Source organism: Mesorhizobium sp. f-mel (genome assembly GCF_053850215.1).
In genome coordinates, this window is record NZ_JBSPTO010000013.1 from 57672 (window position 1) to 112506 (window position 54835).

55 protein-coding genes (2 of these 55 only partly in view) are annotated in these 54835 nt (G+C 62.6%); 31 read left to right on the forward strand and 24 right to left on the reverse strand.

Going from position 1 to position 54835, the window contains the following annotated elements:
* Window positions 1-734 carry the 5' portion of an ATP-binding protein gene (locus ACWUKX_RS17375; protein WP_029352626.1) on the reverse strand. It extends 748 nt beyond the left edge of the window, so 734 of the gene's 1482 nt are visible here — the first part of the coding sequence; the start codon lies at window positions 732-734; its stop codon lies beyond the left edge, outside the window.
* Window positions 731-1450, reverse strand: coding sequence for a response regulator (locus ACWUKX_RS17380; RefSeq protein WP_065009610.1), 720 nt, complete (start codon window positions 1448-1450; stop codon window positions 731-733). The genes ACWUKX_RS17375 and ACWUKX_RS17380 overlap by 4 nt, the downstream gene beginning before the upstream one ends.
* A gap of 320 nt (window positions 1451-1770) precedes the next feature.
* Here ACWUKX_RS17380 and ACWUKX_RS17385 point away from each other — a divergent pair, with 320 nt between their 5' ends.
* Genes ACWUKX_RS17385 through soxA form a run of 8 tightly spaced genes read left to right on the forward strand, consistent with a single transcriptional unit; the run spans window position 1771 to window position 8040 of the window.
* Complete coding sequence (locus ACWUKX_RS17385) at window positions 1771-2241, forward strand: (2Fe-2S)-binding protein (RefSeq protein ID WP_456008104.1); 471 nt, start codon at window positions 1771-1773, stop codon at window positions 2239-2241.
* 11 nt (window positions 2242-2252) lie between these two features.
* Window positions 2253-4427 (forward strand): molybdopterin cofactor-binding domain-containing protein, encoded by a 2175-nt coding sequence (locus ACWUKX_RS17390; RefSeq protein ID WP_456008105.1) that lies wholly within the window; start codon window positions 2253-2255, stop codon window positions 4425-4427.
* Window positions 4414-4758 carry a c-type cytochrome gene (locus tag ACWUKX_RS17395; RefSeq protein WP_245485894.1) on the forward strand — a complete coding sequence of 115 codons (345 nt, stop codon included), beginning with the start codon at window positions 4414-4416 and terminating at the stop codon, window positions 4756-4758. The genes ACWUKX_RS17390 and ACWUKX_RS17395 overlap by 14 nt, the downstream gene beginning before the upstream one ends.
* Window positions 4745-6007 carry an FCSD flavin-binding domain-containing protein gene (locus tag ACWUKX_RS17400; protein WP_456008106.1) on the forward strand — a complete coding sequence of 421 codons (1263 nt, stop codon included), beginning with the start codon at window positions 4745-4747 and terminating at the stop codon, window positions 6005-6007. Before ACWUKX_RS17395 ends, ACWUKX_RS17400 begins: the two co-directional genes overlap by 14 nt.
* A complete protein-coding gene (soxX, locus tag ACWUKX_RS17405) occupies window positions 6004-6456 on the forward strand; it encodes a sulfur oxidation c-type cytochrome SoxX (protein WP_456008107.1) in 453 nt (150 codons plus the stop codon). Before ACWUKX_RS17400 ends, soxX begins: the two co-directional genes overlap by 4 nt.
* A 2-nt stretch (window positions 6457-6458) precedes the next feature.
* Window positions 6459-6941: a SoxY-related AACIE arm protein gene (locus ACWUKX_RS17410; protein ID WP_456008108.1), complete on the forward strand. Its 483-nt coding sequence runs from the start codon at window positions 6459-6461 to the stop codon at window positions 6939-6941.
* On the forward strand, window positions 6941-7261 hold the full coding sequence (gene soxZ / locus ACWUKX_RS17415) for a thiosulfate oxidation carrier complex protein SoxZ (protein WP_456008109.1): 321 nt from the start codon (window positions 6941-6943) through the stop codon (window positions 7259-7261). The genes ACWUKX_RS17410 and soxZ overlap by 1 nt, the downstream gene beginning before the upstream one ends.
* A complete protein-coding gene (gene soxA, locus ACWUKX_RS17420; protein WP_456008110.1) occupies window positions 7261-8040 on the forward strand; it encodes a sulfur oxidation c-type cytochrome SoxA in 780 nt (259 codons plus the stop codon). Before soxZ ends, soxA begins: the two co-directional genes overlap by 1 nt.
* A gap of 54 nt (window positions 8041-8094) precedes the next feature.
* Here soxA and ACWUKX_RS17425 read toward each other — a convergent pair whose 3' ends face one another.
* The gene (locus ACWUKX_RS17425) at window positions 8095-8697 is read right to left on the reverse strand and encodes a cupin domain-containing protein (RefSeq protein ID WP_287092796.1); all 603 of its coding nucleotides are present in this window, start codon (window positions 8695-8697) and stop codon (window positions 8095-8097) included.
* 474 nt (window positions 8698-9171) lie between these two features.
* Complete coding sequence (locus ACWUKX_RS17430) at window positions 9172-10050, reverse strand: GNAT family N-acetyltransferase (RefSeq protein ID WP_287112869.1); 879 nt, start codon at window positions 10048-10050, stop codon at window positions 9172-9174.
* 246 nt (window positions 10051-10296) lie between these two features.
* Between ACWUKX_RS17430 and argE the strand changes: the two genes are divergently transcribed.
* The 5 genes from argE to ACWUKX_RS17455 all read left to right on the forward strand — a co-directional run bounded on the left by argE (window position 10297) and on the right by ACWUKX_RS17455 (window position 15449).
* Window positions 10297-11421 (forward strand): acetylornithine deacetylase, encoded by a 1125-nt coding sequence (gene argE, locus ACWUKX_RS17435; RefSeq protein WP_456008191.1) that lies wholly within the window; start codon window positions 10297-10299, stop codon window positions 11419-11421.
* Between the two features lie 17 nt (window positions 11422-11438).
* Window positions 11439-12362 (forward strand): 2-hydroxyacid dehydrogenase, encoded by a 924-nt coding sequence (locus ACWUKX_RS17440; RefSeq protein WP_456008193.1) that lies wholly within the window; start codon window positions 11439-11441, stop codon window positions 12360-12362.
* Between the two features lie 14 nt (window positions 12363-12376).
* Window positions 12377-12733: a cupin domain-containing protein gene (locus ACWUKX_RS17445; protein ID WP_456008111.1), complete on the forward strand. Its 357-nt coding sequence runs from the start codon at window positions 12377-12379 to the stop codon at window positions 12731-12733.
* 176 nt (window positions 12734-12909) lie between these two features.
* Window positions 12910-13953 (forward strand): tartrate dehydrogenase, encoded by a 1044-nt coding sequence (locus tag ACWUKX_RS17450; RefSeq protein ID WP_456008112.1) that lies wholly within the window; start codon window positions 12910-12912, stop codon window positions 13951-13953.
* Window positions 13954-13973: 20 nt separating this feature from the next.
* The gene (locus ACWUKX_RS17455) at window positions 13974-15449 is read left to right on the forward strand and encodes an NAD-dependent succinate-semialdehyde dehydrogenase (RefSeq protein WP_456008113.1); all 1476 of its coding nucleotides are present in this window, start codon (window positions 13974-13976) and stop codon (window positions 15447-15449) included.
* A gap of 109 nt (window positions 15450-15558) precedes the next feature.
* Here ACWUKX_RS17455 and ACWUKX_RS17460 read toward each other — a convergent pair whose 3' ends face one another.
* A complete protein-coding gene (locus ACWUKX_RS17460) occupies window positions 15559-16248 on the reverse strand; it encodes a haloacid dehalogenase type II (RefSeq protein WP_192363946.1) in 690 nt (229 codons plus the stop codon).
* Between the two features lie 321 nt (window positions 16249-16569).
* On the opposite strand from ACWUKX_RS17460, the gene ACWUKX_RS17465 reads away from it, so the two are divergent.
* Entirely contained in the window at window positions 16570-17409 is an 840-nt protein-coding gene (locus ACWUKX_RS17465; protein ID WP_456008114.1) for a GNAT family N-acetyltransferase, read from the forward strand.
* Window positions 17410-17422: 13 nt separating this feature from the next.
* A complete protein-coding gene (locus tag ACWUKX_RS17470) occupies window positions 17423-18799 on the forward strand; it encodes an aminotransferase class III-fold pyridoxal phosphate-dependent enzyme (protein WP_456008115.1) in 1377 nt (458 codons plus the stop codon).
* A 40-nt stretch (window positions 18800-18839) separates the two neighbouring features.
* Here the strand turns inward: ACWUKX_RS17470 and ACWUKX_RS17475 are convergent, their stop codons facing one another.
* From ACWUKX_RS17475 to ACWUKX_RS17485, 3 genes are all read right to left on the reverse strand, one after another.
* Entirely contained in the window at window positions 18840-19316 is a 477-nt protein-coding gene (locus ACWUKX_RS17475) for an Lrp/AsnC family transcriptional regulator (protein WP_029352587.1), read from the reverse strand.
* 10 nt (window positions 19317-19326) lie between these two features.
* Window positions 19327-20400: a tartrate dehydrogenase gene (locus ACWUKX_RS17480; RefSeq protein WP_456008116.1), complete on the reverse strand. Its 1074-nt coding sequence runs from the start codon at window positions 20398-20400 to the stop codon at window positions 19327-19329.
* An 86-nt stretch (window positions 20401-20486) separates the two neighbouring features.
* Window positions 20487-21812, reverse strand: a complete 1326-nt coding sequence (locus tag ACWUKX_RS17485; RefSeq protein WP_456008117.1) for an NAD(P)/FAD-dependent oxidoreductase — start codon at window positions 21810-21812, stop codon at window positions 20487-20489.
* 797 nt (window positions 21813-22609) lie between these two features.
* Between ACWUKX_RS17485 and ACWUKX_RS17490 the strand changes: the two genes are divergently transcribed.
* The 5 genes from ACWUKX_RS17490 to ACWUKX_RS17510 all read left to right on the forward strand — a co-directional run bounded on the left by ACWUKX_RS17490 (window position 22610) and on the right by ACWUKX_RS17510 (window position 29279).
* On the forward strand, window positions 22610-24274 hold the full coding sequence (locus ACWUKX_RS17490) for an ABC transporter ATP-binding protein (protein ID WP_456008118.1): 1665 nt from the start codon (window positions 22610-22612) through the stop codon (window positions 24272-24274).
* Window positions 24275-24312: 38 nt separating this feature from the next.
* Window positions 24313-25983 carry a peptide ABC transporter substrate-binding protein gene (locus tag ACWUKX_RS17495; RefSeq protein ID WP_456008120.1) on the forward strand — a complete coding sequence of 557 codons (1671 nt, stop codon included), beginning with the start codon at window positions 24313-24315 and terminating at the stop codon, window positions 25981-25983.
* A gap of 69 nt (window positions 25984-26052) precedes the next feature.
* Entirely contained in the window at window positions 26053-27003 is a 951-nt protein-coding gene (locus ACWUKX_RS17500) for an ABC transporter permease (protein ID WP_287330390.1), read from the forward strand.
* A 23-nt stretch (window positions 27004-27026) separates the two neighbouring features.
* Window positions 27027-27905, forward strand: coding sequence for an ABC transporter permease (locus ACWUKX_RS17505; protein WP_456008121.1), 879 nt, complete (start codon window positions 27027-27029; stop codon window positions 27903-27905).
* A gap of 123 nt (window positions 27906-28028) precedes the next feature.
* A complete protein-coding gene (locus tag ACWUKX_RS17510; protein ID WP_456008122.1) occupies window positions 28029-29279 on the forward strand; it encodes an NAD(P)/FAD-dependent oxidoreductase in 1251 nt (416 codons plus the stop codon).
* Between the two features lie 95 nt (window positions 29280-29374).
* Here the strand turns inward: ACWUKX_RS17510 and ACWUKX_RS17515 are convergent, their stop codons facing one another.
* Window positions 29375-30313, reverse strand: coding sequence for an ornithine cyclodeaminase family protein (locus ACWUKX_RS17515; protein WP_456008123.1), 939 nt, complete (start codon window positions 30311-30313; stop codon window positions 29375-29377).
* A gap of 305 nt (window positions 30314-30618) precedes the next feature.
* Here ACWUKX_RS17515 and ACWUKX_RS17520 point away from each other — a divergent pair, with 305 nt between their 5' ends.
* From ACWUKX_RS17520 to ACWUKX_RS17535, 4 genes are all read left to right on the forward strand, one after another.
* Window positions 30619-31485 carry a GNAT family N-acetyltransferase gene (locus tag ACWUKX_RS17520; RefSeq protein ID WP_456008124.1) on the forward strand — a complete coding sequence of 289 codons (867 nt, stop codon included), beginning with the start codon at window positions 30619-30621 and terminating at the stop codon, window positions 31483-31485.
* Between the two features lie 53 nt (window positions 31486-31538).
* Window positions 31539-32672 (forward strand): alanine racemase, encoded by a 1134-nt coding sequence (locus ACWUKX_RS17525; protein ID WP_456008126.1) that lies wholly within the window; start codon window positions 31539-31541, stop codon window positions 32670-32672.
* A gap of 61 nt (window positions 32673-32733) precedes the next feature.
* Window positions 32734-34008, forward strand: coding sequence for an NAD(P)/FAD-dependent oxidoreductase (locus tag ACWUKX_RS17530; protein ID WP_456008127.1), 1275 nt, complete (start codon window positions 32734-32736; stop codon window positions 34006-34008).
* A complete protein-coding gene (locus ACWUKX_RS17535; protein WP_456008128.1) occupies window positions 34005-35459 on the forward strand; it encodes an aldehyde dehydrogenase family protein in 1455 nt (484 codons plus the stop codon). Before ACWUKX_RS17530 ends, ACWUKX_RS17535 begins: the two co-directional genes overlap by 4 nt.
* Before the next feature lie 76 nt (window positions 35460-35535).
* On the opposite strand, the gene ACWUKX_RS17540 is transcribed toward ACWUKX_RS17535, so the two are convergent.
* From ACWUKX_RS17540 to ACWUKX_RS17550, 3 genes are all read right to left on the reverse strand, one after another.
* A complete protein-coding gene (locus ACWUKX_RS17540) occupies window positions 35536-36864 on the reverse strand; it encodes an aspartate aminotransferase family protein (protein ID WP_456008130.1) in 1329 nt (442 codons plus the stop codon).
* A complete protein-coding gene (locus ACWUKX_RS17545) occupies window positions 36792-37871 on the reverse strand; it encodes a phosphotransferase enzyme family protein (protein WP_456008194.1) in 1080 nt (359 codons plus the stop codon). Before ACWUKX_RS17545 ends, ACWUKX_RS17540 begins: the two co-directional genes overlap by 73 nt.
* A 288-nt stretch (window positions 37872-38159) precedes the next feature.
* Complete coding sequence (locus ACWUKX_RS17550) at window positions 38160-38828, reverse strand: haloacid dehalogenase type II (RefSeq protein WP_456008132.1); 669 nt, start codon at window positions 38826-38828, stop codon at window positions 38160-38162.
* Between the two features lie 707 nt (window positions 38829-39535).
* Here ACWUKX_RS17550 and dusA point away from each other — a divergent pair.
* Entirely contained in the window at window positions 39536-40531 is a 996-nt protein-coding gene (gene dusA / locus ACWUKX_RS17555) for a tRNA dihydrouridine(20/20a) synthase DusA (RefSeq protein ID WP_456008133.1), read from the forward strand.
* A 97-nt stretch (window positions 40532-40628) separates the two neighbouring features.
* On the opposite strand, the gene ACWUKX_RS17560 is transcribed toward dusA, so the two are convergent.
* Window positions 40629-41564: an AraC family transcriptional regulator N-terminal domain-containing protein gene (locus tag ACWUKX_RS17560; protein ID WP_456008134.1), complete on the reverse strand. Its 936-nt coding sequence runs from the start codon at window positions 41562-41564 to the stop codon at window positions 40629-40631.
* A 369-nt stretch (window positions 41565-41933) separates the two neighbouring features.
* Here ACWUKX_RS17560 and ACWUKX_RS17565 point away from each other — a divergent pair, with 369 nt between their 5' ends.
* A complete protein-coding gene (locus ACWUKX_RS17565) occupies window positions 41934-42677 on the forward strand; it encodes an SDR family oxidoreductase (RefSeq protein ID WP_456008135.1) in 744 nt (247 codons plus the stop codon).
* Between the two features lie 24 nt (window positions 42678-42701).
* Here the strand turns inward: ACWUKX_RS17565 and ACWUKX_RS17570 are convergent, their stop codons facing one another.
* Both ACWUKX_RS17570 and ACWUKX_RS17575 read right to left on the reverse strand, forming a co-directional pair.
* A complete protein-coding gene (locus tag ACWUKX_RS17570; protein ID WP_127208293.1) occupies window positions 42702-43406 on the reverse strand; it encodes a TIGR02281 family clan AA aspartic protease in 705 nt (234 codons plus the stop codon).
* A gap of 7 nt (window positions 43407-43413) precedes the next feature.
* A complete protein-coding gene (locus ACWUKX_RS17575) occupies window positions 43414-43647 on the reverse strand; it encodes a DUF1289 domain-containing protein (RefSeq protein WP_127208292.1) in 234 nt (77 codons plus the stop codon).
* A gap of 182 nt (window positions 43648-43829) precedes the next feature.
* Here ACWUKX_RS17575 and ACWUKX_RS17580 point away from each other — a divergent pair, with 182 nt between their 5' ends.
* Entirely contained in the window at window positions 43830-44825 is a 996-nt protein-coding gene (locus ACWUKX_RS17580; protein WP_456008136.1) for a nicotinate-nucleotide--dimethylbenzimidazole phosphoribosyltransferase, read from the forward strand.
* 4 nt (window positions 44826-44829) lie between these two features.
* Here ACWUKX_RS17580 and ACWUKX_RS17585 read toward each other — a convergent pair whose 3' ends face one another.
* Window positions 44830-46350: a sensor histidine kinase gene (locus ACWUKX_RS17585; RefSeq protein ID WP_456008138.1), complete on the reverse strand. Its 1521-nt coding sequence runs from the start codon at window positions 46348-46350 to the stop codon at window positions 44830-44832.
* Between the two features lie 75 nt (window positions 46351-46425).
* Here ACWUKX_RS17585 and ACWUKX_RS17590 point away from each other — a divergent pair, with 75 nt between their 5' ends.
* The 4 genes from ACWUKX_RS17590 (at window position 46426) to ACWUKX_RS17605 (ending at window position 49009) form a co-directional block, all read left to right on the forward strand.
* Window positions 46426-47049, forward strand: a complete 624-nt coding sequence (locus ACWUKX_RS17590; protein ID WP_456008139.1) for a thermonuclease family protein — start codon at window positions 46426-46428, stop codon at window positions 47047-47049.
* Between the two features lie 102 nt (window positions 47050-47151).
* Window positions 47152-47763, forward strand: coding sequence for a glutathione S-transferase (locus tag ACWUKX_RS17595; RefSeq protein ID WP_287330723.1), 612 nt, complete (start codon window positions 47152-47154; stop codon window positions 47761-47763).
* A complete protein-coding gene (locus tag ACWUKX_RS17600; protein WP_456008140.1) occupies window positions 47721-48398 on the forward strand; it encodes a uracil-DNA glycosylase family protein in 678 nt (225 codons plus the stop codon). Before ACWUKX_RS17595 ends, ACWUKX_RS17600 begins: the two co-directional genes overlap by 43 nt.
* Before the next feature lie 119 nt (window positions 48399-48517).
* Entirely contained in the window at window positions 48518-49009 is a 492-nt protein-coding gene (locus tag ACWUKX_RS17605) for an Lrp/AsnC family transcriptional regulator (RefSeq protein ID WP_006333679.1), read from the forward strand.
* Between the two features lie 11 nt (window positions 49010-49020).
* On the opposite strand, the gene ACWUKX_RS17610 is transcribed toward ACWUKX_RS17605, so the two are convergent.
* The 8 genes from ACWUKX_RS17610 to mobB all read right to left on the reverse strand — a co-directional run.
* Window positions 49021-49590 (reverse strand): DUF3299 domain-containing protein, encoded by a 570-nt coding sequence (locus tag ACWUKX_RS17610; protein WP_456008195.1) that lies wholly within the window; start codon window positions 49588-49590, stop codon window positions 49021-49023.
* Window positions 49591-49637: 47 nt separating this feature from the next.
* Entirely contained in the window at window positions 49638-50216 is a 579-nt protein-coding gene (locus ACWUKX_RS17615) for an N-acetyltransferase family protein (protein WP_456008141.1), read from the reverse strand.
* Entirely contained in the window at window positions 50179-50880 is a 702-nt protein-coding gene (locus ACWUKX_RS17620; protein WP_065010013.1) for a DNA alkylation repair protein, read from the reverse strand. Before ACWUKX_RS17620 ends, ACWUKX_RS17615 begins: the two co-directional genes overlap by 38 nt.
* A gap of 8 nt (window positions 50881-50888) precedes the next feature.
* Window positions 50889-51758: an NAD(P)-dependent oxidoreductase gene (locus tag ACWUKX_RS17625; RefSeq protein WP_456008196.1), complete on the reverse strand. Its 870-nt coding sequence runs from the start codon at window positions 51756-51758 to the stop codon at window positions 50889-50891.
* A gap of 64 nt (window positions 51759-51822) precedes the next feature.
* Window positions 51823-52656: an ABC transporter permease gene (locus ACWUKX_RS17630; protein ID WP_095492980.1), complete on the reverse strand. Its 834-nt coding sequence runs from the start codon at window positions 52654-52656 to the stop codon at window positions 51823-51825.
* Window positions 52653-53366 (reverse strand): ABC transporter permease, encoded by a 714-nt coding sequence (locus tag ACWUKX_RS17635; RefSeq protein ID WP_065010016.1) that lies wholly within the window; start codon window positions 53364-53366, stop codon window positions 52653-52655. The genes ACWUKX_RS17630 and ACWUKX_RS17635 overlap by 4 nt, the downstream gene beginning before the upstream one ends.
* 116 nt (window positions 53367-53482) lie before the next feature.
* Window positions 53483-54265 carry an ABC transporter substrate-binding protein gene (locus tag ACWUKX_RS17640; protein ID WP_456008198.1) on the reverse strand — a complete coding sequence of 261 codons (783 nt, stop codon included), beginning with the start codon at window positions 54263-54265 and terminating at the stop codon, window positions 53483-53485.
* 216 nt (window positions 54266-54481) lie between these two features.
* On the reverse strand, window positions 54482-54835 hold the 3' portion of the coding sequence (gene mobB / locus ACWUKX_RS17645; protein WP_456008142.1) for a molybdopterin-guanine dinucleotide biosynthesis protein B. Its footprint extends 156 nt past the window's final position; the window shows 354 of its 510 coding nt (coding positions 157-510); its start codon lies beyond the right edge, outside the window; its stop codon occupies window positions 54482-54484.

The following is a 54835-nucleotide window of genomic DNA, read 5'->3' on the forward strand; positions in this document are numbered from 1 at the left end:
CGGATGTCGGCCGGCCCTGATTCCGGCAGCCGCGGCACAGCCTCGCCGCGGCCGAACAGTTCAGCGGCATTGGCGAGCCGTCGCAGCGGACGCGCGATTGCCTGCGCCCCGAAAATCGCGATGGCGGAGAGGATGAGTGCAGTGAGCGCCAGCGATATCGCCGATTGCGTCGTCCAGAAGGCGTTCGGCATTGCCTTGGCGTAGGCCGCATTCAGCCAGGTGCTGTCATCGAGGCGGACGGAAAGGCCCATGCCGTTTGGGGCGGCGTCCATATAAAGAAACTTGGCCGGCCGAGAGAAAGGCCTGCCATTGCCGGACAAATCCACCATGCGCGGCGGCACGGAAGGGTCGGCGGCATCGACTGCGCTCGATGCCTGTCCGTTCACGTAGGCGGCATACTTCCCGGCAATCCCGGGCAGCGGCTTGGCGAGCTGGGTCAAGGCTTCCTGTTGCCAGGCGAGGGGATTGTTCGGTCCGCCGTCCGAGGTCCAGAAACGCGTATAGGCCGTGCCGCTGACGTTGAGGATGTCGGGCCGAAGCGAGGGCGGCGTGGTGTCCAGCAGAAGCGCAAGCGAGGACGTGCGGCTGACGAACTCGCCCTTGGCCGCCGCGTGCAGGGCCTGTCCGCGCTCGTCCCACGAGATCAGGAATGTGATAGCCTGCGACAGGGCGAGCGCAAGCAGCACTAGCATGAGGAAGCGGGCCGCCAGGCTGCGTCTCCACAACAGCATCATGCCGGAGCCACCTCGGCGGTGAAGCAGTAGCCGCCGCCCCAGTGCGTCTTGATCAGCATCGGACTCTTCGGGTCCGCCTCGATTTTCTTGCGCAGCCGGCTCACCTGGTTGTCGACGGCCCGGTCGAAACCGTCGGCCGAGCGCCCAACCGTGAGGTCGAGCAGCTGATCCCGGCTGAGTACGATCCCGACATGCTCGATAAAGGCGGTGAGAAGGCGGAATTCAGCCGTGCTGAGCGCGACCGCCACGCCGTCGAGCCCGACCAGCTCGCGGCGGCCTACATTCAGCGTCCAGCGGTCGAACCGCAGCGCGTTTGATTTGAGACGACCGCGCTGCGGCGGCAGGCTGTGGACGCGCCTGAGCACGGCCTTAATCCGCGCCAGCAGTTCTCGCGGATTGAACGGCTTCGTCAGGTAGTCGTCGGCCCCGATCTCGAGGCCGACGATCCGGTCGATCTCCTCGGCCATGGCGGTAAGAAAGATGATCGGAACGTCCACCGTCCCGCGCACGTGCCGGCAGGCGGCAATGCCGTCCTCGCCAGGCATCATGACGTCGAGGACGATAAGATCGGGCAGGCTGCGGTCGAGCAGCCGCTTGAGCGCGGCCGTGCTGTCGGCGACGCTGACGCGATAACCTTGCTGGGTGAGGTATTTCCCGACGAGGTCGCGGATGTCCCTGTGGTCGTCGACGACCGCGATGTGTTGCGCCGCTTCCATACAATGCTCCAAAGCCGCCGCTGAATAGTCGGCCAGTATCGACGATATCTAGTTTGCGTCTACACGGATGATCACCTTATGCGCCACGGCGGCAATCTCGCGCGGCATCAACAAAGCGTGAGAAGTGTAACGAAATGTATCAGAGCGCAGCGCCTGCGACAGCTTGCGATGAACTGCCGGTCGTCGGGACAAGGTTCTGCGACAGCTTCCGCCTAACTTGGCCTCGTCGCTAGCCCGGACTTCCGGTCTTTGCCGCCAGGCCATGCCGCGCGGCATCCAGACGGCGGTCCTCGCCAGCCTTTGATCGAAAGGATTGCACAATGGCCAGATTGATCATCAACGGCACGCCCCGTGACATCGAGGTCGATCCGGATACGCCGCTACTGTGGGTGATCCGCGAGCAGATCGGGCTTACCGGGACGAAGTACGGTTGCGGCGTTGCCGCCTGCGGCGCCTGCACCGTCCATATAGACGGCGTCGCCACGCGCTCCTGCGTACTTCCGGTGAGCGCGGTCGGGCCGGACCAGCAAATCACCACCATCGAAGGGCTTTCGCCAGACAGTTCACATCCGGTCCAGCAGGCTTGGCTTGCGCTCGATGTGCCGCAATGCGGCTACTGCCAGGCCGGCATGATCATGGCTGCGGCGGGCCTGCTCATGCAGAACCCGAGCCCCGCGGACGAGGACATCAACGCCGAGATCACAAATATCTGCCGCTGCGGCACCTACAACCGGGTGCGCGCCGCGATCAAGCTGGCCGCCAAAAGCGGCGAAGCCACGCAGCGCGGTTGAGGAGATCAGTCATGAACGCCATAATTTCCATCTCCCGCCGCAGCTTCATCATCGGCGTGGCCTCCGCGGCCGGCGGCCTGTCCCTCGGATTCAACGTGCCGTTCATCAAGCCGGCACTTGCCGAGGGCGCGGAGACCGCGCCGGAGATCAATGCCTGGGTGGTGATCAGGCCCGACGATACTGTTGTCATCCGCATCGCCCGTTCCGAGATGGGGCAGGGGACGCTGACCGGCCTGGCGCAACTCGTCGCCGAGGAGCTGAATTGCGACTGGTCAAAGGTCACGACCGAATATCCGTCGCCGGCCCAGAACCTCGCACGCGACCGCGTGTGGGGCAATTTCTCGACCGGGGGCAGCCGCGGTATCCGCGAGTCGCACGAGTATGTGCGCATTGGTGGCGCCGTTGCGCGCGAGATGCTGATTGCCGCAGCGGCCGCCGAATGGGGCGTGCCGGCCAGCGAATGCACTGCAAGGATGGGCATGGTCACGCATGCAGCATCAGATCGCGCCACCTTTTATGGTCAGTTGGCCGCCGCCGCCGCGCGGATGACGCCGCCCGCCAACATCACGCTGAAGGATCCCAAGGATTGGACCATAGCCGGCAAGCCGCTGCCGCGGCTCGACACGGCCGACAAGCTCAACGGCAGCCAGGTTTACGGTGTTGATCTCAAGCTGCCGAACATGCTCAACGCGGCGATCCGGGCCTGTCCGTATTTCGGCGGCAAGGTGGAGAGCTTCGACGCGGCGGCGGTCGCAGGCATGCCCGGCGTGCGCACCGTCGTTCAGGTCGACGAAACCGCCGTTGCCGTTGTCGCCGACACGTGGTGGCGGGCGAAGACCGCACTCGATGCCCTGCCGGTCGTCTGGGACGAAGGTCCCAACAGGCAGGTCACCAGCGCCTCGATCGCGGCGATGCTCGAGGAGGGCCTCGCCGCAAATGATGCCTTCATTGGCGCCGAGCAAGGTGACGCGGGTGCCGCCCTGTCTGCCGCCGGCCGGACGGTCACGGCGACCTATGCCTACCCCTATCAGAACCACGCGACCATGGAGCCGATGAACGCGACGGCGCTCTACACGCCGGAGCGCTGCGAGGTATGGGTGCCGACCCAAAATGGCGAGGCGAGCCTTGCTGCAGCGGCCGAGGCCGCAGGCCTGCCGGTGCAGCAATGCGAGGTGCACAAGATCCATCTCGGCGGCGGCTTCGGCCGGCGCGGCAACTTCCAGGACTATGTGCGCCAGGCGGTCAGCATTGCCAAGCAGGTGCCAGGGACGCCCGTAAAGCTTATGTGGTCGCGCGAAGAGGATATGCTGCACGGCGCCTATCACCCGACCACGCGATGCCGACTGACGGGCTCGCTTGACGCGGACGGCAACCTGACCGCTCTGCACATGCGCATATCCGGCCAGTCGATCCTTGCCGCAGTGCGGCCGGAAGGCATGCAGAACGGTATGGACCCGGTGGTCTTTCAGGGCCTCGTGCTCGCCGGCACGGAAGGCACGCTGGGATATACGGTGGACAATCTTCTTGTCGACCATGCGATGCGCAACCCGCCTATCCCGCCAGGATTCTGGCGCGGCGTGAACCTCAACCAGAACGCGCTCTACGTCGAGTGTTTCATGGACGAACTCGCCCATGCGGCCGGCGTCGACCCGCTCGCCTTCCGCCGCAAGCTGATGGCCAAACATCCGAAGCATCTCGCTGTGCTGGAGGCGGTTGCCGAACGGATCGGCTGGGACACCCCGGCCGCAGCGGGTGTTCACCGCGGGCTCGCGCAGATCATGGGTTTCGGCAGTTATGTCGCCGCGGCAGCGGAGGTTTCGGTCACCGACGGGCAGCTCAGGATCCACCGCATTGTGGCGGCCACCGATCCGGGTCATGTCGTCAATCCCGCACAGGTGGAACGGCAGGTCGAGGGCTCCTTCGTCTACGGCCTTTCCGCCTGCATTTACGGCGAGTGCACGGTCGATGGCGGCCGCATGGAGCAGGAGAACTTCGACAGCTACGAGGTTCTGCGCATGGCCGAGATGCCGGAGGTGGAGACGATCATACTGCCGTCCGGCGGCTTCTGGGGCGGCGTCGGCGAGCCGACCATAGCGGTCGCCGCGCCGGCCGTCCTCAATGCGATCTTCGCCGCCACCGGAAAGCGCATCCGCACACTGCCGTTGAAAAACCATGACCTCGCATGACATGAGGCGCTCGAAGAACAGGCGCGGCAGACGATCGTTCGTGCCCGTTCTGCTTGCGGGGCTCGTGGCCAGCGCGTCGGCGCGGGCCGACGCGGCGCCTGGTGCGACGGCGTGCACCGGCTGTCACGGGCCGGCGGCGCTCGGCTCAGCCATCCCCTCGCTCGACGGCCATGCGGCCGACGACATCATTGCCCAGATGCAAGCCTTCCGTTCCGGTGAGCGCAAGGCGACGGTCATGGACCGCATCGCCAGGGGATTTACCGAGGAGGAGACGCGCGCCATCGCCGAATGGCTCGCCAAACCGGAGGCGGCACGCCATGCCCAGCCGTAGAGCCCTGATCGGCGGCGCGGCGGCCAGCGTCGCCGCGGCCGTCCTTGCCGCGCCGCAGGTGCGCGCACAGGCGCAGCCCCGCGTGATCGTCGTCGGCGGCGGCTTTGCCGGGGCGAGCTGCGCCCGCGCGCTGAAACGGCTGGATCGCGACCTTGCCGTGACGCTGATCGAGCCAGAGACAGCCTATCTGGCCTGCCCGTTCAGCAATGCCGTTGTTGCGGGGCTGCGTGGCATCGAGGCGCAGACCTTCGGTTATGACCGGTTCGGCGACATCGGCCTCATCCGCAAGCGCGCTGTCGCCGTTGATGCTGAGCGCCGGCGCGTTCGGCTGGAGGATGGTACGGACATCGGCTACGTCAGACTGGTACTGGCGCCCGGCGTCGACCTGCGCTTCGACGCTTTGCCGGGCTACGACGAGGCGGCAGGGGCGATCATGCCGCATGCCTGGAAGGCGGGGCCGCAGACGCTGCTGCTGCGCGACCAGCTCGCGGCGATGCCGGACGGTGGGGTCGTCGTTCTCTCCGCGCCAGCCAATCCGTTCCGCTGCCCGCCCGGTCCCTACGAGCGGGCAAGCCTGATCGCGCATTACCTCAAGACCAGCAAGCCCCGCTCCAAGCTGATCATCCTCGACGCCAAGGACGCCTTTTCGAAGCAGCGCCTGTTCGAAGCGGCCTGGCAAGAGCTCTATCCCGGCTTGATCGAATGGGTGCCGCTGTCCTCGGGCGGCAGGGTGACGGAAGTCGACCCGGCGACAAGGACGCTGGTGACCGAGTTCGGCAATCACAAGGCGGATGTCGCCAACGTGATCCCGCCGCAGCGTGCGGGCGGGATCGCGCAGTCGGCGGGCGTCGTCGATCAGACGGGCTGGTGTCCGATCGACCCGGTCACCTTCGAGTCCCGCCTGCAGCCGGCGATCCACGTCGTCGGCGACGCGGCGATCGGCGGGGCGATGCCGAAATCCGCCTTCAGCGCCAACGCCCAGGCAAAAGCCTGCGCTGCGGCGGTCAGCGCGCTGGTCAGGGAGCGGCAGCCGGGGCAGCCGAAGCTCATCAACACCTGCTACAGCCTGGTCGCGCCCGGCTACGGCATTTCGGTCGCAGGCGTCTACCAGCCGCGCGACGGCCTGCTTGCCGAGGTGGAGGGTGCGGGCGGCACCAGCCCGCTCGAAGCACCGCCCTCCGTTCGCGAACTGGAAGCGGCCTATGCGGAGGACTGGTTCCGAACGATCACCAGTGAAGTGTTCGGATGATGAGGGTGGCTTGCCTCGCTCTTATGGGATTGCAGCTTGCGGCCTCGCCCGGTGCCGGCGAGGAGATGGGGTCTTATGTCGTGACCGGCGATGCGATCATGAAGCCTCTGGTCGGCGGCAAGGGCGATCCGGCGCGCGGCGCCACGCTGATCTCGGACCGGCAGCGCAGCCTCTGCACGCTCTGCCACAGCGGCCCGTTTCCCGACGCGCATCTGCACGGCACGCTGGCGCCCGACCTGACCGGCGTCGGGGCAAGGCTTTCGGATGGCCAGATCCGGCTGCGCGTGGTCGACATGAAGCGGCTCGTGCCGAACACGATCATGCCTTCCTACTATCGGGTCGCGGATGAGCAAGGCCGGCGTGTCGCCACCGTCTGGCGCAGCAAGCCGATCCTGAGCGGCGCCGATATCGAGGATATCGTCGCCTATCTCACCACGCTGAAGGGGTGATTATGCACGAAGACCCGCTTCGAGTTTACGGAGGCTTGGCCGGACGGCGGCAGTTTCTTCGGGCCGGCATGACTGGTCTGCTGGTGATCAGTCTGCCGCGCTGGGCTGTTGCCCGTCCGAGCCTCGAGGACGCGATCCGGACCTTCACCGGGGGAGCCGACGTCCTCGACGGCCGCGTCCGGCTCGATCTGCCACCCCTGGTCGAGAACGGCAACGCGGTCGGGATCACGGTCGCCGCCGAGAGCCCGATGACCGCGGACGACCATGTCCGGCGCATCGCGGTCTTCAACGAGAAGAACCCGGAGGCGAATGTCGCGGTTTTCCACCTCGGGCCGCGCACGGGCCGCGCCACCGTCTCGACGCGGATCCGGCTCGCGACCTCTCAGGTGGTGGTGGCCGTTGCGGAGATGAGCGACGGCAGCTTCTGGTCGAGCCGGGCGAGCGCCATCGTCACGCTGGCCGCCTGCATCGAGGATCTCTCATAATGGCGCGCGCGCTCGTCAATGTGCCGAAAATGGCCAGGCAGGGCGAGGTCGTCGAGATCAAGGCGATGATCGCCCATCCGATGGAAACCGGCTATCGTATCGGCCCGAACGGCTCCAACATCCCCCGCGACATCATCCGCCGCTTCGCCTGCACCTACAACGGCGAGGAGGTGTTTTCGGCCGATCTCTTTCCAGCGGTGTCGGCCAATCCGTTCATTGCCTTCACGCTCGTTGCCACGACGAGCGGCACGGTCGGGTTCACCTGGACCGACGGCACAGGAAGGACGCAAACGGCTTCCGCCATGATCACGGTGAACTGATGCATGCGCTCTGGCGGCTGGCAGCCCTCGGTGTTGCCGCTATTTGCGGCATCGTCTCTGCCGCCGGCATCGAAGACGGCGAGAAGCGCTCCGGCTTCGACCTCATGACGCCGGAGACGCAGGCGCTGCAGGCCGACGACATGAGCAACCCCGGCATGCTGTGGGTGCTGCAGGGCGAGCAGCTCTGGCAACAGGCGGGGGGCAGGGCGGATGTCGCCTGCGCCGGCTGCCATGGCGATGCTTCCCAGACGATGCGCGGCGTTGCCACGCGCTACCCGGCCTTTGACGAGGCGATAGGACGGCCGATCGACCTTGCCGGGCGTATCAACTCCTGCCGAGCGGGGCGGCAGCAGGCCGAGCCGTTAGCGCCGGAGTCTGACGCTTTGCTCGCCCTGACGGCCTATGTGGCGCATCAGTCGCGCGGCATGCCAATCATACCGGCTACCGACGCCCGGCTCGCGCCGTTTCGCGACAACGGACGGCGCCTGTTCCAGAGCCGCATCGGCCAGCTCGACCTCTCCTGCGCCTCCTGCCACGACGCCAATTGGGGCAAACGGCTCGGCGGCAGTGTCATCCCGCAGGCCCATCCGACCGGCTATCCGCTCTACCGACTGGAGTGGCAGACGGTCGGTTCGCTGCAGCGGCGCCTGCGCAACTGTATGGTCGGGGTCAGGGCCGAGCCCTTCGCATTCGGCGCACCCGAACTCGTCGATCTGGAGCTCCATCTGACGGAGCGGGCCCGCGGCCTGCTAATCGAGACGCCCGCCGTCCGGCCGTGATGCCGGACTGTCGCTGGTCGTTCACCTGCCGCCGACGGACAGTCTGCGCCTACTTCAGGTCTTCCTCCAATTTTGCAGAAGCGGGCCTTTGCTCCCATAGACGGGATCCTTGCGTGGACGACCTACCTTCTGGATTGTCGCGAGCGCGCGATCATGCTCCTGGGCAGTCGTGCATTCGTCATAGGTCCCAAATGGAGGATAGGCGCCGACCACTAGAAAATCGGCGGATGCCGAAAGGCATTGGTGCCCGGTGCCGGCCGGAAGAACCGCGACGTCGCCGGCCTTCAGGGACAGGGTTCGTCCCTTTTTGCCTCCAAACCGGACTTTGGCCGCCCCGGCTGCAACCCCGAGCACCTCATGTATTCGCGAATGGTAGTGAACGTAGTCGTAGATGCCATTCCGCCAGCTGTCCCCCCATCCATTGGCCTCGAAAAGCTCCTCCAAGACGGCTGCGGGATCAAATTCCTCAGGCAGCCTCACGGCGCCTCGATAGACGACAAGCGGCCAAAACGGATGATTGGGCACCAGGCCATCATCCTTGAACCAAAACTCATTCGCTTTTCGCCGCCTTACAAGACCGGTTACTTCTTGCCTGCCCGGTCTTGCGACACCGGTAGCCTGCTCGACAGCTTTCTTGGCACTCTGCAGAATGCTCATGATGTAGCCTACATTGCTGGCTGTCAGAAGACGAGCCTTCATGCCGATTCAACCGTCTTCATGCCGGTCGGTTCCGCTGCCTGTTCGGTAGGGATCTACGCCGTGTCTATGTCTGCCCCCTGCGCTTCACCGATCAGGCGATGGCCATCGCGGACGGCCGGTTGGTCGCATGCGGGTCATCGCCGGACGTCATCACATCCGATCTGCTGCGGGACATTAATCATGTCAACGCGCGAATCGCACCGTGCTCGCGCGGCATCGGCCACGTTAGATGGCGTGGCGGGTGGGCGTCGGACGGTCATTGTGTCGGCAGCGAAACCGAATCCGGGATTCGGGGAAGATTCTAAGCGGTAGTCGTCCCGGCCGCATGATAGCAACCGCATTACACCCGTTTCTTGGGCTTTTCGGTGCAATTCGAGCGCTCTGATCTACAGACACCTCTGACCGCTGCTTGAGGGCGGAGTGTGCTTGCATTCAGCTCCAGGCGTGGCTGGCCAGCCCATAAACCCAAGGTCCGTTGCTTTCCCGGTTCAGAAACCGGCGGCCTTTGGACATTGTCGTCACGGTCTCGGCAACGCCGAGGCCGCTCTGCTGAAGGAACTCGGCAAACACGCCATCCCTCTCGCGCGTATCGACGCGCGCGAATCGACCTGCCAGCTTCTTCAGATGGACGGCGGTGAGATGGACCGCGTCTTGGTCGCTCCGAGCCACAATGGGGCCAATCACGTGGCCGCGCCCGAACTCGCGACACATGGAATAGCCAACGACCTCGCCGCCACGACTCAAAGTGGCGATTGAGGCATCGTCCGAGAGCAACGCAAGCAGCCTTGCACGGTTTGTCCCGAATGCGCGCGCGTCCAGCGCGGTGATGTCGCCGAGCCTGTCGCTAGGCAAGTCACTTAGTTCACCGTCGAGAGCTGGCATCGGCGGGAGTGTTTGGGGGACCTGTCCCTGGCGCATATAGTCGATCGCCTCGCTCGTGAAGCCGAGCGAAATATACAGAGGATAGGCGGGATGAGTTGCATTCAGAGCCAGATTGCGATCCCCGCACTGCTCAAGGACCTGTTCCATGAGCCATCGGCCACCTCCCTGCGCCTGTGCGCGGGGCGTCGTGATCACAAGACCAATGGTGGCAAAATCGTCCCCGTGGGGAAACCACATCGCGCTTCCGAAGACGCGCCCAATTCCGTCAACGGCGACGATGCCGTGGCCGGCGCGGCGCAACAAATCCCAGTCCTTGGGGCGATGCGGCCAGCGGACAGAAATCGATAGTGCATGCAGCAGCTCAACGTCGACATCATTGATGTCCCGCGCAACCAGTTCAAAGGATTTCAGGCGCACAGATCTCTGCATCTCAGTCGATCGGCTCCTTCAAACCAAAGCCCAGCGTCGCAAGCATGTGGTGTTTCCGTCGTCGACGCCATGTCACGACAGGCCTCATTTGCCGCAGCTTTACACGGGAAAGCCAGCAGGTTTCGCTGGTTCGAGGCGTTTTTTCGCAATCTTCAGCCAAAGCACGACGCGATTCGGCAGGGAACACTGCTGCCTACAGATAGGCTGGTCGCACCCGGTGACAATGTGCAAGCAGAGCGGACCGCCATGAACGTGGAAGAAATCCTCGCGACCCTGATTGCATTTCCCTCTGTTGTGGGCACCCCAAACGGCGCGATCGTCAATTGGATCCGCGACTACTGTCAGGCAGCGGGAGCCGAGGTGACGGTTCTTCCTGGTCCCGAGGGCGACCGGTCCAACCTCTTCGTCACGATCGGCCCGCGCGAGGGTCGGGGCTACATCATCTCGGGACATGTGGATGTCGTGCCGGCCGGCGAGCCGGAATGGAGCTCGGATCCGTTTGTCCTGCGCCGCGAGGGCGGCAGGCTTTACGGCCGCGGCGCCACCGACATGAAGGGCTTTCTCGCCTGCGCATTGGCCACGCTCCCAGGACTTGCGGCGATGAACCTGCGGCAGCCAATTCATCTCGCATTCTCCTACGATGAAGAGGCGGGGTGCCGTGGCGTGCCGCATCTCTTAGCTGCGTTGCCAGGGCTATGCGAGAGGCCGCTTGGCGCGATTGTCGGCGAGCCGAGCCGGATGCAGCCGGTGCGCGCGCACAAGGGGAAGGCCGCCGCGCGGCTCGAGGTGGTCGGGCGATCCGGCCATTCGTCTCGCCCCGATCTCGGACTCAATGCCGTGCACGCCATGGCCGAAGTCATCACGCACGCCGTGGCCTATGGCCAATCCCTCGCCGACGGACCGCTCGATCAAGATTTCGAACCCCCATATTCTTCGTTGCAGGTGGGCGTCATCGCCGGTGGACAGGCGGTCAACGTCATCGCTGGCCACTGCACTGCCGATATCGAGGTACGTGCCGTTCCGGGCGTTTCTCCATCCTCCCTGCTTGAGCCGGTCAAGGCTGGGCTTTTTGCCCTGCGCGACAGCGGCTTCGAGGTAATTTGGCACGAGTTGAGTTCCTATCCCGCCCTTGCACCCGCGAAGGGGAGTGAGCTAGCGGCGGTTCTGACCGAGCTGACGGGGCAGGAGCCGCACACAGCGGTCAGTTACGGCACGGAGGCCGGGCTTTATCAGCAGGCCGGTATCGATGCGATCATTTGCGGCCCCGGCGACATCGGCCGTGCTCACCGTGCCGACGAATATATCGAGACCGGTGAACTTGCCGCTTGCCGGAAGATGATCCACGGGCTCGGCGCGCGTCTCGCGGCCTGAAGGAAGGGGCGGTTTCCATGGCGTTTCTTTTCAATTCCGATGCCGCGCGTGCTGCGGTGTTCCGCGAGATCTTCGCGCGCGAGCTCCCGGAGCTGGAATTCTTCCATTCCGGCGAGGAGATGGAGCCGGAGAAGGTGCGCTATCTCATTACCTGGACGGTGCCGGACGAGATCTCGCGCTACCGCAATCTGGAAGTGCTGTTTTCCATCGGAGCGGGCGTCGACCAGTTCAAGCAGGACGTGGTGCCAAGCCATGTGAAGCTTGTGCGGATGGTCGAGGATGGAATCATCCGCATGATGCAGGAATACGTCGCGCTCGGCGTGTTGGCGCTCCACCGGGAGGTGCCCGCCTATCTCGAGCAGCAGAAAAGGTGCCTCTGGCAACCAATTGCCGCTCGACAGGCGGCCGAGCGCCGGGTTGGCTTCCTCGGCCTTGGCATGCTGGCGCAGGCGGCTATCGAGCGCTTGAAGCCGTTCCAGTTTCCGCTTGCCGGGTGGAGCCGCAGCGAAAAGCGGATAGAGGGGGTGGCCTGTTTTCATGGCGCGGACCAACTCGTGGGCTTTCTGAAGCAAACGGATATTCTCGTCTGCCTGCTGCCGCTGACGGAACAAACGCGCGGCATGCTCGATGCAAAGCTCTTCGACCTACTGCCTGCCGGGGCGCGGCTGCTGCATGTCGGCAGGGGGCCGCAACTCGACCAGGCCGCGCTGATCGACGCGCTCGACACCGGTCACGTATCTGCGGCGATGCTTGATGTAACTGATCCAGAACCGCTCCCGGAACACCATCCGCTGTGGTCGCATCCGAAGGTGATGATAACGCCGCACATCGCCTCGGTGACGCAACCGCATACGGCGGCGCAATCCGCCGTGGACAATATCCGGCGCCACCGCGCCGGGAAGGCTCTGATCGGCCTCGTCGATCGGACGCTCGGCTACTAACCAGGAAACCTCAAATGTCACTTCTGATCACTGTCGACACAAATCCCGCCTTCACGCCGAAGGAGGCATTGCCGCTGCCGGAGCGGCTCATTTCCGGCACTCCATCCTTCAAGACCTGGGCGCAGGATGCCTCGAAAGGTGAGACGGTTCTGACCGGCGTCTGGGAGGCGACGCCCGGCGAGACGCATTCGATCAAGGGCACCACCTACGAGTTTTGCCACATCATTTCGGGTGTGATCGAAATCGAGGAGAAGGGGGGCGAGACGGAGACCTATCGCGCCGGCGACAGCTTCGTGATGAAGCCCGGATTCGTCGGCGTCTGGCGCACGATCGAGACCGTGCGCAAGATCTACGTCTGCGTTTATGACTGAGTTCAATGCTCAAGGTCCGGCCAAATAGAGCGCGTGGCGGTTCCAGAACAAATGACTTTCGAAGTTCCGCCTGATGAGATTCGACGCTGTCGGGCGGCTCATCCTCGACGGAAAATACGGCGCGCGGTCCATTATTGTTCCGATGAAACGCTAGTGCGAATGAGGACCTCCATCAAATGAAGACCTACGACATAGCGCTCATCCCCGGCGACGGCATCGGCAAGGACGTGACCGAGTCGGCATGGCAGGTGATGCAGGCGGCGGCAAAACGGGGCGGTTTCGCCCTTGATGGCAAACGCTTCCCATGGTCCTGCGCCTACTACCTGGAAACCGGCGCAATGATGCCGCCAGACGGCATCGAGACACTTCGAAAATTCGATGCGATCTACCTGGGCGCTGTGGGGTGGCCCGCGGAAGTGCCTGACTCAGTATCGCTACACGGACTGCTCCTGCCGATCCGGAAAGGGTTCACGCAGTACGCCAACATACGACCGCACAGGCTGTTGCCGGGCGTCCAGGGGCCCCTCCGATCCGATGGCTTCGACATCCTGTGCATACGCGAGAATACGGAAGGCGAATATTCCGGTGCCGGCGGGCGCGTCCATTCCGGCACGGCCAATGAGGTCGCGATTGAGACAGCAATCTTCACGCGTGCGGGTGTCGAACGGATCATGCGTTTCGGCTTCGAACAGGCGCGGGCGCGCCGCAATAAGCTCGCATCTGTGACCAAATCCAACGCGCAGAAACATTCCATGGTTTTCTGGGATGAGGTGACGCGCGAGACAGCGAAAGACTATCCCGATGTAGAGGTCTCGCACTACCACATCGACGCCATGGCTGCCCGCATGGTGCTGGCGCCTGAAAGCCTCGACGTAATCGTCGCCTCGAATCTGTTTGGCGACATCCTCACCGATATCGGAGCGGCGATCCAGGGCGGGCTGGGTTATGCTGCCTCGGCCAATATCAATCCCGATCGCAGCGCACCTTCCATGTTCGAGCCTGTCCATGGGTCGGCGCCCGATATCGCGCATCTCGGCGTCGCCAATCCGATCGCCGCGATCTGGTCCGGTGCGATGATGCTCGAGCATCTGGGCGAGCGGCATACTGCGGCAGAAGTGATGTCGGCAACCGAGTCCATAACGGCGCAGGGCATAGGCACGATCGCAGGCAAGGACCGGACTGAAACCATCACGCGAGCCGTGCTTGCGGCATTGAACTGAAAGGGCAGAGGAAAAAGACCATGAATGCGATCACGAGGATTGGCACCTTTAACGATACGGACCTGTTCCGCCAGCAGGCGTTGATTGGCGGTGTCTGGCGGGAAGCGGACACAAAGGCCGTCGCCGAGGTCACCAACCCTGCCAGCCTGAATGTTCTCGGCACCGTTCCCGACATGGGGGGCAACGAGACCAGGGCCGTGATCGGCGCTGCGGCCGAGGCATTCAGGAGTTGGAAGAAGAAGACTCATGCCGAGCGCGGGGGACTGCTGGAACGCTGGCACGACCTCATTCGCCGGCATGAACAGGATTTGGCGCTTCTGCTGACGCTGGAACAGGGTAAGCCGCTTTCCGAGGCGCTCGCGGAGATCCGCTACGGCGCGTCGTTCGTGAAATGGTTTGCGGAGGAGGCGCGCCGGATCGGTGGCTCGACCATTCCATCACCCACTGCCGATCGCCGCATTCTGGTTCTCAAGGAAGCAGTCGGCGTCTGCGCCGTCATCACCCCGTGGAATTTCCCCAACGCGATGATCACGCGCAAAGTCGCCCCCGCACTGGCTGCCGGCTGCACGGTGGTGATCAAGCCGTCCGAGTTCACACCATTCTCGGCGCTCGCGCTCGGCGTCCTGGCGGAGCGAGCGGGCATCCCAGCAGGCGTTATCAACATCGTAACCGGCATGCCGGCGGAGATCGGCAAAGAGCTGATGGCCAACGAAACGGTGCGCAAGATCTCCTTCACAGGTTCAACCCGCGTCGGCGCGCTTTTGATGAAGGGCGCCGCCGACGGCATCAAAAGGCTCAGCCTCGAGCTCGGCGGGAACGCGCCTTTCATTGTCTTCGATGACGCAGATCTCGCTCTCGCCGTCGAAGGGGCAGTAAACTCCAAATTTCGGAATGGCGGCCAGACCTGCGTCTGTGCCAACCGCATTCTCGTGCAGGCCGGCATCTATGAGACGTTTGCTGCGAAGCTCGCCAGCCGAGTTGCAGAGATGAAGGTTGGCGCGGGTACAGAGGAGGGCGTCGTCATCGGGCCGATGATCAATGGTGCCGCCATTGAGAAGATCGAGCGGCATGTCGCCGATGCTTTGGAGAAAGGCGCCCGGATAATTGCCCGGAGCGAAGCAGTGCCGGAAGGCAAGCAATACGCCCGGCCTATTCTGCTCGGCGACGCCACGACCGAAATGCTGCTGGCGTCGGAAGAGACGTTCGGCCCCGTGGCTCCGCTCTTCCGCTTCGAGACGGAGGAAGAAGCGATCGCGATCGCCAACGGAACGCCCTTCGGCCTTGCCGCCTATTTCTACACGGAAAACCTCAAACGATCGTGGCGTGTGGCTGAGGCGCTGGAGTTTGGCATGGTCGGACTCAACACCGGTCTTATCTCGACAGAGGTCGCGCCGTTCGGCGGTGTGAAGCAGTCGGGGCTGGGGCGAGAAGGATCGCAGCTGGGGATTGAGGAATATCTGGAGGTCAAGACGCTTCACGTCGGCGGCTTGCATTAGAGGCTATCCGGAATCCCAAGAGCGAGACCAGCAATGAGAGAGGGGCGGTCGAACCGCCCCTTTCTCATTCGATACTTCGGATGCCGCGATGGCCGGAGGCCCGCCAGCCTCAAGCAACTTCCCGAACGGGCTCCAGTCCGACGGCGGCGGCCAGACCCCCGATATCCTTGATCTCGGTATATTCGTAGAAGGGGTTCGCGGGCTCGTGGCCGCGATTCACCCAGACCTTGCTCTTGATACCGAGATCATAGGCGGTCATGAGATCGTAGCGGAATGAGGACGACACGTGCGTAATGTCCTCAGGGCCGCAGCCGAGCTTGTCGAACATATATTCGAAGCCCTTCATCAAAGGCTTGTAGGCGCCGGTCTCCTCGGCGGTGATGACCATGTGGAAGGGTGCGCCGAGCTTCTCCACGTTTGACATGATCAGGCTGTTCATGGAGTTCGATAGGATCACCAGCGGGATTTCCTTGGCGACCTTGGCCAGCCCCGCCGGGACATCCGGGTGCGGACCCCATGTCGGCACTTCCTCATAGATGCGCTGGGCATCCTCGGGCCGGAATGCGACGCCGTTGCGCTTGCAGGTCCGTTCCACGGAATTGTGCACGACCTCGATATAGGGCTTCCAGGCGCCAAGAACCTCGTCGAGGCGATAGCCCGCGAAATCTTTGATGAACTGCGTCAACGCGGCAGGCGAAAGCTGCGAGCCGTAGACGCGCCTCGCGGCACCGGCCATATCGAAATTGGTGAGCGTGCCGTAGCAGTCGAAGGTGATGTATTTCGGTCTGAACGTCGACATGGCGACCATCCTCCTAGTTTTCCTCGGCACAGCGTGCCTGTACCGCAATCACCATAGTCGGCGACATGGAAGACTAACGGCCGCATTCGCCGCGACCTGAAGCAGATCGTTTCGTATTGCATCGCCGGATTGGCAGAGAGTTGCGCCAGGTGTCCTTTCGAGCTTGGGAGCAGCACGGCCTGTCGGCCATGCTTCGGCAGAAGATGCGGCGCGAGCGGCGAAGGATAGTGAAAACGCGTGGCGCATGGCTGCCGGTCGGGAGGAACTGCTGTCTTTGGTGATCTACCGTGAGCACCTGAAGACGAAGGCCGGAAATTATTCATGACCACACAACAAATCATCCTTGAAGAGATGACACCGGGGCACCTGGAAGGTGCTGTCGAGTTGTCTCGCCAAGCTAAATGGCCGCATCGCCGCGAGGATTGGGAGTTGGTCCAGTCGGTCAGCCGGGGGATCGTCGCTCTGGAAGAAGAACGCGTGGTGGCGACCATCATGATGACGCCCTATGGCGACGATGCCGCCACCATCAACATGGTGATCGTCGATGCGGCCATGCGCGGCCGCGGGCTCGGCCGGAAGCTGATGGAGGAGGCGCTTGCCAAGGCAGGGGAGCGCACCTGCTATCTGGTGGCGACGCAGGAAGGACTCCCGCTTTATGAGAAGCTGGGTTTTGTCGCGACTGGCAAGATCGTGCAGCACCAAGGCGTGGCGCCGTCTGTCGACGCACAGAAGAATGTATCCTGGAGCGAAAACGGCGACCACGCTCGCTTTGTCACTCTTGATCGCGCCGCGTTTGGTCATGATCGGTCGGCGCTCATGCGGTCGTTGCGCGGGCGCGCGAAGTTCGCCGTCATTCGCGATCGAGGTGACGTCCAGGCCTTTGCGGCAATCCGTCGGTTTGGTCGTGGAATGGTCATTGGGCCGGTGGTGGCGAGAAGCAATTCCGAAGCACGGAACCTGATCGACTTCCTGCTGGCCGACAGTGCCGGCGAGTTTGTCCGTATCGACACCGACGAATCCACAGATCTCGGCGAATGGCTCACCCGTCGCGGGCTGGCTCGCGTCGGCGGCGGCATAGCGATGCGACGAACCGCAGGCGAGCTGAAGGACGAAACCACACCACACCGGACTTATGCTCTCGTCAGTCAGGCACTACGCTGAATCGGAGGAAGAAATGCTGGCAAACTCACTGATCGAACTCGATCGCGCACATCTGGTTCACCCGTTTTCATGCTATCGGAGCCACGAGGAAACCGGTGTGCGGGTGCTCAAATCCGCCAAGGGCGCGATGGTGACCGATGCAAGCGGGAAAACGCTGCTGGACGGATTCGCGGGTCTATGGTGTGTAAACATCGGATACGGGCAGGAAAGCGTCGTTGAGGCAGCGGCCAAGCAGCTAAGAGAGCTTCCCTATGCGACGGGATATTTCGGGCTGGGGTCCGAGCCTGCCATTCGTCTTGCTGCCAGACTTGCCGAACTGGCGCCCGGCGATCTGAACCATGTCTATTTCACGCTGGGCGGTTCCGACGCAGTCGACAGCACGATCCGTTTCATTCGCTACTACTACCATGCCAAGGGTACGCCGCAAAAGGACCAGTTCATCTCGGTCGAGCATGGCTACCACGGATCCTCGACGGCAGGGTCCGGTCTGACCGCGATCCCCGCTTTCCATACGGGCTTCGGCGTGCCTTACGACTGGCAGCACAAGATTCCCTCGCACTACGCCTATCGCAATCCGGTCGGTTCCGATCCGCAGACGATTATCGACGCATCGGTCGCGGCCCTGCGCGCCAAGATCGCGGAACTCGGCGCGGACCGCGTTGCGGCCTTCTACGCCGAACCCATTCAGGGTTCGGGCGGAGTCCTCGTTCCACCAACAGGCTGGCTGAAGGCCCTGCACGCCGTGTGCAAGGAACACGACATTCTGTTCGTTGCCGACGAAGTCATCACTGCCTTTGGCCGCACCGGCCCGCTCTTCGCCTGTGACGAGGACGATGTGGTGCCGGATTTCATGACCACGGCGAAGGGACTGACCTCGGGCTACGTGCCGATGGGCGCAGTCTTCATGTCGGACCGTGTCTACAATACGATCGCGGATGGAGCCGGCAAAGCGCCTGTCGGCCATGGCTACACCTATTCAGCCCATCCCGTGAGCGCGGCGGTGGGGCTGGAATGCCTGCGTCTCTACGAAGAGGGCTTGCTCGAGAACGGGCGGAAGGCCGGGAAGCGCTTGATGGAAGGCCTTCGCTCGCTCGCCGACCACCCGCTGGTTGGCGATATTCGCGGTCGCGGCATGCTCGCCGCGGTCGAGTTGGTCACCGACAAGGAGCGCAAGACGCCCCTGCCGGTGGCAGCCGATCCGGGTCGCCGTATTTTCGACCGCGCATGGGCGAACGGCCTCGTCATCCGCGCCTTCAACAGCGGCATCCTGGGCTATGCGCCGCCGCTCTGCTGCACAGAGGACGATATCGATGGAATCCTCGAACGCACGCGGATGACGCTGGATCAAACCCTCGAAGACAAGGACGTGCGGGCAGCAATGAAAAGATGATCGTCCAGACTGCCGCCGCATGCGCGGGGCAGCCTCTTCCTCATCTGTCGAATATGGCGTCGAGCGGCAGGTGAGATTTCACGATAGGGGATTTCAGCACGACGAAGCTGAAATATTTGTCGATGCCGATGTCCATTTCGACAAGGCGCTCCATGACCGTCTGGTATTCGGTGATTCCCGCTGTGACAAACTTCACCAGGTAGTCGTAGCCGCCTGAAACAAGATGGCATTCGATGACGGAATCGATCTTCTCGACGGTGGCAAGAAACCGCGCGAAGTCGTTCTGTCGATGGTTCCTGAGCGTGATCTCGGTGAAGACCGTCAACGTCTGCCCGAGCTTGGAGACGTCGATCTGGGCGGAATAACCGGTGATGAAGCCTTCCGCCTGAAGCTTCTTGACCCGCATCAGGCAGGGGCTCGGTGACAGATACACCAGCTCGGCAAGCTCGACGTTGGATATGCGCCCGTTCTTTTGCAGCTCGGAGAGAATTTTGATGTCGATCTTGTCGAGCTTCATCAGAAACCTGTCACACGTTCGAACCGCGGATCGCCCGGCAAACGGCGTCCGTTACGTCCTGCGTGGTCGCGGTGCCCCCAACGTCCGGCGTCAACACGCCTTCACTCGTCACCGTTTCCACGGCGCGCATCAACCGGGCAGCCGCTTCGCTTTCGCCCAGATGGTCAAGCATCTGGGCAACGGTCCAGAAGGTGGCGACAGGGTTGGCGATCCCTTTGCCGGCAATGTCGAACGCCGAGCCGTGGATAGGCTCGAACATCGAGGGATAGCGCCGCTCGGGATCAATATTGGCGGTCGGTGCTACACCGAGGCTGCCCGCAAGCGCGCCTGCAAGGTCCGACAATATGTCGGCGTGAAGATTGGTGGCGACGATCGTATCGAGGCTCCGTGGTTTCAGCGTCATACGCGCCGTCATAGCATCAACCAGCATCTTGTCCCACGTGACGTCCGGGAATTCCGGTGCCACCTCGGCGGCGATTTCGTCCCACATTACCATGCCGTGACGCTGCGCGTTGGATTTCGTAACAACCGTCAGGAGCTTTCGCGGCCGTGACTGCGCCAGCCGGAATGCATAGCGCATGATGCGGGTGACGCCGACGCGCGTGAAGATCGCGACCTCGGTTCCGACTTCCTCAGGGAGGCCGCGATGGGCGCGGCCGCCGTGGCCCGAATACTCGCCCTCGGAATTCTCCCGCACGATCACCCAATCCAGATCGCCGGGGCTAACGCCTGCCAGCGGAGAAGCAATGCCCGGCAGTATCCTGGTCGGCCGCACGTTCGCGTACTGATCAAAGCCCTGGCAAATCGGCAGCCGGAGGCCCCAGAGAGTGATGTCGTCGGGCACATCGGGAGCACCGACCGCGCCAAAGAAGATAGCGTCGAAACGCTTCAGTTGCGTCACACCGTCCTCGGGCATCATCCGACCATGGGCCTTGTAGTAGTCTGAGCCCCAGTCGAAGTGCTGGACGCGCAGCTTGAAGTCGCCGCAGCGCTCTTCAAGTGTCTCAAGCGCCTGGAGACCGGCGGCAATGACCTCTGGGCCGATCCCGTCCGCCGGAATGGCCGCAATCTCATATTCGCGCATCGTCACTTCCCCATTGTTTTCAGTGCTGGCCGCCTCGCGGCCTCGATCTCGTGTGCGACCGGTTGGACGTTGGCAAATCGGTCTTCTCAGAATTCAGCGACCTTGCCCCACGCAGCGGTCTTTAGACGCTCCGGCCGATAAGGATGTGGATCGACAATAGGCTCGCTGCCGGTGATGATGTCGGCGATCATATGCCCGGCGCCGGGGCCAATCCCGAAGCCGTGACCGCTAAATCCCGCCGCCAGGATGAAGCCCGGAATCCCCTCGATTTCACCGACTGCGGGAATGCCGTCGGGCGTGCTGTCGATATAACCCGCCCAGGCATCGGAGATCGCGACGCGCTTGAGTTCGGGCATCAATTCGCAGGCTCGTCGATATGTCAGCCGAATCTGCCTCATGTCAGGTTTGGGGTCGAGAATCCGATTCCGTTCCATTGGTGTTACGTCGTCAAGTGCCCATTTCCTCAGGCTTTCATGACCTTGACGCCAGCCCTCGAACGCTCCCGGGGCCAGACTGCGCCAGCGGCGGGCGAACATGGGCACGAACTCGCGGCTGAACCTGAGCTGCTGCGGCGTTGGATCGACTCGCGCCCGCCCGCTGATCGCCAGCGTGTATCCACCGTTGCCGCGCCGCGTCAGCGAGACGCGCGCGGTATGCAGGGCATCCGGCAGGCCATTTGCGCCCGGCGCTACGGCTAGAATGGACTGACGCACGGCAGCTTGCGGGAAACGAACACCAAGCTGGTTGCAGAAGGAAGAAGCCCACGCGCCTCCGGCCATGACCACGGTCGTTGTCCGGATGGTTCCCGCTTCTGTAACGACGCCGCTGACCCGGCCGGCGCTCAACTCTATGCCGCGAGCCGCGCAATATTGATGTACGGAGCCGCCAGCCGCCATGATCCCACGCGCGGCTACAGGTACCGCCCTCGAGGTGTCTGCCGTTCCGTCGGTCGGTGAGAAAACGCCGCCCTTCCACTTGCAGCCGGTCGCTTTACCCCGTTCGGTGGCTTTTTCCGCGCTCAGCATATGCGTCGTGACGCCGACCGTCCTTGCAAAATCGCGCCACTTTGCCCAACCTGCGAGTTCATCGTCGTTCTGCGACAAATAGAGCAGCCCGCAACGGCGAAAGCCGGTGTCTTCGCCAGTCTCCTGCGCCACTTTTTCCCAGAGATCGAGGCTCTTGGTTGCCATTGGCAACTCGCGCGCGTCACGGTTCTGCTGGCGGCACCAGCCCCAGTTGCGGCTGGACTGTTCGGCGGCAACGCGCCCCTTCTCCAGCAGGGCAACGCTGACGCCGCGGCGTGCGAGATAATATGCCGTGAATACGCCTACCACACCGCCGCCGATGACGACGACGTCCGCCTCGCGAGGCAGGGATGGGCTGGAATCGATGTGCATGAGCGGTGCGGGCATGGATGGGGACTCCGGTAATTTGAAGCATCCTAACCTGCCGCATGCAAAGGCAGGCTGCAGAGTTTGTGTCTTGACGGAATATCGTGCGGTTAGCAGCCCCTAGGACAGGCAATTGTTGCGCGAAAGCTCGCTGTCGTCCCACCTCACCGGGGCAAGCAGGAGTACACTTCATGGAATCGCGTCATCTACGCCATCGGCTATTCAGGGCGCGGCTCGCGATTGTCGAGCCTGCTCGGCAGTCCCTTGGCCGACATTGCGATGGGCCGCACGCATAACGATCCGGTCGACCGCATGGCCTGGCACACGGTGTCGATGCACGCCGGAAGCCCTGGTTCCTGCCCGTCGTGGGCGCGTATTACCGCATGAAGGATATGATTGCCGGATCATGTCGCGGGCCCCGAACAGCTGCAGAGTGAAATGCCGAACTGGACGTTCATTTCAGAAGTTCCTGCCGCCCGAGGGCCAAGTTTCGATGACTCTGCGGAAACAAAACAGTCAAACTGGCTGAAAGAACGGAGCAACCCTTCCTTATGGCAGGCAAGCTCCAGAGGACTTCCGATAGGCATGGCTTACGCCTTCGGAGAGTTCTCCAAGAAAAGGGAACAGTGTCCGGTACATGGACCGGATTTCATCAAGGGAGCCGCCAGGATGAGCAGAATCCGTTTCTCGCAGCCTCAGGGCGCGAAGCGCCGAGATGGCCAGACGACGGCCGCTACGGTGAGGCGCTTCTGCTCAAAGGGCGATGATCCAGTCCGCAACAACGTGGACCCGTTCGGTTTAAAGGGGAGGTGATCTCGATGGTCGCAAGCATCCAGGCTGTAGCCCCCCACGATGTGGCGCTTTCGATACGCGACCTCACGGTGAATTTGCCGGAAGGCATGGAACGGACCCATGCCGTCGAGAACATCTCCTTTGATCTGAAGCGCGGCCAGATCCTGTGCATCATCGGCGAATCCGGATCGGGAAAGTCTGTCACAGCCAATGCGATCATGGGGCTTCTGCCCAAGGTGATCCGCGTCTCCTCGGGCGCCATCCAGCTGGATGGGATGAACATCATAGGCCTGTCGCCCGACAAGCTGCGCAGCTTGCGCGGCCGGGTTGTGTCGATGATTTTCCAGGATCCGCTCTCGGCACTCAACCCGCTGATGACGGTGGGCGCGCAGATCGACGAAGTCATGGCGGCGCATGGCGTCGGCACCCCGAAATCCCGTCGCGGCCGCGCTGTCGAGTTGCTGACCGAGGTGGGGCTGCCCGACCCCGAACTCATGTATCATCAGTATCCGTTCCGGCTTTCTGGCGGGCAGCGGCAGCGGGTTATGATCGCCATGGCGCTGGCGCTTGAACCCACGATCCTGATCGCGGATGAACCGACGACCGCGCTCGACGTGACCACCCAGGCACAGATTCTGGAGCTGATCCGCGACATTCAGCGCCGCAAGGGAATGAGCGTCATGTTCATCACCCACGACTTCGGGGTGGTGGCCGAGATCGCAGACAGTGTCGTCGTGATGGAGAAGGGCCACATCGTCGAACAGGGTAGCGCTCAACAGGTCCTGAAGTCGCCCAGCCATCCCTACACCCGGCGCCTTATCGCAGCCGTCCCCCACCTGACCGGCGAGGACCGCATTCCTCTGGAGACGGCCAACAAAGCCCCGATCCTGAAGGTCGAAGGCCTGGTGAAGACCTACCGCAGCGGCAGTGCGCTGTTCGGCAAGGAGCGCGTCGTGCCCGCCGTTAACGAGGTCTCGTTCGATCTGGCGCCCGGGCGCACGCTGGGCGTCGTTGGCGAGAGCGGTTCCGGCAAATCATCGCTGGGCCGGCTTCTGATCAAGCTGCTGGACTGCGACGGCGGCGGGATTCTGTTCGAGGGCCGCGACATTGCCAAGCTTTCCGAAGCCGAGTTCCGCCCGCTGCGGCCGCGGGTCCAGATGATCTTCCAGGACCCCTTCGCGTCGCTCAACCCGCGTTCGACTGTCGGCCACATCCTGACCGTTGGCCCAGTCGCGCACGGGATGCCCTATGCCCAAGCGCGTGAAGAAGCGAAGGCGCTTTTGGCTCATGTCGGGCTCGATGCCGGCGCCTTTGGTCGCTTTCCGCACGAATTTTCCGGTGGGCAGCGCCAGCGCATAGGCATCGCCCGCGCGCTGATGTTCAAGCCGAAGCTGCTGATCGCCGACGAGGCGGTCTCGGCGCTCGACGTCTCGATCCAGGCCCAGATACTGCAGCTTCTGGACCAGATCCAGCGAGAGACCGGCGTATCGATGATCTTCATCACCCACGATTTGCGCGTCGCCAGCCAGATCTGCGACGAAATCGCAGTGATGCAGAAAGGGCGGATCGTGGAACGCGGTCCCCCCTCGCAAATCTTCCTCGACCCGCAATCAGCCTACACGCGTGAGCTGGTGGCGGCGATTCCTGGAGAGCAGCCGGGATCTACCCGTCCGGTTGCAGCAAATGGGTAAGAGCCACGGCGGATACCGCCAGAACAAGGGGAATTCCAATGACTGAACGCTCAGACACCAGATCAAACTACTCGCGGCGCGATGCCCTGCGATTGATGGCGATAGGCGGGGCGGCAGGCCTCATTGCGCCCAATCTGTTGGGCAAACCCGCCTTCGCCCAGAACTCTCCAGCGAGCCCAACCGGCCGCGTCGTCGTCGGATTTTCGCAGGAACCCACCGTCTTCAATCCACTGATGCCGCATACCGAGTGCGACGACGCTGTGCATTTCTCAGTGTTTGATGCACTCGTTCGCATGGACCCCAAGGGCGTTCTTCAACCCAATCTTGTGGTCGAAGTGCCCAGCCAAGACAACGGCGGCATTTCAGAGGACGGACTTGTGTGGCGCATTCGCCTGCGTGATGACGTCCGCTGGCACGACGGCGAGCCCTTCACTGCCGATGACGTGAAATTCACTCTCGAGCTCATCACCAATCCGAAATTCCGCGCGTGGCGCACGGCGGGCCATTCGCTGGTGCGCGATATCAAGGTGGTCTCGCCGACCGAGCTCACTTGGCGGATGGAGGAGGCTTTCGCCCCCTACCTGTCGTTTCTCGCCGAAACCTTCATGGTGCCCAAGCACATCCTCGAAAAAGAGGCCGACCCCAACGCCGCCGCCTTCAATCAGGCGCCTGTCGGCACTGGCGCATTCAAGTGGGCGCAGCGCATCGCCGGCGATCATATCGAACTCGTCGCGAACGCGGATTATGCCGGGGAGGGCCCCTATTTGGAGCGGCTCGTCTTCAAATACATCCCCGACATGACGGTGCTCTACACCCAGTTCAAGAGCGGCGACATTGATCTTGTCGACCAGGCATTCATAACCGCCGACCACTACGCGGAAGCCAGCAAACTATCGGATCGCGTGGTCATGTTGGAGCGCGGGGCATCGGTCGAGTCGATCTATCTCAATCTTGAGAAGCCGCAATTCAAGGACCCGGCGGTCCGCCAGGCCCTCTACGCAGCAATAGATAGGAAAGCGATCCTCGAAGGACTTTATTACGGGGTCCACTCCCCCACCGAGACGTTCATGCCGCAGAATTCCTACTACTACAATCCGAACCTGCCGGCGCAGGAGTTCAACATAGAGCGCGCGCGCCAGATCCTCGACGAGGCCGGCTGGGTACCCGGAGCCGATGGAATACGGGTAAAGGACGGGGTGCGTCTGTCGTTCGCCAACTCCACCACCTCCGGCAACCACCTGCGCGAGCAGACGCAGCAGTTTCTGCAGCAGACATTCGCCGAGATCGGGGTGGAGATGACCATTTCGAACCTGCCGGCCGCCGTCATGTGGGGCGATTTCTGGCTCAAATCGCAGTTCGAGTCAGCGATCTCCGGCGTAACCAATGTCATCGCGGGCGACCCCGACGTGTCCAACCGCCTGCACACCAAGGCGATCGTTGCGAAGGGCGGAAAGGGTTCGAACACAGGCCAGTACTCCAACCCGGAGGTCGATGCGCTGCTCGAGAAGGGTACCCGCACCTTCGATCGGGAAGAGCGGCGCGCCATCTATCTGCGTGTGCAGGAAATTGTTCGTCAGGATCTGCCGTTCCTGCCTCTGTTTGCCTACGCCAATGTGTTCGGCCGTAAGGAAGGGCTGGAGGGTTTCGAGGCAAATTCCAACGCCCGCGTCGCATCCTGGCATGCCGCCGGATGGCATTGGAAGGGCTGACATACTTATGCCGCCGCCGCCTTGCGGCGGCGGCCAGTCATCGGCGCTGTCTTGAAAGAGGAGAGTTAAATGCGCGGCTTCCTGCTCAACCGGCTCTCACAGAGCCTCATCCTGCTCCTCATCGTCTCGGTCATCGGGTTCCTCGTCCTGAACCTGCTGCCCGGGGGTCCGCTGGCGCAATTCGGGCTCGATCCCGGCATGACGCAGGACGATCTCGATCGGCTGAAAGAGCAATTGGGGCTAAACCGTCCTCTTTTAATTCAATATCTGGACTGGGCCGGCCGCCTTGTACAGGGTGACTGGGGCCACTCCTTCCGCGATGGCGCGCCTGTGCTGACAGTGATTGGCCGGCACGTCTTTGCCACGCTGCTGCTGATGGGTACGTCCACCGCGATCGCAATCGCCATCGGCACCTGGATCGGCATTCGCGGCGCCACGCACCGCTATTCGCTGTTCGACCACGTGGCGACGGTAGGCGCCATGGTCGCGCTGTCGATCCCGACCTTCTGGTTCGGGCTCGTCGGCATCTACATCTTCTCCCTGCGGCTGGGCTGGCTGCCTGCAGGCAACATGTACACGATCGGCGACGGTTCGGTCCTCAACTACCTGCATCACCTGATCCTGCCAAGCATCGTGCTGTCGCTGGTTCATGTCGCGATCTGGAGCCGCTACATGCGCACTGCGACGCTCGACGCCATCAGCCAGGATTTCGTCAAGACCGCCCGCGCCAAGGGCCTGAGCGAGCGCCGAGTCATAATGAAGCACGTCGTCGGCAATGCGCTTTTGCCGATGATCACACTGGCCGGGGTGCAGCTTCCCAGCATCCTGACCGGCGCGCTGGTGACCGAGACGGTGTTTACCTGGCCGGGCATGGGGCGGCTGTTCCTGGACAGCCTCGGCTACAGCGACTACCCGGTCGTGATGGGACTGCTGATGTTCTCGGCCATCCTCGTCATTCTGGGCAACCTGATCGCAGACATCGCCGTGGCAATCGTCGACCCGCGCATTCGTCTGGGTTGAGCGCGAAACTGGAGGCAGCCGAAATGACCGCTCTCGCCGCAAATGCAGGACCAAGCCGCTGGTGGCGCAGCCGCACGGTGCGCCGTTTCACGAGCCATCATCTGGCGTTGCTGGGGGTGGCGATGATCACGCTTCTCACGCTGGCATGCGTCTTCGGGCCCTATCTCCTGCCCTATGATTCTCTATACATCGATTTGCGCGCCCGCTTTTCACCGCCGCTGACCGGCGACCACTATCTCGGGACCGATCCTTTGGGCCGCGACGTGGCGGCGCGACTGTTCATGGCGGGGAGGACCTCACTGCTGGTGGCCTTCTTCGCCATGCTGCTGTCGACGCTGATCGGAACTCTCGTCGGTGTGATCGCGGGCTACCGTGGCGGCTGGATCGGCGCAGCGCTGATGCGCACGGTCGACGGCTTCCTGTCATTCCCCTCCATCTTCCTGCTGCTGGCCTTGGCCGCGGCACTGAAGCCGAGCCCCGCCATGGTCACCGTCATCGTCGCTGTCACCAGCTGGATGGAGGTAGCCCGAATTGTCGAGGCCGAGGTACGGTCATTGCGCGAGCGCGAGTTTGTGCTGGCCGGGCGCATGCTGGGGCTGAGCGGCACGCATATCATGTTCCGCGAGATCCTGCCCAACGCCATGGGCCCGATCATCGTGGCCGCTACGCTGACAGTCGCGCGCGCGATCCTGCTGGAAGCCTATATCAGTTTCCTGGGTTATGGCATTCAGCCGCCGCTGCCCAGCTGGGGCAACATGCTCGAGGGCGCCCAGCAGTATCTGGACAGTGCGCCCTGGCTGGCGATCATCCCCGGGGCCGCCATCACGATCGCCGTGACCAGCTTCAACTTCATCGGCGACGGGTTGCGCGATGCGCTCGACGTGCGGGACGACCGTGTCTGATCTCGCCGGCAAAGGCGGACCACTCCCGATCCCGAAAACCAAGCGAGAAGTGACGTGACACAAGTACACGAGCCGAAAGTCGCCGACAAGAACACGCCCTACTGGTGGGAAGCGGCATCCGTCATGCCGCTGCCGCCGCAGCCCCTGGTCAAGAAGCTCGACGTGGTGATCGTCGGCGCCGGCTACGCCGGCCTTTCAGCTGGGCTTGCGCTGGCGCGCGAAGGACGCTCAGTTGCAGCTTTTGATGCGATGAATCCGGGCGAGGGGGCCTCGTCGCGCAATGGCGGAATTACCAGCGGTAGTATCCGGTTGGACTATGCTACGATCACCCGGCGCTTCGGTGAAGAGAAGGCCATGGCGATCGAGGCCGAGGGCAAGATCGCGCGCGAATTCCTTTATGATTTCATCAGAACGGAAAAGCTCGACTGCGACTTCAAGCTGGTTGGCCTTTTCAAGGGCGCCATCGGATACGAGCAGTACGAGAAGATGGCCCGCGGTGCCGAGGCGTTGGCGAAGAAACTTGGGATCGAGTCTTACCCCGTTCCATATGCAAAGCAGCGCAACTACATCGGCACCGATTTCTATCGCGGCGGCATGGTCCGGATGGACATCGGCGGGCTGCACCCGGCCAAGTTCCACGCTGAGCTCCTGCGGGTGGCCCTTGCTTCCGGTCTGATGGTGCATTCGAACACGCCCGTGACGTCGATCGAAAGGGCTGACTCCGGGTTCCGCGTCGTGACTTCGGCCGGAACTGTGCAGGCGCGGCAGGTCCTGGTCTGCACGAACGGCTATACCGATGGCGCCAATCCCTTCCTTCGCCGCCGCCTCGTCCCGGTTCGCAGCCGGATCATCGCGACCGAGGAACTCGCGCCTGAAGTGATGGCGCGCCTGACGCCGAAGCTGATGATGATGAGCGAGGGCCGTGAACTGGGCTTTTATTACCGGCCCTCGCCGGACGGCAGACGCATCCTGCTGGGCGGGCGCGACAGCTCCCGTGTAGGTGATCCAGCAGCCCCCACGCTCCGTCTGCGCAACGGGCTGGTCGAACTTTTCCCGGAACTGGAGAATGTTCGACTTTCGCACAGCTGGTTCGGCAATGTGGCGATGCACCGCGACATGCTGCCCCGCATCTTCGAGAACAACGGCGTGGTCTATGCCACCGGCTTCTGCGGTTCTGGTGTGGTCTGGGCGCCATGGATTGGCACGCGTGCAGCCCACAAACTGATGGGACCTGGCGGGCAGGCGCGCACCGCGTTCGATTTCCGGCCGCCTGCGGCCATCCCGCTCTATCGTGGCAATCCGTGGTTCATGCCGGCCGTTATCAAGGGCTACGCCCTGCAGGACCGAATCGCCTGGTGGCGCGCCAGCCGCTGACACCACTGCAAAATCGCGCGAGACATGTTGTTGCCGGAGAGCACTCCAGTACGGCGGAAAAATCCGTCGGGCCGGGACTGTCGGTGCGAAGCTGATCAGCGGTGGGACGCCTTAGCGCGGATCAGTGCGTAGGCCATGTAGAGGTCCTGTAGGGAGATGCCGGAACTGTCGAAGACCGTGATTTCATTGTCGAAACGGCGTCCGGGCGCACGCTTTTCGATGACGTCGCCGATTGGTGTTACCGCTAGCACGCCGGCGTCGATCTCGTCGCGCAAATGTTGGAACTCGCCGATCTGGACGGACTGGGAAAGCAGATCACAAAACAGACGTGCCTTGGGAAACAATTCGCTCGGCAATTCGCGCTTGCCCGGAGCATCCGACCCCATGCTGACGATATGGGTTCGTGGCCCCACCCAAGCGGCGTCGAACAGCGGTTCGCGTGAGGGTGTCGCAGTCACCACGATGTCGGCCGCGCGCACGGCTTCTTCGGGCAAGGCCGCGCGCGCCTCCAGACCCTTTTCGCCGATCTGATCAACAAGAGCGTCGCGTCGCGGCGAAGGTCGGGCCACGACCAGCACGGTTTCGATTGGGCGGATGCGTGCCAACGCCGTCACTTCGAAGCCCGCCTGGTTGCCGGCGCCGAATATCGCCAGAACCTTGGCTTGCTTCCGCGCAAGAACATCGGCCGCAACCGCGTCAGCGGCGGCCGTCCTGTAGGCGTTGACCATGCCGGCCTCGATCACGGCGCCGAGCCGACCTGTATGCTCATCGAGCAGTACGATGGTGGAGTTGTGGCGGGGAAGGCCACGTGCCGGATTGCCCGACCAGAAGGAACCAATTTTCACTCCGGTCAGGTCGTCCGACGAACCGGATTTGATTGAGAAGGTATTGGTCGCCTCCTGTGTGCGCCCGAGAACAGCGGGAAAGACCAAGCTCTGCGGCGATGCTGCCGCCACGAGAGCCTTCCGCGCCGCATCGAAAGCAAGTTCATGCGTGACGAGGGCGGCTGACTCCTCTTCGCTGATGTAGATCATCCAAAATTCCTCCTGAGCATCAAGCCGCTCGTCGCTTCAGAGTGTTCGGCCCATGGTGTTGGTCAGGCCCGAGATCGCATCAGAGGTGTGGACGTCACGGGCGACTGGGGACCATGACGGGCGACGCAAGGTGGCAGATGAGTATTTCTCCCCCGATTTGCGCCATCTTGTATGCCGAGGGACGGGGTCAAAAAGAATGATCCTGCCGAGTTGAAAGGGCAAAACAGCAGCGAAATCTGTCCGCCGGACGCGACTCTAAGGTCCGACTTCAATCTGACTTTGGATCAAGCGACAGCGTTGCACTCATGGCCGTTGAGCATGACAGAGATATCGTCAGCGCCCCGACCGAGCTGATGAAATTCGAGACCCTCCATGTGCCAGGCGCGCTGAAGCTGTCGCAGGAGATGGCCTGGCCTTATCGCCGGGAGGACTGGGAATTTGCCGCGACGGTGGGCCAGGGCCTAGTCCTGGAGCGGGCAGGACAGGTGATCGGCACTGCCATGTCGTGGAATTACGGACAGGCCTACGCCACGGCCGGGATGATCATAGTCACTGGCTCCGCACAAGGCGGTGGCAACGGCTCCCGGCTCTTTGATGGGCTGCTTGAGGCAACGGGGGCGCGCAGCGTGTTGCTCAATTCGACCGAAGAGGGGCTAACGCTCTACAAGCGGCGCGGCTTCACGGGTTGGGGCGCCGTGCTCCAGCATCAGGGGCCACTGACCGTCGCCGTGACGCCTAATGCTCGCAACGACATCCGTCCGGCGACTGTCTCGGACCTCGCGGCGATCCAGGCCTTCGACGAACGGGCCACGGGCATGCCTCGGCCGTCGATCGTGGCCGCGCTTGCCGATGTGGGCAATGTGGGGGTCATCGACCGCGCGGGACAGGTTGCGGGCTACGCCATCGCCAGGAGGTTCGGGCGCGGCTACGTGGTCGGCCCTTGTGCAGCCGAAAGCGCCCAAGACGCGCAACTCCTGATCCTGGCCCAGCTTGCGACGCTTCATGGGCAATTCGTGCGCATCGACGTCTATGCCGAACACGGATTGGGCGACTGGCTGGAGAGCCTCGGCCTCAAGCGTGTCGGTGATGCGACCGCCATGGTCAAGGGACGGCGGCCCGTCACCGACGGACCGGCCCGCATGTATGCTTTGGCCAATCAGTCGTTCGGTTGAGGAGTGAGGATATGGGAAAGACGGGACGAACCGAAGTGCGCGGGGCGGCTGACATGATCGACGCCCTCATCACCCCGTCGCTGCTTCTGGACCGGGGACGTCTCGAGCGCAACATCCAGCGTCTGGCCGAGCGTGCTAAACGGCTTGGCGTGGTGCTGCGCCCGCACATGAAGACGGCCAAGAGCATCGACGTCGCCCAACTCGTGTTCCCCCGCGAACCCGGCCCGATCACGGTCTCGACAATCGCCGAGGCGGAATATTTCGCTGACCACGGCTTTCGCGACATGACCTATGCGGTCGGCATGTCGCCGACTTCGGCCATCCGCGCCATGGAGCTTTGTCGCCGCACGGGCGCCGATTTGAAGCTGCTGCTCGATACCGTGGACCAGGCCGGTACCTTGGCCGACGTGCGCGCGGCCACCGGCGTGACGCCGTCCGTCTTCATCGAACTGGATTGCGATGACCATCGCGGTGGATTGAAGCCGGACGATCCCAGGCTGCTTGAGGTGGCCGACAGGGTCGTCGCAGCGGGCGCCAACTTCGTCGGCGTCCTCGCCCATGCGGGCGAGTCCTATGGCTTGAGCACGCCCGATGCGCTGGTGAAGGCAGCCGAGAACGAGCGTTTGGCCACCGTGCGCGCCGCCGAAATTCTGCGCGCTCACGGTCACGCCTGCCCGATCGTCAGCCTCGGCTCGACGCCGACCGCACACTTCGCCGAGAATCTGGAAGGCATCACGGAGTTGCGTGCCGGGGTCTACATGTTCTTCGACCTCGTCCAGCACGGGGTAGGGGTCTGTGCAATCGACGATATCGCGGTTTCCGTGTTGGCCACCGTGATCGGCGTCAAACCCGAAAAAGGGTGGGTGCTGGTCGATGCAGGGTGGATGGCGCTTTCGCGCGACCGTGGAACCGCGAACCAGCAGCTCGACCAGGGTTACGGTGTGGTCTGCGACGAGAGGGGGCGGGTGCTCGAAGATTTAGTCGTGTCCCAGGCCAGCCAGGAGCACGGCATCCTCGCAGTCCGCAGCGGTTCCGGCAAGAGCATGCCCGAGCTCCCGGTCGGCACGCGGGTCCGGATCCTGCCGAACCACGCCTGCGCGATGGCCGCCCAGCATGATTTCTACAGCGTCGTCAACGGTGAGAGCCCCGAGATCGAAGCGCGGTGGGAGCGGATCCGCGGCTGGTAGGAGCTCCGATCTCCACGCTTTGCATGGCGCCCATGCAACCTGAGGCTCTGGTGATGCAAAAATGAAACTTACTTCCTACTGGCTGGACACGTCTCCGCCGTTCGACCACGGCTCGTCCAAACCCCTCGAAGGCCGCTACGACGTGGCCGTGGTGGGCGGCGGCCTGACCGGATCCTCCGCCGCGCTGGCCCTTGCCAAGAAGGGGGCCCGGGTCGCCGTGCTCGAAGCCGGAACGATCGGCAACGCCGCGTCCGGGCGCAATGGCGGCATGTGCAACAACGGCTTTGCCCAGAACTATGCGGTCATGGCCGGCAAGTACGGCAAGGATGCCGCCAACGCGATGTACAAGGTCTTCGATGCCGGCGTCGACATGGTCGAGCGGCTGGTGCAGGAAGAACGGATCGACTGCAGCTTCGCCCGGGTCGGCAAGCTTAAGCTTGCCGCCAAGCCCGAGCACTACGACATGCTGGCGCGCAGCCAGGAGCTCTTGGCGGCCAATGTCGATCCCGAAACGCGGATGATAGCCCGCGCCGACCTGCGCAGCGAGGTTGGGACCGACCGTTACCACGGGGGGCTGCTTTTTCCCAAGAGCGCCAACATGCATGTCGGTCGTTTCGTACGCGGCCTAGCAATCGCGGCGGCGCGGCGCGGCGCGGAGATCCACGAACACGCACCCGTCACGGCTCTGCGCAAGGTCGCCGACGGGCATGAGGTCGAGACCTCCAAGGGCAGGATCGTCGCGCGCCAGGTCCTGCTGGCGAGCGGCATCTCCCAGGTCGGTCCGCTCGGATGGATCCGCCGTCGCATCGTGCCGGTCGGCGCGTTCCTGATCGTGACGGAACCGCTGTCCCCTTCGAAAATCGAGCGCCTCATGCCGGCCCGTCGCAATGTCGTCGACACGCGCAACCTCGTCGTCTACTGGCGGCTGACCCCGGACAATCGCATTCTGTTCGGCGGGCGGGCCCGATTTGCGGGGTCCAACCCTCAATCAGACGAGAAAAGCGGCCGCATTCTGAAGGCGACGATGGTCGACGTCTACCCCGAACTGGCCGGCGCCCGGGTCGACTACTGCTGGGGCGGGTTGGTCGACATGACCCGCGACCGCCTGCCCCGCGCCGGAGAGCGCGACGGTATATACTACTCGATGGGATACAGCGGGCACGGCACGCATATGTCGACGCTGATGGGCAGCATCATGGCCGAGGTAATGGCCGGCCGCCCCGACCTGAACCCCTGGAAGGATTTCGACTGGCCGGCGATCCCCGGATACTTCGGGCGTCCCTGGTTCCTGCCGATCCTCGGCGCCTACTACCGCATGAAGGACCTCGTGACATGACCTCGCCCCTCGAGCACCTGTCCCGCAACGGCCACCTGGGCAGGTTCTTCATCGACGGCGAATGGCGCGAACCCAGCGGCACCGCCAGGGGCGTCGTGGTCAATCCGGCCACGGAAGACGTCGTGACCCGGTTTCCGCTGGGAAACGGCGAGGACGTGGACGCGGCCGTTTCAGAGGCCCGCCGGGCATTCGCCGCCTGGAGCCGTACCAAGCCGGAATACCGCGCGGATTTGCTCGATCGCCTGCAGGCGCTGCTCGAGGCTCGCACCGAGCTGCTTGCGCAATGCCTGACCCTCGAAATGGGCGCGGCGATCGCATATGCGCGCACCGCGCAGGTGCCGCTGGCGATCGCCCATGTGCGGGTCGCTCGCGAGGTCCTGACGGCCTTCCCCTTCGTCGAGCAGCGCGGTCACACCGCCGTCACTCGCGAACCGATCGGGGTCTGCGCGCTGATCACACCGTGGAACTGGCCGCTCTACCAGATCACCGCCAAGGTCGCGCCGGCACTCGCCGCAGGCTGCACGGTCGTGCTGAAGCCGAGCGAGCTTTCTCCGTTGAGCGCCCTCCTGTTCGCCGAGGCGATCGAAGAAGCCGGCTTCCCGGCCGGTGTCTTCAACCTCGTCAATGGCGACGGCCCTTGCGTCGGTGCGGCTCTCGCCTCCCATCCGGATGTCGACATGATTTCCATTACCGGCTCCACCCGCGCGGGCATCGCGGTGGCCCAGGCGGCAGCGCCGACGGTCAAGCGCGTCGCGCAGGAGCTCGGCGGCAAGTCGCCGAATGTGATCCTGCCAGACGCCGATCTCGATCGCGCCGTCTCGATGGGCATCGCCGCCGCCTTCCGCAATCTCGGCCAGTCGTGCAGTGCGCCGACTCGTATGATCGTGCCGCGCGCGCAGCTTTCCGAGATAGAGTCGATTGCCAAGCGGGCAGCGGACGATATCGTTGTCGGCGATCCTCTCGCGGCGACCACCACCCATGGCGCAATCGCCAACGGCGCCCAGTTCGACCGGATTCAGACGATGATCGGCGTCGGCATTTCGGAAGGCGCGAAGGTCGTCGCCGGCGGACAGGGCCGTCCCGGCGGTCTGAATGCCGGATTCTACGTCAAACCGACGATTTTTTCCGAGGTGCGCACCGGCATGCGTATTGCCCAGGAGGAGATCTTCGGCCCGGTTGTTTGCGTTATTCCTTACGAGACAGTGGAGGAGGCCGTCACCATCGCCAACGACACCGTCTATGGCCTCGGGGCGCATGTGCAGGGCAAAGACATGGACGTCGTCAAGGACGTCGCGTCGCAAATCCGCGCCGGGCAGGTGCATCTCAACTACCCGACGTGGGACCCCCACGCGCCGTTCGGCGGCTTCAAGCAATCCGGAAACGGACGCGAGTACGGTCTCGAGGGCATGCTGGAGAATCTCGAGGTCAAATCGATCCTCGGCTATTTCTAGGCGTCTTCTCGCCAGGCGCAGGGACGCGCGCCAGTGGCGCCATCTGTGCCAACAGGCTGCCTTCGGTGAGCGCGGTCTAGCCTGCGACCTTGATGAGCGCTTGCTCCATGGATGCAAGGAAGTGGTCAACATGCTCGGCTTGGCAAACGAGCGGAGGGCGCACTTTAAGTGCATCCTCATTGGCCCCTGTCGTGCTGATAAGTACGCCGTCATCCCGCATCGCGTTGACCACATCCAAAGCCATTGCACGCCGGCCCGCAGCCGGTGTGTCCTCAGGCCCCATGTCGATGCCAAAGAAAAGACCGGCGTTTCGGATCGCACGAACTCCATGATGCTGCTTTGCGATCTTTTCCAGTCCGGCTCGGAGGCGCTGGCTCATGGCAAGCGCCTTTTGGGGTATTTGGTCACGCTGCAGGATCGTTAGCACGGCGTCCGCGGTCGCTATTCCAACGGTGTTTCCGGCGAACGTGTTCGAGTAGCGCGCGGTGGCGCCAAACTGCTCCATCGGGGCTCTGCGACCAACGACGGCGCCGATTGGAAATCCGTTGCCCATCGGCTTGCCGAGGGTAACAAGATCCGGAACGATCCGGTGCCGCTCGAAGCCCCACATATGGGAGCCAGTTCGCCCGAAGCCCGGTTGAACTTCGTCGGCAATGACGAGGCCACCTGCCTCCCGCACCACCGTAGCTCCGCCGGCAATAAAACCAGGAGGATCTGCCCATACGCCATCGCTGGAAAAAATACTGTCGATGAGCAGGGCCGCAACGCCTATGTCACGACGGTTCAGATCCGTGATGGCTGATCGAATCTGTGCCTCGAAAAAGTCCGCAGCCTGGGCCTCCGGCACGCCGGCCGGCCCGGGTAGGGATACCATGCGCACGAACGGGCTGAGCTTGACGGCGTCGCCCAAGTTCGGCGAAACCGCGGCGGTAGCCGCACTCGTGCCGTGATACGCATAGGAGGAAACGATCACGCCTTCGTTGCCGCTCGCAAATCGCGCGATACGCAGGGCCAGATCGTTGGATTCACTCCCCGTGCAAGTAAAGACCACCCGGTCGAGCTCGTTTGCGAAAGTATCGACCAATCGCTCGGCATAGTCGACAAGTTTTGGCTCGAGATAGCGCGTGTTGGCACTTATCCGGCCCGCCTGCTCAGCCATTGCGGCGTTTACTTCCGGGTGGCAATGGCCGAGAGACGGCACGTTATTATAGAAGTCGAGATAGGCCCGCCCGTCAGGATCGTAGAGCCACATGCCTTCGCCGCGAACGAAGTGCACGGGCCGGCGGTACTGGAGCCGATAAGAGGCCCCCAGAACGTCGTCACGGCGAGCAATTAGCTCGGACTCGCGCCTGGGAAGATCGGATTCGCCAGGTCTGTAGCGATTTGGCATGAGATCGGTGGACATGTGCTGCTGCCTATCTGAACGAGTATCTTGATCAATTCGCGGTTCGGCGACCGTGCCTGTCGGGCGAACCGAAATGGCGTTGCAGCAGGACGACGACATTGCCGCCTGGCCGCCTCGCCCGATGCGACACCAAGAGGCGCCAAGATAGAGAGGCCGCGCTCGGCACGCGCAACGTTCTTTTTGATGTACTCGGCGTCGCCCGGAAAAGGTGGGAGCGCCAGTAATTGACCAGGATCAATGCGCTTTGTCGCGCCCGCATCAGTCCGACGAGCAGTCTTGCTTCTAGCGCCGAAATTGCAATGACAGAGGCATAGCCGGCGATAAGATGTTCGGCCCCACCCACAGGAAGGTTCGGATCCGTCACGACGTGACTTGCTGCGATCGCCAGATCCTGGATCCTTGGGGCTCCAGCAGCCATCGCCAAAATCGATGAAACCCGTTCCCTGGCCAGTCACCATCATATTGAACGGACTGGGATCATTGTGGGTGACCTGCCACGCCACATTTGAGATTTGTGGCTCAACGTACTCCACATAGTCCGCCATCGCGACGCGAACGCTATCGGCAATGCTCCCGGATGGGAGGTATTGCTCTAGTTCCATCAACCGCGACCAGCACCCGACATGCCAAAGAACGGGGCGGTGGGCCGCGGGCACATTGAGTTGCGCAAGGGCCAAGCCCAGCCTGGCCAGAGCGCTGCCAGTTTGAAAAAGCAGGTGTGGAGTGGGCACCGCCTTGTGCAGCGGAACGCCTTCAATCCGGGTCTGCAAGTACCCGCATACCCCTTCTTCCTCAAACATCAATGCGCCGCTGCTGGTGCGGAGCACTTCGGGTGCAACGAAGCCCGCGGCCCCTTGCAATCCCGCCATGGCGGCGCTTTGGAAACGAAAGCTGTCGACCGCCTCCGGTCTTGTCGAGGTCTTCAGGATCAGTCGGCGGTCGTGCGAGAGGTTGACCTCAACGGTGCGCTCGACCTCGGAGGATAATGTGGCGATGATCCCGCCAATCCGTAGTGACGCTTAAGCAATGCCGCCGACATGTCTGGTTCCGCGGAAGCCGGCCGCATGGCCAGGATTGCGGCGGCAGTGCGAAAATAGGCTTCGGTTGAGGCTGCCGCGTAAGGCAGATGGTCGCGTCCCGCAGCCATGGAGCCATTGGGCTGACCTGCTTCTTCATCGGAGACCAGATGACTACAAGCACCCAACTCGAAAGATCCTCGCCTGCTGGATATGGTGTTCTTCATGCTGCGAGAGGTGGAGCGGTCCAGCCAATAAACCCGCGCCCCATCGTCGCCCTCAGATCCCGAAAACGCCCGGTAGCTCCGTCACATCGCGGATTTCGGTGTACTCGTAATAAGGGTTGGCCGGCTCATGGCCGCGATTAACCCAGACCTTGCTCTTGACCCCTAGGTCATAGGCAGACATCAGGTCGTGGCGGAAAGACGAGGAAACGTGAGTTATGTCCTCCGGGCCGCATCCCAGCATGTCGAACATATATTCGAACGCCTTGAAGTGCGGCTTGTAAGCCCCCGCCTGTTCAGCGGTGTAGACGGCATGAAATGGCGCGCCGAGTTTTGCCACGTTCGACGGAAGTTGGGCCATCATGGAGTTCGAAAGAATAACCAGCGGAATTTCCTTGGCTAGTTTAGCCAAGCCCTCGGGAACGTCCTGATGCGGTCCCCAGGTCGGGATGCGGTTGTAGATCGTTTCAGCGTCTTCGGCACGGAATGCGACGTTGTTGCGGCGGCACGTGCGCTCCAGTGCGTTGTGAACGACATCGGCATAGGGCTTCCAGTCCTGCAACACCTCATCGAGGCGGTAGGCTTGGAAGTTTCTGATGAATTCGTCCATGCGCGGCCCATCCAGAAGATGACCGAACAGATCCCGAGCGGCTCCCGCCATTTGGAAATTGATCAGCGTGCCGTGGCAATCAAAAGTCACGTATTTCGGCCGGAAGCGATCCATGTCCTTGGTTCCTGTCAATCTGCCGTGTTAGCCGAGCATAGCCGCAGGCGTTTGGCAGAATGTGCCGCAATACATGGTCGTTCGGCAGAAGGGCCCTCCGGTCTACCGCAAGCCCAGCACGATCTTCCGCACTGTTTCTTTCGCCCCTCCTGAGCCGAAACCGACCTGTAGCGCTCGCACAGTGTGCTGAGCCGAGCCGAATAGATCAGGGGTCGTAGTCAGTTCGGCCCGCGTCCGATTATCGCTCGATAGGCACGCCAACCCCTGGCCAAGGCCCATCCTTCGTGTTCGCGGGCGACTGCGGAACTCCAAGACCGATATTAGGCGCAAAGCTGACCAATCGGGCGGTCCTTTGGCCCAAAGCCACACTGGTCATCAATGACGCCGCCTCGAATGCATCCGTTGCACTATACGGGACATACTCGAAGCGCCGACACGGCAAACCAAACCTTGGTGATTGCGCGGTGAGACGCGTGAAGCCCCGCCGACCGTTCCCCGACGTAATCCGGTCGCGATCGAACGTGCGCCTTTCAGCGGGATACCGCCTCGAGTGACCGTGCACACTCAGGTGGCCAAATGCGGGCGCTAGTTCCGCGTCGGAGACGTTTGTGTCGCTGTTCAGCGTGCTCTTGGATATGATATGGCAATTACTTATCAGCCGGTCCAGTGGGGCATTGGACCGACTGAGAGCAAAAAAGTGTAACGAAATGAAATCCTTAGACAGGCGATTTGCCATTGCACCTATGATGGACTGGACGGACCGCCATTGCCGGTTCCTCCATCGCCAGTTGACGCGCCGGGCATTGCTCTACACCGAGATGGTGGTGGCCGACGCGGTCATCCAGGGCGCGCGTGAGCGCTTGCTCGGCTTCGATGATACGGAACATCCGGTCGCGTTGCAGCTTGGTGGCTCCGATCCGCAGAAACTTGCCGAGGCGGCGCGCATCGGCGAGGCCTTCGGCTATGACGAGATCAACCTCAATGTCGGCTGCCCGTCCGACCGCGTCCAGTCGGGTACGTTCGGCGCTTGCCTGATGAAAGCACCAGTCCTTGTCGCCGATTGCGTGGCGGAGATGAAGGCTGCTGTCAGCATCCCCGTCACCGTCAAATGCCGCATCGGTGTCGACGAGCAGGATCCTGAGCCGGCGCTCGATGCGCTGGCGGACGGCGTTTTCGCGGCCGGCGCAGATGCGCTGTGGGTGCATGCCCGCAAAGCGTGGCTGGAAGGACTGAGCCCGAAGGAAAACCGCGACATCCCGCCGCTCGACTACAACAGGGTGTATCGGCTGAAGGCCAAAAATCCGAACAAATTCATCGGCATCAACGGCGGCATTCAGTCGGTAGACGAAGCGCTTCGCCATCTCGATCATGTCGATGGTGCCATGCTTGGACGCAGCGCCTATCACACGCCGGGCATTCTGGCAGGCGTCGACGCCACTTTTTACGGTGACAAACCCAACCCGTTCGATTTTGCCGCGCTGATCGATGCCATGGCGGATTATGCGGCGCGCCATATTGAGCGGGGCGGGCGGCTTGGCCATGTCACCCGTCACATGGTCGGCCTGTTCCACGGTCTGCCCGGTGCGCGCCGTTACCGGCAGATCCTTTCGACCGATGCGACAAGGCCCGGCGCCGGACCGGATGTGCTGAAGGCGGCTTTCGCTGCAGTCGATTTTAGCGGGACGGACGCCGAAGCAGCCTGACTGTTCAGTCGAGCAAGATTATGCGTTCGCTTGCGTGTCTTCCGCGGTCTGTTCAGCAACCAGAGGACCGTCGATAGCTCGGGCAGACCTAGTCAAGCTAAGCAGAGCTCGCCCGCTCGGCGTGCTGCATTTCTTCTTTGATCGCGTGCGACATGGATCGAGTGCGCAGCGCATCGCGCTTCGGCGGCGCCTGGAATGTGCGGCGATATTCGTGGGTGAATTGCGAGATGCTCTCGTAGCCCACCTCGAACCCGGCGCTGGTTGCCGAAAAGCCTTCATCGAGCATGAGGCGGCGTGCTTCGATTAGGCGAAGCCGCTTCTGGTATTGTCCCGGCGTCAGCGAAGTCATGTGCTTGAAGTGCTTGTGGAAGGCCGTGAGGCTCATCGCCGCTGCCGCCGCCAAGCGCTCGACGGGAACACGCGATCGATACTCGGTTCTAAGAATCGCGATGGCCGCAGTGAGACGGCTTGCGTGACTGTCCGGATCCGCCAGCGACCGCAGGGCTGCGCCGTGCTGACCGGAGAGGAGCCAATAATGCAGCTCATGCATGATTCCGGGGCGCAGGAGCGAAATGGAATCCGGTCGGTCCAGCAAGCGCATCAGCCGCACTGCGCAATCCAGAATCGCGGCTTTGGTGTCCTCAACGAACAAGGTGCGTGTCTCTGACGGGCGCTGCGCACGCACGCTGCCCAACTGCGCCGCGACCTCGCGCAGGAGCGTCATCTCGAGTTCGACCGCGACGGCCAGATAAGGCTCGCGCTGGCTTGCCTGCACGATGCGTCCGGCGACCGGCATGTCCGCGCTCACGATCACGGACTGCCCGGCGGTGAAGACTTGCTGCTCCCTGCCCACGGTCATCAGCTTAGCGCCCTGCAGAACCAGACAAACCAGCGGCCGATAGACCGAATGCAAGTCGCGATGTGGTGACTCGACGCACATCATCCGCAGACCCGGCACTGGCGTCAGCGCCAGGCCATCTCGGTTTGCATGGCGGGCGGCATAGGTCTGAACGGCATGTTTGAGGACGTCCATGCAATGTCTCCTGCAGCGGCGCGATCCTGGCGATCCTAGCATGCGGGCGGACAAACATCACCTGGGCTGCAGGATCGAGCAAGTTTTGCGCATGCGTTGGCAAGCTGTCGACCGCATCGCCCGGTAGGAAATGTCCCAACCGAACAAGCCCGCTCGACAAGGAAGGGAATTCATATGTCTGGACAGAATGAAGTACCGAGACGAGCCGTGCTGGCGGCTGTCGCCATGGCTCCCGTAGCACTCGCGGTGGGCGCCGCCGCAATCGCGGCGCTCTGCAGCGGGGAGGGTGCCTGGATCAACGGGCAGACGGTATTCGCAAACGGCGGGATCGTTTGACCCGATTGGCTGGAATAGATGGAGCACAGAACGATGAAAATGATGGGAAACACCATCCTCATCACCGGCGGCGGATCCGGGATCGGGCGGGAACTGGCGCTGCGCTTCAATGCGCTTGGAAACACTGTGATCATCGCGGGACGGCGCAAGGAGGCGCTCGAGCGGACGATCGCCGGGCGTGAAGGCATGCACGCCATGGTCGGGAATGTTGAAGATCCGGAAGCAATCGCAGCATTTGCCAAGCGCGTAGTCGCCGAGCACCCGGCGCTCAACGTGCTCATCAACAATGCCGGCATCATGCGCCGCGAGGATCTGACCAGGACCCGCGATCTGCGCGACGCGGAGGAGACGATCGTCACCAACTTGTTCGGGCCGATCCGCCTCAGCAATGCGCTAATCGAGCATCTGGCGGCCCGGCAAAATGCCGTGATCGTCAACGTCTCGTCAGGCCTGGCCTTCGTGCCGCTGACTGGCACGCCGACCTACAATGCCAGCAAGGCGGCGATCCATTCCTATACGGTGTCGTTGCGCGAGCAACTCAGGGGCAAGATCGAAGTGATCGAGCTTGCGCCGCCCGCGGTTCGCACCGAACTCACGCCCGGCCAGTCGAGGCGCGAGGAGTATATGCCGCTCAACGCGTTCATTGACGAGGCGATGGCGTTGTTCAGCCGGGAGCCGACCCCCAAGGAGATACTGGTGGAGCGCGTGGGCTTCCTGCGCTGGGCGGAGCGGGACGGCCGGTTTGATCAAGCGGTCGAGATGCTCAACGCTCACTGAGCGGCGCCGAAGCAGCCTGACTGTTCAATCGCGCAAGATCATGCGGTCGCCGCGCACGTCGAAACCGGACAGTGAGCCGATGAAATTCATGCCGAGCAGGCTCTGGCCGAGCATGCCGGGCGCGGCGATCATGACCGGCATGTCCTTGCGCACGATCCCGCCGATCGCCAATTCGTCGGTTCTCACAGCGGCGGCGCGCGCCATGCCGTTGGCGGTGGAAACCGGTATGGTGAAATTGAGAGCGGCTGGATTAAACCCGGCCGCTTGCGCGTCTTGCGCGGTCAGCACGGTGCTGGTTGCGCCGGTATCGACCACGGCCCGGACCGGCGTGCCGTTGACCATGATGCGCGCTTCGAAATGGCCATTGCCGGCCTTGTCCAGGGTCACCGTGGCATGGCCGTCCTCAAGGCCCAATGCCAGCGGACTGCCGGGAACAAGGCCGGCCGTTACTCGGCTGGCGAAATCCTGCAATTCATAACGATATTGGTAGCCGGCGATCAGTGCGAGAACGATGACGGCCCAGGTGCCCAGATTGCGGGCCATCGCGCCTAAGGGACGGCCTGATCTGAGCAGGCCGGCGCCGATGAGCGCGACCAATGCGCCAAGCCAGATCAGCCGGCTGAAATCGTAATTCTCGACGCCGAATGTGCTGCCGGCGGAATCGTTGAGCATGAGCAGGACCACGCCTGCCCCGATCGCGATCATCAAAACCCAGTAAAATCGGTTCATATGTGGCTCACGAGAGAGCGTCGCGTTCGCGCGCGAGGCGGGTGCGGCGCGTTTCCCGGCGCGGTCTGCGTTCAACCGTTTCAAGCCGGGCCGGCAGCTCGGCCATGACGCTGCGGCGGATTTCAGGGGTCATGTCGATCCAGGCGCCGATTTCCTCGCGCGTACGGCCGCAACCGAAGCAGAAGCCGGTTTTCATATCGATCGAACAGACCAGGATGCATGGGGATTCGATGGCCGTCATGATATTCTCTCAGGGTTCCGCCAGGAATCCCTTGTCTCGCTTCCACATGGTGTAACGGCAAGGCCAATGCAAGCCCTCCGGAATGCGCCGCCGGCAACCGCTTTCGCGTCAATGCAGGCAGTTGTGCCGGCCGAGCAAGGCGGCTATGCCGCTCGCCAACTCTGGGAACGATCACCAACGACATGACCAGCGCGCTGCCCTTCGACGATTTTCGCAATCTTCTGGCGACCCTGCCGCCGGCCGACACGGCGGCCGAAGGTCGCGTCCGCTCGCTGTTTGCCAAGGCCGACAAACCCAAAGGCTCGCTCGGCCGCATCGAGGACATCGCCGCGTGGCTCGCCGCCTGGAGCGGCCATGCGCCGCCGGCAGTGAACCGGCCCCTGGTGGCGATCTTCGCCGGCAATCATGGCGTCGCTCGGCACGGCGTTTCGCCACGGCCTGTCGCTGCCACGGCGAACGCGGTAGAGCATTGCGCGGCCGGGGGTGCGGCGGTCAACCAGATCTGCATTGCCAATGATCTCGGGCTGAAAGTGTTCGATCTTGCGCTGCACATTCCGACCGCCGACATCACCGAGGACGCAGCACTTGACGAGCGCGGCTGCGCTGCCACCATGGCGTTCGGTATGGAGGCGATCGCCGGCGGCACCGATCTGCTTTGCCTTGGCGACCTCGGCGTCGGCAATTCCACCGTTGCAGCGACTTTATTTGCCGCACTGTTTGGCGGCAAGGGCGCCGATTGGGTCGGATCCGGATCGGGCGCCGATGCATCGATGCGGGCGCGCAAGGCGAAAGTGGTCGATGCCGCGCTAAGCTTCCACGGCACGGGTCTCAGGGACCCGCTGGAAGCGTTGCGGCGAGTCGGCGGCCGTGAGTTCGCAGCGATTGCCGGCGCCATCCTCGCCGCCCGGATGCAGAAGATACCCGTACTGCTCGATGGATTGGTGGCGACCGCCGCCGCCGCGACGCTGCATGCTGCCAACCCCGCCGCGCTCGACCATTGCCTTCTTGCCAGCCTGTCGCCAGAGCCTGCGCATGCTCGGGCCGCCGAGCGACTCGGCTTGCGCCCGCTGCTTGATCTCGGCGTAAGCCACGGCGAGGGGGCAGGGGCGGCACTTGCCGCGGGCCTGGTCAAAGCCGCTGCGCTCACCAGTTCGGGCATGGCGGCGGCGGTTCATTAAGCGTCTATCGCCGGCGCGCAGCAACGGCTTTAGTCGGCAGCGCCGGCAATTCCTCCATCACCCGGCTCAATGGGAAGATGGCGATCGCCTCGGTGCCTTCGCGCAGTTTGGAATGGAGTTCGAACTCGCCGCCATGCATGGCGAGCAGGCTTTGGACGATCGGCAGGCCAAGCCCGGTGCCTTGTTCGGCGCTCTTGATAGCGATGGAGCCCTGACCGAAGGCGGACAGCACGACCGGAATCTCGTCTTCCGGTATGCCAGGCCCATTGTCTTTGACGGAAAGGTATTGGCCGCCGCCCGCCGTCCAGCCGACGCGCACGCGGATCTCGCCGCCAGTTCCGGTGAACTTGATGGCGTTCGACAAAAGATTGAGCGCGATTTGTCGCACCGCGCGTTCGTCGGCGAACAGGCGCGGCAAGGCGCTTTCGAAATCCTGGACGATACGGATGTCCTTGTTGCGCGCCTTCAGCTCCATCATGTGACAGCAATCCTCCACGACGGAAAGCAGCATCATCGGCTCTTCATTGAGCTGATAGCGGCCGGCTTCGATGCGCGACAGGTCGAGGATTTCGTTGATCAGGTCGAGCAGATGCTGGCCAGAGTCGTGGACGTCGCGAGCATAGTCGCGATAGGTCGGGTTGCTCATCGGGCCGAGCACCTCGTTCGCCATCACCTCGGAGAACCCGAGAATGGCGTTGAGCGGCGTCCGCAACTCGTGGCTCATCGAGGCCAAAAACCGCGACTTTGCCAGATTGGCGTCCTCCGCCCGTCGCCGCGCTTCGTCCGACATCGATTTCGCGGTGTCCAATTCGGCGATCAGCGCATCCTTCTCGGAGCGGAACGAGAGCAACATCAAGGACGAGCGATTGAGCTGGCGCGCCACATAGGCGAAGAAGGGCAGCGAGACGATCAGCAACCCGGCCATGATCAGTTCTGCCGGCATCCACTGGCTGGCGCCGGCATGGGCATAGGCCGCCACCGGAACGGCGAAGGTCGCCAGCAACGCACCGCGCAGCGATGACGCCGTGATCGCGGTCGCCGCCATGGCCAGCAGCACCACCACCGCCTTGATCAGCTGAAACTGCTCGACCTGGCAAGCATCGCAACCGAGCCAGGCGAACCAGGCCCAGCCCAGGCCGCAAAGGAAATGGCCTATCAGGAAATCACCGTGCGTTTGCAGCGGGTTGAGTTCGGCAGCTTCCGTTCGGTCGACGCGCCTCGCCATGAACACGACGATCGTGTAGCAGATGAGTGTAAAAAGGGCCCAGACGCCAATTTCCTTACCCACTCCAGCAAACAGACCCGTCGCGGCGGCCGCCAGGACGAGAAGCGGAACGATGATCGCGCCGCCTAACATCGAACGGGCGTGGAGTTTCAAAAGCTCGCGGTCGAAATCAGGATTTCCGACCTGCTGCGAAAGACGGTCGCGCGTCTTGCGCACCGCACGCGCCACATCGCTGTTGCGATGGGGTTTCCGGCGGTCCACAATAAACTTGTCCGCTGTGGTCGAGCGTTGCAAGGGCATGGAGACTTCAATTTATGCGGGCAGCGGTTTCAAATTGTTAAGCTACGTTCGAATGATTAACCAACGGTTTGCCATATGAGCCGTTCGTGGTCGCGGCGACCGCGACAGCGATACGTCTCGCCGCGGCCGCGAAGCCTTTGGCGCCGGCTGCTGGACTTCGCACTGACCGTGCTTGTCCTCGGTCTGCTGATCCTTCTGGCGGCGCGCCTTGACCGGATCGAGACGCGCAAGACTGAGGGTGCCGCCGTCGTCAATGACGGCGATACGATCACGCTCGGTTCCGAGCGCATCCGCATGCGCGGCATTGATGCGCCGGAATATTCCCAATTTTGCCGCAAGGACGGCGCCGACTATCCCTGCGGCAAGCTGGCGCGGCAGTCGCTGGTACGCCTGATATCGGACAAATCCGTCTCCTGCACCGGCTGGCAGCGCGACCGCTACGGCCGGCTGCTCGGCGACTGCAACGCCGGCGGCAAGGATCTCAACCGCGCCCAAGTCGAGGCCGGCTGGGCGGTTGCCTATGGGGATTTCGAAACTGAGGAAGCCGCTGCCCGCTCCGGCAAGGCCGGCATCTGGGCCGGCACTTTCGACGAGCCGCACGAATGGCGCGAGAGCCGCGATCACGAAGTGGTCGAAAGAAAGCACGGTCGTTTGGCTTCGATTGGCGATGCCTTGCGAGAAATTTTTCGCTTCCGGTGATGGTCAACCCTATAGTTTGTCGCAACAGACCTGATCAGATTCGCATCGTGCTTTCCGGAAATCGATCCCGTTTCTTGGGGCCGATCCGATAGGAGAAATGGAATGAAACTCTTCGACGGCGGCCGGGCGCCCAATCCACGGCGGGTTCGCGTCTTCCTTGCCGAAAAGGGGCTTGAGGTTCCTCTGGTGCCCGTCGACATGGGCGCGCTGGAGCACAGAAAGCAGCCGGTCAGTTCCCGCAACCCGCTGCAGCGCCTGCCGGTGCTCGAACTCGACGACGGCACCGTCATCACCGAATCGGTCGCCATCTGCCGCTATTTCGAGGAGCTGCACCCGGAACCGGCGTTGTTCGGCCGCGGCGCGCTCGGCAAAACGCTCGTCGAGATGTGGCAAAGACGCATGGAGCTCAACCTGCTCAGTTGCGTCGCCGCGGCGTTCCGGCATATCCATCCAGCAATGAGGGAATGGGAGGTTCCGCAAATTCCCGAATGGGGCGAGGCCAACAAACCTAAGGCTGTCGAGTTCCTGAGGCTGCTCGACGGCGAACTGGCGCAACGGGAATTCGTCGCCGGCGATGCCTACTCCATCGCCGACATCACCGGGCTGATCGCCATCGACTTCATGAAGCCGGCGCGCATCAAGGTGCCGGAAGACTGCGGCAACGTGCTGCGATGGCATCAGGCGATCTCAAGCCGGCCGAGCGCGGCGGCCTAGAATCGGTCGTGGATTTGATGCGCGATGATCTGGATTGCTTCACGGCGAGGGTTCGCGCCTGCCGCATCTGCGTCGAAAATCCGATCGGCCGGCCGTTGCAGCACGAGCCGCGCCCGGTGCTCCGGCCGTCGTCGAGCGCCCGTATCCTGATTGCCAGCCAGGCACCGGGCACCAAGGTGCATGTGTCGGGCATGCCGTTCACCGACGCCTCCGGCGATCGGTTGCGGAACTGGCTGGGCGTCAGCAACGAAGAATTCTACGACACGACAAAATTCGCCATCGTGCCGATGGGCTTTTGCTTTCCCGGTCAGGATGCCAAGGGCGGCGACCTGCCGCCGCGCCGCGAATGTGCACCGGCCTGGCGTGCGCCGCTGATGGCACTGATGCCGCGCATCGACCTGGTGCTGACGATTGGCAGCTATGCGCAATCCTGGCACATGGGCGCCGCGCGCCGGCCCTCGCTGACGGAGACGGTGATGGATTGGCGCACCATCTGGGGTGCGCCCAGCAACCCGAAAGTGCTGCCGCTGCCGCATCCGTCGTGGCGCAACACCGGCTGGTTAAAGCGCAATCCGTGGTTTGAAATGGATTTGCTGCCGTTTCTGAGATCGGAAATCCGCTATCGCCTCGGCTGAGGCGTGAGCAAGAAATCACTTGCTTTTGTGCCATTTGGCAGAAATTCTTTCTTGTGAATGGCCATAATAAGAAGGACTATAGCCAATCTATTCCTAGTCTATCCCCGTGGGAGCACCAAATGGACCGCCTTGATAGAAAAATCCTCCGTCTCTTGCAGGAGGACGCGACGCTCGCGGTCGCCGATGTCGCCAAGAAAGTCGGCCTGTCGACCACGCCGTGCTGGCGTCGCATCCAGAAGCTCGAGGAGGAGGGCGTCATCAAGCGGCGCGTCGCCATCCTCGATCATGAAAAGGTCAATGTGCGCGTCACCGTATTCGTGTCGATCCGCACCAATTCGCACAGCCATGAATGGCTTCGGCGCTTTTCGGAGGTCATCCAGGAATTTCCGGAAGTGGTCGAGTTCTACCGCATGAGCGGCGACGTCGACTATCTCTTGCGCGTGGTGGTGCCCGACATCGCTGCTTACGACGCCTTCTACAAGCGGCTGATCGCCAAGATCGAGATCCGCGATGTCTCGTCGTCGTTTGCCATGGAGCAGATCAAGTACACGACCGAAATGCCGCTGGACTACATGGTGCTGGACAAGGAATCGGGCGCCAACGCTGCCTGAGGATTTTTTGCTTAGTTCTTCTTTTTGTTGAGAAAACGCCACGGCGAGTTTGCCGGCTGCGTGATGGTGTCCGGCACCACATCGACATCCACCACTTCCGCCTTGCGCAGCGCGTAGCCCGACTGGATGACGCTCGCGCCGTCGAGAATGAAGAGCTGACTTTTCTCCATGCCCGGCTTCAGGGCACCGGTCACGGAAACCGGCTGGTAAGCCTCCGACATCCTGTAGGGATGCGCGGGCGTGACGAGGACGATCTGATTGGGCGGCGGCGTCGGCATGTGGCTGCACGCACCCGTCCACGGTACCAGCAGGAACTGGTAGACGAGATCGCCCTCGCGATCGACCGGCAGCGCGTACCCCGCCAGTTGGACGGTCTTGTCCCGCAGATTGTGAGACAGCGTCTCGCCATGATCAGGCATTTTTGCCGCGATCATCGGCAAACCGACACTTTCGGCAGCGGGCTGGGTCGCCGGACGCAGATCCTTCCAGAATATCCGCGCGGTTTCGGCGGAAGCGCTGCCCGCCGCGATGGAAATCAGCACGGCCGCCAGCTCCGCTGTCGATTTGAGACGACTGCTCATCGTGTGCTCTCCATTTGACAGGAGTAAAGCTGCCGTCGCCGACAGCGTCAACGTTCGAGCCGCATCACATGCCGGCGCGAGCCGGCCATGCCGATCTCGTGGAATCCGCGGGCCACGAACATGTCTCGGAAGCCCATGAAACGGTAACTCGGCGATGCCTGGTCGACCGGATAGGCCTCGATCGTCCTGGCGCCTTTGGCGAAGGCGTGATCGATGGCCGCGTCGAGCAGTGCGGTTGCCAGCCCGCGGCTGCGCAATGCCCTCGGCACATAGAAGCAGACGATCGACCAGACGCCCGCCTCGCTGTCGTCCTGTTGCGGCGACAGCTTGCGGAAGGTCTCGCGCGGCGCCACCGAGCACCAGCCTATTGTCTTGCCTTCCGCATGAGCGACAATGCCGACCGGTGTGCCGGCCGCGATGAGCGCCATCATGGCGCGTTTCCTCTCATCGTTGCCCAGGTGCTCACGGTTATCGAGATTGCGCCAGGCCATGCACCAGCAATATTTCGGGCCGCCCGCCTGTTCGAACAGATTTTCGAAATCGGCGCGCGTCGATCGCGTCACCTCAGTAAAGTGGATTTCGCCCCAGTCAGCCTTTCCTGGCGAGCCGCTCGAGCGTTTTGGCATCGGAAAGTTCCCTTGCAGCATCCTTGCCGATCCAGCGCGCCGTCTTGTCGGTCGAAACAGCCAGCTTTTGTGCCAGGGCAAGGGCAGCACCGTGCAAATTCATCGATCGCTTGCCGATCGAACGAAGCGCCCAGTTCACCGCCTTCTTCACAAAATTGCGGCCGTCGGTGGCGTGCACTTCGATGATCGACAGGAAGTCGAGAAAGGTCGCCTCTGGTTCATTCTTCCGGTGGACCACCGACCAGGCCATCATGGCAAAAGCCGTGCGTCGAACGAATTCCCGTTCGTCGACTGCGAATTCGGCGATCAGTTCCCTCCAGCAATCAGTATCGACAAAGAGATCGGAGACGCCGTCGACGATATCCCATGAGTCGAAAGTCGCCGCCCATCGTCTTGCATCCGCGGCAGTGAACCGCTTCGGATCGGCCGTGACGGAAGCGATGAACTGCGCTTCCACGATGCCTGTCTGCCATAGCTCGAAGGCACGCTCATGGTTGCGCTTGATTTTCTTGGCAATCTGCCGCTGCACGCCATGCGAGATACCGAGCGCACGTTCGATCTTGATGCCGTAGCGCAGCATGCCAAGGCGGTTCTCCTCCGAGCCGACCGAGCGCAGGTGGTCGACAATTTCCTCGGCGCTGGCTTGAGGCGACAGCTCAGCCACGACAATACCTACTTTTCCAATCGAGCCAGCAAAGAGGACGTGTCCCAGCGTTTGCCGCCCATCCCCTGCACATCCTTGTAGAATTGGTCGACAAGTGCCGTCACCGGCAGCTTGGCGCCATTGCGGTCGGCCTCCGCCAGGCAGATGCCGAGGTCCTTGCGCATCCAGTCGACAGCGAAGCCGAAATCATATTTGCCGGCATTCATCGTCTTGTGGCGGTTCTCCATCTGCCATGAGCCGGCCGCTCCCTTCGAGATCACCTCGATGACTTTCTCGATGTCGAGCCCGGCCTTCTTGCCGAAATGGATGCCTTCGGCCAGCCCTTGGACAAGACCGGCGATGCAGATTTGGTTGATCATCTTGGTGAGCTGGCCCGAGCCGGCCGGGCCCATCAGCCCGACCATACGGGCATAGGCATCGATGACAAGCTTCGCCTGTTCGAAAGCTTTCTGTTCGCCGCCGACCATGACGGTCAGCACGCCATTTTCGGCGCCGGCCTGACCGCCGGAGACTGGTGCGTCGAGGAACGAGAAACCGCCCAATACCGCCTTCTCGGCCAGTTCGCGCGCGACTTCAGCGGAGGCCGTGGTGTTGTCGATGAAGATGGCTCCCTTCTCCATCGTCTGGAATGCACCCTCGGCTCCAATCGTCACAGCGCGCAGATCGTCGTCATTGCCAACACAGGAAAAGACAAAGTCCTTGCCGTCGGCCGCTTCTGCCGGCGTGTTGGCGGCACTCCCGCCATGCTGGGCAACCCATTGCTCGGCCTTTGCCTTGGTGCGGTTGTAGACGGTGACGTCGTGGCCGCCCTTGTTCCTGAGATGTCCGGCCATTGGATAGCCCATGACGCCAAGACCGAGAAATGCCACCGATGCCATATTTTCGAATCCCTTCAAGCCGTGTTTTCCGGCCTTCTTAGCGGATCGGGCAAAGCTATGGGAGTCAGCGGTGCAGGTGGATCGTAATACGCCGTTCTATCCACTCGACCGCGTGGCGGAGTATCTCGACAATGATCAGATAGATGATCGCCGCCCAGATATAGGACTGGAAGTCGAAAGTGCGCGAATAGGTGAGCTTCGTAATGCCCATCAGATCATAGACGGTGATGAGGGCCACGATGGCAGAGCCTTTGATCATCAGGATGATCTCATTGCCATAGGGACGCAGCGCCACGATGAGCGCCTGTGGCAGGATGATCTTGCGCAGTGTTTGCAGTTTGTGCAGGCCAAGCGAGGCAGCGCCTTCCCACTGACCCCTGGGGACGCTCTCGATTGCGCCACGCAGGATCTCAGCCTGATAGGCTGCCGTATTGAGGGTGAACGAGAAAATGGCGCAGTACCAGGCTTCGCGAAAAAAGCCCCACAGGCCGACAGCTTCAAGTGCCGGTCGAAACGAACCCACTCCATAGTAGATAAGAAAGACTTGGGTCAAAAGCGGAGTGCCGCGGAAGAAGTAGACATAAGCGTAGGCAAAGCTGGACAGGATCCGGTTCCTGGACATCCGCGCGTAGGCGACAGGAACTGAAAGGACGGCTCCCAACACGATCGACACAGCGACAAGCGTGAGAGTCACGCCCAGGCCAGAGATGTAGCCCGGGGCGTATTTTTGGAAGAGTTCGGAATTCCAAGCCTCGACCAAGTATACAATCATACCGATGCCGAGCACGATCCAGAGACCGACCAACGCATACCCCAATACACGTTGCCGAGACCAGCCGCGCGGTATTGCTGGCGGTTTTTCGACCTTGGTCGCCACGTCGGCTGCTGCCGCGCTCATCGCTGCACCTGTTGTCGGCCAACCCTGCGTTCAATGGCATTGATGCCGAAGGACGAGATGATGGCGAGGAGCAGATAGATAAGAGCAGCGACCCCAAAAAACAGGAATGCGTGCTTGGTGACGCGGGCGGCAACGCCCGCTTGCCGCAATATGTCGGCAAGACCGATGGCGGAAACCAGCGCTGTATCCTTGAGCAGGATGAGCCACAGATTGGCAAGGCCCGGCAGGGCAATGCGAATAAGCTGCGGCAGCACCACCAGTCGCATCGTCTGCCAGCCCGACAGGCCAACCGAATAGCCGCCCTCATACTGTCCCTTCGGGATGGCGCGGAACGCGGAGAGGAAGACCTCGCTGGCGTAGGACGAGAAGACGACGCCGAGCGCGATCATGCCGGAAACAAATGCGTTCACTTCGACCGCAGCGGTCGGGTCATACAGGCGCATCAACTGCTGGATGCCGATTTGCGCGCCGTAAAAGATCATGAACAAGGTCAGCAGCTCGGGCAATCCACGAAAGATCGTGGTGTAGATATTGCCGGCCAGCCGCAGCGACGGCTCATTGGACTGCTTGGCCAGTGCGACCAGAAAGCCGATCATCAGACCGACAGGCAGGGTCGCGGCAGCAAGCGAAACGGTGATGAAAACGCCGTAGGCAATATCGTCGAGCCAGCCCTCGGGTCCCCAACTGAGCAGCGTCCAAACGCTTTGCATCCGCCTGCCTGTTCTCCTCTATGGGTTCTTTGAGAGCAGCGCGGCGTCACTCCTCGTGCGCCGCTCCTTGTGCGAACGGCGGGAATGTCCCGCCGTTCGCTGTCAATCCGGAAGGATCAGGACTCGCCGCCGTAGACATCGTACTTGAAGTACTTGTCGTTGATTTCCTTGTACTTTCCGTTGGCGCGGATGGCGTCGATCGCCTTATTGAACTGATTGACCAACTCGGTATCGCCCTTGCGTACCGCGATGCCGGCGCCCGGGCCATGGATCTCGATGTCGGGTGTGATCGCACCGATCAGCTTGCAGCAGGCGCCGTCCGGCGTGGCAAGCCAGCCTTCGAGAACAGTGATATCATCGTTGACCGCATCAACGCGGCCATTGGCGAGATCGAGCTGGTATTCTTGCGCGGTCGGGTACGGCTTGATTGTACTGTCGGTATAAGCCTTGGTTGAATAATTGAAGTGGGTGGTGGACGCCTGCACGCCGATCGTCTTGCCGGCCAGGTCCTCCTTAGTCACGCCCTTGATGTCGCTGTCCTTGGGCGCGGCGATCGCCGGCGGCGTGTTGTAGTATTTGTTGGTGAAGTCGACCTTCTCGGCACGCTCCGGCGTAATCGACATCGAGGCGACGATGGCGTCGAACTTGCCGGCCTGAAGCGCCGGGATAATGCCGTCCCAATCCTGCGCGACGAAGGTGCACTTCACCTTCATCTCTTCGCAAAGCGCGTTGGCGATGTCGATGTCGAAGCCCACGAGCTGGCCATCGGCAGTCAGGTTGTTGAATGGCGGATAGGCTCCCTCCGTGCCGATCCTCAAGGTTTTCTCCTGGGCCTGGGCAATGCCCAGGGTCAGCAGCGCGGCCGATGCGGCGAGCGCTATACGCAGTGCAGTACGCATGATGGTCCTCTCTGTATGTTCCCGGCCGTCGTTCCAAACGGCTCTGTGGGCGGTTCTTTTGACCGCCCGCTGACGCGATACTCCCATTCTTTCCCAAGAAAAAGCAACTATAAAACCGTTGCTTGCGAGGGTTCGCATTCCCAGACAATGCTGACGTTGGGGCAGGCATACCAAGGAGGAAATTGGGGGCGGCCGAATGCTCCTTCAGCAGTACCCTCAGCGCGTCAAACCTGTCGCGCGCTCGATGAAGTCGGCTATCGATTTCGTGTCGTCGAGATCGAAGACAGGCAGCCTTTCGTCCGCTAAGGCGAAGTCGGCGGCGATGGCGACGATATGTGGATCATTTGCCGAAAGCGGTGCCTGGTCCTTAGCCTCTAGCCGCCGCGTTTCGATCTTGCTGTGCGCCTCGCGCTTGTAGCCTTCGACCAGGACGATGTCGGAGGTGCCGAGCCGTGACAGGATCGCCTCCAGCGTCGGCTCGTCCTCGCCGCGCAATTCGTGCATCAGCGCCCAGCGCCTGTCAGACACGATGGCGATTTCAGTGGCTCCGGCCTGCCGGTGGCGAAAACT

What these genes read in the sequence shown, in the direction of transcription:
- ACWUKX_RS17565 (WP_456008135.1), top strand. Translation starts at nt 41,934, where the DNA reads ATGAAAATGATGGGAAACACCATCCTCATCACCGGCGGCGGATCCGGG.
- dusA (WP_456008133.1), top strand. Translation starts at nt 39,536, where the DNA reads ATGAAATCCTTAGACAGGCGATTTGCCATTGCACCTATGATGGACTGG.
- ACWUKX_RS17530 (WP_456008127.1), top strand. Translation starts at nt 32,734, where the DNA reads ATGAAACTTACTTCCTACTGGCTGGACACGTCTCCGCCGTTCGACCAC.
- ACWUKX_RS17520 (WP_456008124.1), top strand. Translation starts at nt 30,619, where the DNA reads ATGGCCGTTGAGCATGACAGAGATATCGTCAGCGCCCCGACCGAGCTG.
- ACWUKX_RS17595 (WP_287330723.1), top strand. Translation starts at nt 47,152, where the DNA reads ATGAAACTCTTCGACGGCGGCCGGGCGCCCAATCCACGGCGGGTTCGC.
- ACWUKX_RS17445 (WP_456008111.1), top strand. Translation starts at nt 12,377, where the DNA reads ATGTCACTTCTGATCACTGTCGACACAAATCCCGCCTTCACGCCGAAG.
- argE (WP_456008191.1), top strand. Translation starts at nt 10,297, where the DNA reads ATGAACGTGGAAGAAATCCTCGCGACCCTGATTGCATTTCCCTCTGTT.
- soxZ (WP_456008109.1), top strand. Translation starts at nt 6,941, where the DNA reads ATGGCGCGCGCGCTCGTCAATGTGCCGAAAATGGCCAGGCAGGGCGAG.
- ACWUKX_RS17495 (WP_456008120.1), top strand. Translation starts at nt 24,313, where the DNA reads ATGACTGAACGCTCAGACACCAGATCAAACTACTCGCGGCGCGATGCC.
- ACWUKX_RS17510 (WP_456008122.1), top strand. Translation starts at nt 28,029, where the DNA reads ATGCCGCTGCCGCCGCAGCCCCTGGTCAAGAAGCTCGACGTGGTGATC.
- ACWUKX_RS17475 (WP_029352587.1), bottom strand. Translation starts at nt 19,316, where the DNA reads ATGAAGCTCGACAAGATCGACATCAAAATTCTCTCCGAGCTGCAAAAG.
- ACWUKX_RS17515 (WP_456008123.1), bottom strand. Translation starts at nt 30,313, where the DNA reads ATGATCTACATCAGCGAAGAGGAGTCAGCCGCCCTCGTCACGCATGAA.
- ACWUKX_RS17490 (WP_456008118.1), top strand. Translation starts at nt 22,610, where the DNA reads ATGGTCGCAAGCATCCAGGCTGTAGCCCCCCACGATGTGGCGCTTTCG.
- ACWUKX_RS17425 (WP_287092796.1), bottom strand. Translation starts at nt 8,697, where the DNA reads ATGAGCATTCTGCAGAGTGCCAAGAAAGCTGTCGAGCAGGCTACCGGT.
- ACWUKX_RS17585 (WP_456008138.1), bottom strand. Translation starts at nt 46,350, where the DNA reads ATGCCCTTGCAACGCTCGACCACAGCGGACAAGTTTATTGTGGACCGC.
- ACWUKX_RS17465 (WP_456008114.1), top strand. Translation starts at nt 16,570, where the DNA reads ATGACCACACAACAAATCATCCTTGAAGAGATGACACCGGGGCACCTG.
- ACWUKX_RS17560 (WP_456008134.1), bottom strand. Translation starts at nt 41,564, where the DNA reads ATGGACGTCCTCAAACATGCCGTTCAGACCTATGCCGCCCGCCATGCA.
- ACWUKX_RS17605 (WP_006333679.1), top strand. Translation starts at nt 48,518, where the DNA reads ATGGACCGCCTTGATAGAAAAATCCTCCGTCTCTTGCAGGAGGACGCG.
- ACWUKX_RS17460 (WP_192363946.1), bottom strand. Translation starts at nt 16,248, where the DNA reads ATGTCGACGTTCAGACCGAAATACATCACCTTCGACTGCTACGGCACG.
- ACWUKX_RS17380 (WP_065009610.1), bottom strand. Translation starts at nt 1,450, where the DNA reads ATGGAAGCGGCGCAACACATCGCGGTCGTCGACGACCACAGGGACATC.
- ACWUKX_RS17485 (WP_456008117.1), bottom strand. Translation starts at nt 21,812, where the DNA reads ATGCCCGCACCGCTCATGCACATCGATTCCAGCCCATCCCTGCCTCGC.
- ACWUKX_RS17540 (WP_456008130.1), bottom strand. Translation starts at nt 36,864, where the DNA reads ATGTCCACCGATCTCATGCCAAATCGCTACAGACCTGGCGAATCCGAT.
- soxX (WP_456008107.1), top strand. Translation starts at nt 6,004, where the DNA reads ATGATGAGGGTGGCTTGCCTCGCTCTTATGGGATTGCAGCTTGCGGCC.
- ACWUKX_RS17600 (WP_456008140.1), top strand. Translation starts at nt 47,721, where the DNA reads ATGGCATCAGGCGATCTCAAGCCGGCCGAGCGCGGCGGCCTAGAATCG.
- ACWUKX_RS17550 (WP_456008132.1), bottom strand. Translation starts at nt 38,828, where the DNA reads ATGGATCGCTTCCGGCCGAAATACGTGACTTTTGATTGCCACGGCACG.
- ACWUKX_RS17525 (WP_456008126.1), top strand. Translation starts at nt 31,539, where the DNA reads ATGATCGACGCCCTCATCACCCCGTCGCTGCTTCTGGACCGGGGACGT.
- ACWUKX_RS17410 (WP_456008108.1), top strand. Translation starts at nt 6,459, where the DNA reads ATGCACGAAGACCCGCTTCGAGTTTACGGAGGCTTGGCCGGACGGCGG.
- ACWUKX_RS17480 (WP_456008116.1), bottom strand. Translation starts at nt 20,400, where the DNA reads ATGCGCGAATATGAGATTGCGGCCATTCCGGCGGACGGGATCGGCCCA.
- ACWUKX_RS17450 (WP_456008112.1), top strand. Translation starts at nt 12,910, where the DNA reads ATGAAGACCTACGACATAGCGCTCATCCCCGGCGACGGCATCGGCAAG.
- ACWUKX_RS17580 (WP_456008136.1), top strand. Translation starts at nt 43,830, where the DNA reads ATGACCAGCGCGCTGCCCTTCGACGATTTTCGCAATCTTCTGGCGACC.
- ACWUKX_RS17535 (WP_456008128.1), top strand. Translation starts at nt 34,005, where the DNA reads ATGACCTCGCCCCTCGAGCACCTGTCCCGCAACGGCCACCTGGGCAGG.
- ACWUKX_RS17395 (WP_245485894.1), top strand. Translation starts at nt 4,414, where the DNA reads ATGACCTCGCATGACATGAGGCGCTCGAAGAACAGGCGCGGCAGACGA.
- ACWUKX_RS17455 (WP_456008113.1), top strand. Translation starts at nt 13,974, where the DNA reads ATGAATGCGATCACGAGGATTGGCACCTTTAACGATACGGACCTGTTC.
- ACWUKX_RS17590 (WP_456008139.1), top strand. Translation starts at nt 46,426, where the DNA reads ATGAGCCGTTCGTGGTCGCGGCGACCGCGACAGCGATACGTCTCGCCG.
- ACWUKX_RS17385 (WP_456008104.1), top strand. Translation starts at nt 1,771, where the DNA reads ATGGCCAGATTGATCATCAACGGCACGCCCCGTGACATCGAGGTCGAT.
- ACWUKX_RS17400 (WP_456008106.1), top strand. Translation starts at nt 4,745, where the DNA reads ATGCCCAGCCGTAGAGCCCTGATCGGCGGCGCGGCGGCCAGCGTCGCC.
- ACWUKX_RS17575 (WP_127208292.1), bottom strand. Translation starts at nt 43,647, where the DNA reads ATGACGGCCATCGAATCCCCATGCATCCTGGTCTGTTCGATCGATATG.
- ACWUKX_RS17505 (WP_456008121.1), top strand. Translation starts at nt 27,027, where the DNA reads ATGACCGCTCTCGCCGCAAATGCAGGACCAAGCCGCTGGTGGCGCAGC.
- ACWUKX_RS17390 (WP_456008105.1), top strand. Translation starts at nt 2,253, where the DNA reads ATGAACGCCATAATTTCCATCTCCCGCCGCAGCTTCATCATCGGCGTG.
- ACWUKX_RS17625 (WP_456008196.1), bottom strand. Translation starts at nt 51,758, where the DNA reads ATGGCATCGGTGGCATTTCTCGGTCTTGGCGTCATGGGCTATCCAATG.
- ACWUKX_RS17440 (WP_456008193.1), top strand. Translation starts at nt 11,439, where the DNA reads ATGGCGTTTCTTTTCAATTCCGATGCCGCGCGTGCTGCGGTGTTCCGC.
- ACWUKX_RS17615 (WP_456008141.1), bottom strand. Translation starts at nt 50,216, where the DNA reads ATGCCAAAACGCTCGAGCGGCTCGCCAGGAAAGGCTGACTGGGGCGAA.
- ACWUKX_RS17635 (WP_065010016.1), bottom strand. Translation starts at nt 53,366, where the DNA reads ATGCAAAGCGTTTGGACGCTGCTCAGTTGGGGACCCGAGGGCTGGCTC.
- ACWUKX_RS17470 (WP_456008115.1), top strand. Translation starts at nt 17,423, where the DNA reads ATGCTGGCAAACTCACTGATCGAACTCGATCGCGCACATCTGGTTCAC.
- ACWUKX_RS17500 (WP_287330390.1), top strand. Translation starts at nt 26,053, where the DNA reads ATGCGCGGCTTCCTGCTCAACCGGCTCTCACAGAGCCTCATCCTGCTC.
- ACWUKX_RS17430 (WP_287112869.1), bottom strand. Translation starts at nt 10,050, where the DNA reads ATGCAGAGATCTGTGCGCCTGAAATCCTTTGAACTGGTTGCGCGGGAC.
- ACWUKX_RS17640 (WP_456008198.1), bottom strand. Translation starts at nt 54,265, where the DNA reads ATGCGTACTGCACTGCGTATAGCGCTCGCCGCATCGGCCGCGCTGCTG.
- ACWUKX_RS17630 (WP_095492980.1), bottom strand. Translation starts at nt 52,656, where the DNA reads ATGAGCGCGGCAGCAGCCGACGTGGCGACCAAGGTCGAAAAACCGCCA.
- ACWUKX_RS17570 (WP_127208293.1), bottom strand. Translation starts at nt 43,406, where the DNA reads ATGAACCGATTTTACTGGGTTTTGATGATCGCGATCGGGGCAGGCGTG.
- ACWUKX_RS17610 (WP_456008195.1), bottom strand. Translation starts at nt 49,590, where the DNA reads ATGAGCAGTCGTCTCAAATCGACAGCGGAGCTGGCGGCCGTGCTGATT.
- soxA (WP_456008110.1), top strand. Translation starts at nt 7,261, where the DNA reads ATGCATGCGCTCTGGCGGCTGGCAGCCCTCGGTGTTGCCGCTATTTGC.